This window comes from Paraliobacillus salinarum, from assembly GCF_014083865.1.
Taxonomy (GTDB): Bacteria; Bacillota; Bacilli; order Bacillales; family Amphibacillaceae; genus Paraliobacillus; species Paraliobacillus salinarum.
In genome coordinates, this window is sequence record NZ_JACEFA010000012.1 from 1 (window position 1) to 57671 (window position 57671).

The 57671-nt window shown below is 35.1% G+C and carries 62 protein-coding genes, 1 tRNA gene and 1 other RNA gene (1 of these 64 running past the window's edge); 51 read left to right on the forward strand and 13 right to left on the reverse strand.

Annotated features, from left to right (window positions below):
• Together HP569_RS14620 and HP569_RS10975 are read right to left on the reverse strand one after the other, a co-directional pair.
• The coding region (locus tag HP569_RS14620; RefSeq protein ID WP_182199881.1) for a transposase at positions 1-175 on the reverse strand (175 nt) is incomplete at its 3' end.
• 72 nt (positions 176-247) lie between these two features.
• Positions 248-3457 (reverse strand): DEAD/DEAH box helicase, encoded by a 3210-nt coding sequence (locus HP569_RS10975; protein ID WP_182201221.1) that lies wholly within the window; start codon positions 3455-3457, stop codon positions 248-250.
• 288 nt (positions 3458-3745) lie between these two features.
• Between HP569_RS10975 and HP569_RS10980 the strand changes: the two genes are divergently transcribed.
• The 22 genes from HP569_RS10980 (at position 3746) to whiA (ending at position 27571) form a co-directional block, all read left to right on the forward strand.
• A complete protein-coding gene (locus tag HP569_RS10980) occupies positions 3746-5332 on the forward strand; it encodes a peptide chain release factor 3 (protein ID WP_182201222.1) in 1587 nt (528 codons plus the stop codon).
• Between the two features lie 434 nt (positions 5333-5766).
• The gene (gene uvrB / locus HP569_RS10985) at positions 5767-7746 is read left to right on the forward strand and encodes an excinuclease ABC subunit UvrB (protein ID WP_182201223.1); all 1980 of its coding nucleotides are present in this window, start codon (positions 5767-5769) and stop codon (positions 7744-7746) included.
• A 6-nt stretch (positions 7747-7752) separates the two neighbouring features.
• Entirely contained in the window at positions 7753-10629 is a 2877-nt protein-coding gene (gene uvrA, locus HP569_RS10990; RefSeq protein ID WP_182201224.1) for an excinuclease ABC subunit UvrA, read from the forward strand.
• Between the two features lie 102 nt (positions 10630-10731).
• Positions 10732-11085, forward strand: a complete 354-nt coding sequence (locus tag HP569_RS10995) for a YojF family protein (RefSeq protein ID WP_182201225.1) — start codon at positions 10732-10734, stop codon at positions 11083-11085.
• Positions 11086-11111: 26 nt separating this feature from the next.
• The gene (gene bshB2 / locus HP569_RS11000; RefSeq protein WP_182201226.1) at positions 11112-11768 is read left to right on the forward strand and encodes a bacillithiol biosynthesis deacetylase BshB2; all 657 of its coding nucleotides are present in this window, start codon (positions 11112-11114) and stop codon (positions 11766-11768) included.
• Positions 11769-11876: 108 nt separating this feature from the next.
• On the forward strand, positions 11877-12080 hold the full coding sequence (locus HP569_RS11005) for a PspC domain-containing protein (RefSeq protein ID WP_182201227.1): 204 nt from the start codon (positions 11877-11879) through the stop codon (positions 12078-12080).
• Positions 12077-12430 carry a phage holin family protein gene (locus HP569_RS11010; protein WP_182201228.1) on the forward strand — a complete coding sequence of 118 codons (354 nt, stop codon included), beginning with the start codon at positions 12077-12079 and terminating at the stop codon, positions 12428-12430. Before HP569_RS11005 ends, HP569_RS11010 begins: the two co-directional genes overlap by 4 nt.
• 129 nt (positions 12431-12559) lie before the next feature.
• Positions 12560-14296, forward strand: coding sequence for an aminodeoxychorismate synthase component I (gene pabB / locus HP569_RS11015; protein ID WP_182201229.1), 1737 nt, complete (start codon positions 12560-12562; stop codon positions 14294-14296).
• Positions 14297-14394: 98 nt separating this feature from the next.
• Positions 14395-15354, forward strand: coding sequence for an HPr(Ser) kinase/phosphatase (gene hprK / locus HP569_RS11020; protein WP_425501866.1), 960 nt, complete (start codon positions 14395-14397; stop codon positions 15352-15354).
• Positions 15355-15372: 18 nt separating this feature from the next.
• Positions 15373-16206, forward strand: a complete 834-nt coding sequence (gene lgt / locus HP569_RS11025; RefSeq protein WP_182201231.1) for a prolipoprotein diacylglyceryl transferase — start codon at positions 15373-15375, stop codon at positions 16204-16206.
• Positions 16207-16219: 13 nt separating this feature from the next.
• Entirely contained in the window at positions 16220-17185 is a 966-nt protein-coding gene (locus HP569_RS11030) for a nucleoside recognition domain-containing protein (RefSeq protein WP_182201232.1), read from the forward strand.
• A complete protein-coding gene (gene ppaX, locus HP569_RS11035) occupies positions 17160-17798 on the forward strand; it encodes a pyrophosphatase PpaX (protein WP_182201233.1) in 639 nt (212 codons plus the stop codon). The genes HP569_RS11030 and ppaX overlap by 26 nt, the downstream gene beginning before the upstream one ends.
• Positions 17799-17801: 3 nt before the next feature.
• Positions 17802-18329 carry an acyltransferase gene (locus tag HP569_RS11040; protein WP_182201234.1) on the forward strand — a complete coding sequence of 176 codons (528 nt, stop codon included), beginning with the start codon at positions 17802-17804 and terminating at the stop codon, positions 18327-18329.
• A gap of 76 nt (positions 18330-18405) precedes the next feature.
• A complete protein-coding gene (locus tag HP569_RS11045) occupies positions 18406-20049 on the forward strand; it encodes a glycerol-3-phosphate dehydrogenase/oxidase (protein ID WP_182201235.1) in 1644 nt (547 codons plus the stop codon).
• Positions 20050-20231: 182 nt separating this feature from the next.
• Positions 20232-20753: a sigma-70 family RNA polymerase sigma factor gene (locus tag HP569_RS11050; RefSeq protein WP_182201236.1), complete on the forward strand. Its 522-nt coding sequence runs from the start codon at positions 20232-20234 to the stop codon at positions 20751-20753.
• Complete coding sequence (locus HP569_RS11055; RefSeq protein WP_182201237.1) at positions 20746-21699, forward strand: hypothetical protein; 954 nt, start codon at positions 20746-20748, stop codon at positions 21697-21699. The genes HP569_RS11050 and HP569_RS11055 overlap by 8 nt, the downstream gene beginning before the upstream one ends.
• 144 nt (positions 21700-21843) lie before the next feature.
• Positions 21844-22866 carry a tetratricopeptide repeat protein gene (locus HP569_RS11060; protein WP_182201238.1) on the forward strand — a complete coding sequence of 341 codons (1023 nt, stop codon included), beginning with the start codon at positions 21844-21846 and terminating at the stop codon, positions 22864-22866.
• A gap of 177 nt (positions 22867-23043) precedes the next feature.
• Positions 23044-23994 carry a thioredoxin-disulfide reductase gene (gene trxB / locus HP569_RS11065; RefSeq protein WP_182201239.1) on the forward strand — a complete coding sequence of 317 codons (951 nt, stop codon included), beginning with the start codon at positions 23044-23046 and terminating at the stop codon, positions 23992-23994.
• A gap of 288 nt (positions 23995-24282) precedes the next feature.
• Positions 24283-24732, forward strand: coding sequence for an 8-oxo-dGTP diphosphatase (locus HP569_RS11070; RefSeq protein WP_182201240.1), 450 nt, complete (start codon positions 24283-24285; stop codon positions 24730-24732).
• Positions 24733-24755: 23 nt separating this feature from the next.
• Positions 24756-25637 (forward strand): RNase adapter RapZ, encoded by an 882-nt coding sequence (rapZ, locus tag HP569_RS11075; protein WP_182201241.1) that lies wholly within the window; start codon positions 24756-24758, stop codon positions 25635-25637.
• A complete protein-coding gene (locus HP569_RS11080; protein WP_182201242.1) occupies positions 25637-26590 on the forward strand; it encodes a gluconeogenesis factor YvcK family protein in 954 nt (317 codons plus the stop codon). The genes rapZ and HP569_RS11080 overlap by 1 nt, the downstream gene beginning before the upstream one ends.
• 36 nt (positions 26591-26626) lie before the next feature.
• Positions 26627-27571 carry a DNA-binding protein WhiA gene (gene whiA / locus HP569_RS11085; protein WP_182201243.1) on the forward strand — a complete coding sequence of 315 codons (945 nt, stop codon included), beginning with the start codon at positions 26627-26629 and terminating at the stop codon, positions 27569-27571.
• Between the two features lie 224 nt (positions 27572-27795).
• On the opposite strand, the gene HP569_RS11090 is transcribed toward whiA, so the two are convergent.
• Positions 27796-27868: transfer RNA gene (locus tag HP569_RS11090), tRNA-Arg, on the reverse strand.
• A 315-nt stretch (positions 27869-28183) separates the two neighbouring features.
• On the opposite strand from HP569_RS11090, the gene clpP reads away from it, so the two are divergent.
• Positions 28184-28774 (forward strand): ATP-dependent Clp endopeptidase proteolytic subunit ClpP, encoded by a 591-nt coding sequence (gene clpP / locus HP569_RS11095; protein ID WP_182201244.1) that lies wholly within the window; start codon positions 28184-28186, stop codon positions 28772-28774.
• A 52-nt stretch (positions 28775-28826) separates the two neighbouring features.
• On the opposite strand, the gene HP569_RS11100 is transcribed toward clpP, so the two are convergent.
• The gene (locus HP569_RS11100) at positions 28827-29096 is read right to left on the reverse strand and encodes an HPr family phosphocarrier protein (RefSeq protein ID WP_182201245.1); all 270 of its coding nucleotides are present in this window, start codon (positions 29094-29096) and stop codon (positions 28827-28829) included.
• A 196-nt stretch (positions 29097-29292) separates the two neighbouring features.
• Between HP569_RS11100 and HP569_RS11105 the strand changes: the two genes are divergently transcribed.
• The 15 genes from HP569_RS11105 to HP569_RS11175 all read left to right on the forward strand — a co-directional run bounded on the left by HP569_RS11105 (position 29293) and on the right by HP569_RS11175 (position 41064).
• A complete protein-coding gene (locus HP569_RS11105; protein ID WP_182201246.1) occupies positions 29293-29541 on the forward strand; it encodes a hypothetical protein in 249 nt (82 codons plus the stop codon).
• Positions 29542-29631: 90 nt separating this feature from the next.
• A complete protein-coding gene (locus tag HP569_RS11110; RefSeq protein WP_182201305.1) occupies positions 29632-30186 on the forward strand; it encodes a maltose acetyltransferase domain-containing protein in 555 nt (184 codons plus the stop codon).
• A gap of 98 nt (positions 30187-30284) precedes the next feature.
• The gene (locus HP569_RS11115; protein ID WP_182201247.1) at positions 30285-30569 is read left to right on the forward strand and encodes a hypothetical protein; all 285 of its coding nucleotides are present in this window, start codon (positions 30285-30287) and stop codon (positions 30567-30569) included.
• A gap of 81 nt (positions 30570-30650) precedes the next feature.
• Entirely contained in the window at positions 30651-30803 is a 153-nt protein-coding gene (gene sspO, locus HP569_RS11120; protein ID WP_182201248.1) for a small acid-soluble spore protein O, read from the forward strand.
• 173 nt (positions 30804-30976) lie between these two features.
• Positions 30977-31165 (forward strand): hypothetical protein, encoded by a 189-nt coding sequence (locus tag HP569_RS11125; RefSeq protein WP_182201249.1) that lies wholly within the window; start codon positions 30977-30979, stop codon positions 31163-31165.
• 173 nt (positions 31166-31338) lie between these two features.
• Positions 31339-31530 carry a hypothetical protein gene (locus tag HP569_RS11130; RefSeq protein ID WP_182201250.1) on the forward strand — a complete coding sequence of 64 codons (192 nt, stop codon included), beginning with the start codon at positions 31339-31341 and terminating at the stop codon, positions 31528-31530.
• A gap of 230 nt (positions 31531-31760) precedes the next feature.
• On the forward strand, positions 31761-32723 hold the full coding sequence (locus HP569_RS11135; RefSeq protein WP_182201252.1) for an L-lactate dehydrogenase: 963 nt from the start codon (positions 31761-31763) through the stop codon (positions 32721-32723).
• A 245-nt stretch (positions 32724-32968) separates the two neighbouring features.
• Entirely contained in the window at positions 32969-33997 is a 1029-nt protein-coding gene (locus HP569_RS11140) for a sugar-binding transcriptional regulator (protein WP_182201253.1), read from the forward strand.
• Between the two features lie 33 nt (positions 33998-34030).
• Entirely contained in the window at positions 34031-35032 is a 1002-nt protein-coding gene (gene gap / locus HP569_RS11145) for a type I glyceraldehyde-3-phosphate dehydrogenase (protein ID WP_182201255.1), read from the forward strand.
• Positions 35033-35209: 177 nt separating this feature from the next.
• Positions 35210-36400 (forward strand): phosphoglycerate kinase, encoded by a 1191-nt coding sequence (locus HP569_RS11150; RefSeq protein WP_182201256.1) that lies wholly within the window; start codon positions 35210-35212, stop codon positions 36398-36400.
• Between the two features lie 36 nt (positions 36401-36436).
• On the forward strand, positions 36437-37195 hold the full coding sequence (gene tpiA / locus HP569_RS11155) for a triose-phosphate isomerase (RefSeq protein ID WP_182201257.1): 759 nt from the start codon (positions 36437-36439) through the stop codon (positions 37193-37195).
• On the forward strand, positions 37192-38730 hold the full coding sequence (gene gpmI / locus HP569_RS11160) for a 2,3-bisphosphoglycerate-independent phosphoglycerate mutase (protein ID WP_182201258.1): 1539 nt from the start codon (positions 37192-37194) through the stop codon (positions 38728-38730). Before tpiA ends, gpmI begins: the two co-directional genes overlap by 4 nt.
• A gap of 33 nt (positions 38731-38763) precedes the next feature.
• On the forward strand, positions 38764-40050 hold the full coding sequence (eno, locus tag HP569_RS11165) for a phosphopyruvate hydratase (RefSeq protein ID WP_182201259.1): 1287 nt from the start codon (positions 38764-38766) through the stop codon (positions 40048-40050).
• A 140-nt stretch (positions 40051-40190) separates the two neighbouring features.
• Entirely contained in the window at positions 40191-40508 is a 318-nt protein-coding gene (locus HP569_RS11170) for a PadR family transcriptional regulator (protein ID WP_182201260.1), read from the forward strand.
• Positions 40495-41064 (forward strand): DUF2812 domain-containing protein, encoded by a 570-nt coding sequence (locus HP569_RS11175; protein WP_182201261.1) that lies wholly within the window; start codon positions 40495-40497, stop codon positions 41062-41064. The genes HP569_RS11170 and HP569_RS11175 overlap by 14 nt, the downstream gene beginning before the upstream one ends.
• A gap of 146 nt (positions 41065-41210) precedes the next feature.
• Here HP569_RS11175 and ptsP read toward each other — a convergent pair whose 3' ends face one another.
• Both ptsP and HP569_RS11185 read right to left on the reverse strand, forming a co-directional pair.
• Positions 41211-42926, reverse strand: a complete 1716-nt coding sequence (ptsP, locus tag HP569_RS11180) for a phosphoenolpyruvate--protein phosphotransferase (protein WP_182201262.1) — start codon at positions 42924-42926, stop codon at positions 41211-41213.
• Between the two features lie 6 nt (positions 42927-42932).
• Positions 42933-43202 carry a phosphocarrier protein HPr gene (locus tag HP569_RS11185; RefSeq protein WP_182201263.1) on the reverse strand — a complete coding sequence of 90 codons (270 nt, stop codon included), beginning with the start codon at positions 43200-43202 and terminating at the stop codon, positions 42933-42935.
• Between the two features lie 366 nt (positions 43203-43568).
• Here HP569_RS11185 and secG point away from each other — a divergent pair, with 366 nt between their 5' ends.
• From secG to rnr, 3 genes are all read left to right on the forward strand, one after another.
• Positions 43569-43799 (forward strand): preprotein translocase subunit SecG, encoded by a 231-nt coding sequence (gene secG, locus HP569_RS11190; protein WP_182201265.1) that lies wholly within the window; start codon positions 43569-43571, stop codon positions 43797-43799.
• Between the two features lie 150 nt (positions 43800-43949).
• The gene (locus HP569_RS11195; RefSeq protein ID WP_182201266.1) at positions 43950-44693 is read left to right on the forward strand and encodes an alpha/beta hydrolase; all 744 of its coding nucleotides are present in this window, start codon (positions 43950-43952) and stop codon (positions 44691-44693) included.
• 43 nt (positions 44694-44736) lie between these two features.
• Positions 44737-47025: a ribonuclease R gene (gene rnr / locus HP569_RS11200; RefSeq protein WP_182201268.1), complete on the forward strand. Its 2289-nt coding sequence runs from the start codon at positions 44737-44739 to the stop codon at positions 47023-47025.
• 54 nt (positions 47026-47079) lie between these two features.
• Here rnr and HP569_RS11205 read toward each other — a convergent pair whose 3' ends face one another.
• Positions 47080-47943 carry a GNAT family N-acetyltransferase gene (locus HP569_RS11205; RefSeq protein ID WP_182201269.1) on the reverse strand — a complete coding sequence of 288 codons (864 nt, stop codon included), beginning with the start codon at positions 47941-47943 and terminating at the stop codon, positions 47080-47082.
• Positions 47944-48085: 142 nt separating this feature from the next.
• Between HP569_RS11205 and smpB the strand changes: the two genes are divergently transcribed.
• Positions 48086-48550: an SsrA-binding protein SmpB gene (smpB, locus tag HP569_RS11210; RefSeq protein ID WP_182201270.1), complete on the forward strand. Its 465-nt coding sequence runs from the start codon at positions 48086-48088 to the stop codon at positions 48548-48550.
• On the opposite strand, the gene HP569_RS11215 is transcribed toward smpB, so the two are convergent.
• Complete coding sequence (locus tag HP569_RS11215; RefSeq protein ID WP_182201272.1) at positions 48534-49103, reverse strand: DUF6944 family repetitive protein; 570 nt, start codon at positions 49101-49103, stop codon at positions 48534-48536. The two genes, smpB and HP569_RS11215, sit on opposite strands and share 17 nt — an antisense overlap.
• A 209-nt stretch (positions 49104-49312) precedes the next feature.
• On the opposite strand from HP569_RS11215, the gene ssrA reads away from it, so the two are divergent.
• Positions 49313-49674: a transfer-messenger RNA gene (ssrA, locus tag HP569_RS11220) on the forward strand.
• Between the two features lie 84 nt (positions 49675-49758).
• Here ssrA and HP569_RS11225 read toward each other — a convergent pair.
• Together HP569_RS11225 and HP569_RS11230 are read right to left on the reverse strand one after the other, a co-directional pair.
• The gene (locus HP569_RS11225) at positions 49759-49986 is read right to left on the reverse strand and encodes a hypothetical protein (RefSeq protein WP_182201273.1); all 228 of its coding nucleotides are present in this window, start codon (positions 49984-49986) and stop codon (positions 49759-49761) included.
• A gap of 365 nt (positions 49987-50351) precedes the next feature.
• Positions 50352-50957 (reverse strand): hypothetical protein, encoded by a 606-nt coding sequence (locus HP569_RS11230; RefSeq protein ID WP_182201274.1) that lies wholly within the window; start codon positions 50955-50957, stop codon positions 50352-50354.
• A gap of 242 nt (positions 50958-51199) precedes the next feature.
• Here HP569_RS11230 and HP569_RS14485 point away from each other — a divergent pair, with 242 nt between their 5' ends.
• Together HP569_RS14485 and HP569_RS11235 are read left to right on the forward strand one after the other, a co-directional pair.
• Positions 51200-51352: a hypothetical protein gene (locus HP569_RS14485; protein WP_246367113.1), complete on the forward strand. Its 153-nt coding sequence runs from the start codon at positions 51200-51202 to the stop codon at positions 51350-51352.
• Positions 51319-51771, forward strand: a complete 453-nt coding sequence (locus HP569_RS11235) for a class I SAM-dependent methyltransferase (RefSeq protein ID WP_246367114.1) — start codon at positions 51319-51321, stop codon at positions 51769-51771. Before HP569_RS14485 ends, HP569_RS11235 begins: the two co-directional genes overlap by 34 nt.
• A gap of 305 nt (positions 51772-52076) precedes the next feature.
• Here HP569_RS11235 and HP569_RS11240 read toward each other — a convergent pair whose 3' ends face one another.
• Positions 52077-52385, reverse strand: a complete 309-nt coding sequence (locus HP569_RS11240; protein ID WP_182201275.1) for a winged helix-turn-helix transcriptional regulator — start codon at positions 52383-52385, stop codon at positions 52077-52079.
• A 165-nt stretch (positions 52386-52550) separates the two neighbouring features.
• Here HP569_RS11240 and HP569_RS11245 point away from each other — a divergent pair, with 165 nt between their 5' ends.
• Both HP569_RS11245 and HP569_RS11250 read left to right on the forward strand, forming a co-directional pair.
• Positions 52551-53402: a VOC family protein gene (locus tag HP569_RS11245; RefSeq protein ID WP_182201276.1), complete on the forward strand. Its 852-nt coding sequence runs from the start codon at positions 52551-52553 to the stop codon at positions 53400-53402.
• Positions 53403-53527: 125 nt separating this feature from the next.
• Entirely contained in the window at positions 53528-53971 is a 444-nt protein-coding gene (locus HP569_RS11250; RefSeq protein ID WP_182201277.1) for a GNAT family N-acetyltransferase, read from the forward strand.
• 218 nt (positions 53972-54189) lie between these two features.
• On the opposite strand, the gene HP569_RS14550 is transcribed toward HP569_RS11250, so the two are convergent.
• Both HP569_RS14550 and HP569_RS11255 read right to left on the reverse strand, forming a co-directional pair.
• Entirely contained in the window at positions 54190-54318 is a 129-nt protein-coding gene (locus tag HP569_RS14550) for a hypothetical protein (RefSeq protein WP_255306975.1), read from the reverse strand.
• A 218-nt stretch (positions 54319-54536) separates the two neighbouring features.
• Entirely contained in the window at positions 54537-55046 is a 510-nt protein-coding gene (locus tag HP569_RS11255; RefSeq protein WP_182201279.1) for a DUF3189 family protein, read from the reverse strand.
• A gap of 267 nt (positions 55047-55313) precedes the next feature.
• On the opposite strand from HP569_RS11255, the gene HP569_RS11260 reads away from it, so the two are divergent.
• From HP569_RS11260 to HP569_RS11275, 4 genes are all read left to right on the forward strand, one after another.
• Positions 55314-56219: a YIEGIA family protein gene (locus tag HP569_RS11260; RefSeq protein WP_182201280.1), complete on the forward strand. Its 906-nt coding sequence runs from the start codon at positions 55314-55316 to the stop codon at positions 56217-56219.
• A gap of 3 nt (positions 56220-56222) precedes the next feature.
• Positions 56223-56429 (forward strand): capping complex subunit for YIEGIA, encoded by a 207-nt coding sequence (locus HP569_RS11265; protein WP_182201281.1) that lies wholly within the window; start codon positions 56223-56225, stop codon positions 56427-56429.
• A gap of 109 nt (positions 56430-56538) precedes the next feature.
• Entirely contained in the window at positions 56539-57309 is a 771-nt protein-coding gene (gene aroD / locus HP569_RS11270) for a type I 3-dehydroquinate dehydratase (protein ID WP_182201282.1), read from the forward strand.
• 306 nt (positions 57310-57615) lie between these two features.
• Positions 57616-57671 carry the 5' portion of a coiled-coil domain-containing protein gene (locus tag HP569_RS11275; protein WP_246367116.1) on the forward strand. 1099 nt of this gene lie beyond the right edge of the window, so 56 of the gene's 1155 nt are visible here — the first part of the coding sequence; its start codon is at positions 57616-57618; its stop codon lies beyond the right edge, outside the window.

The following is a 57671-nucleotide window of genomic DNA, read 5'->3' on the forward strand; positions in this document are numbered from 1 at the left end:
TATGTTTTTTCCTCATTAATCCCTCCACTCCAAATTTCTCAAATACCTTTACCCATCTTTTTAATGGTGAACTGCTTTTCATACCGTGCTTCCTTGCTAATATATCATAACCCAATTTTCCATCTTGATATTCTTTTACTAGCATTAATTTAAATTGTTCACTATATTTAGCCATAAAAATACACCCCAAAAGTTAGATTTTCACTCTAACTTTTGGGGTGCAGTACAATATCTCGGCACTTTTTTTCTATCTATCAAAACGTAATAATTCGCGTATTTCTGTTTCGGATAATTTTGATAACATCGTTTCACCAGGTTGAATAATTTGATCAACTAATTCACGTTTTTCTTTTTGTAATTGGAATATTTTCTCCTCGATTGTACCTTCTGTAATTAACCGAATCACTTGAACAACATTTTTTTGACCGATACGGTGTGCTCTGCCTGCTGCTTGTGATTCAATGGCAGGATTCCACCATAAGTCGAATAGAATTACTGTATCTGCACCGGTCAAATTCAAACCAGTTCCACCAGCTTTTAATGAAATTAAGAAAATATCTTTATCTCCTTCGTTAAATGCATCGGCCATGTTCACTCGATCTTCAGACGGTGTGCTTCCATCTAAATAATGATAAGAATAGCCATCCTTTCTCAGTGTCTCACCAATGATCTGAAGCATACTAGAAAATTGGGAGAAAATTAATAGTCGTTTTCCTTGAGCTCTCATATCATTAACTAATTCTCTTAAATGTTCCAGCTTTCCAGATTTACCGTGGAAGTTATCTAAAAATAGACTTGGATGACAACAAATTTGACGCAAGCGTGTTATACCAGCTAGAATTTCCAGCTTTCCTTTTTTGAAACCTTTTGTTGCAACTGTTTCAGAGATTTTTGCTTGCATCTTTTCCACATATGCTAGGTACACTTGTTTTTGGAGTTGAGTTAATTCAGCATACTGTTCAGTTTCAATTTTTTCTGGTAATTCGCTTAATACATCTTGTTTTAGTCGACGTAAAATAAACGGACGTGTAATAGAAGCGATATAGTTTGTGTCTAATTGCAAAAAATGCTTTTTCGACCCAAGAAATCCTGGTGTTAATGTTTCAAAAATAGACCATAATTCTTCAAGTGCATTTTCAATTGGCGTACCACTTAAAGCAAATCGATTACAAGCTTTAATAGCCCGGACCGCTTTAGCAGTTAATGTTAAGTGGTTTTTTATTGCTTGTGCCTCATCAAGAATTAAATCATCAAATTCAACCTTCTCGTATAATTCAATATCTTTTCTAATTAATGGGTAAGAGGTGATATAAATGTCTGTATCATCCTGCTCTTCGACTAAAGCTTTTCGTTCCTCTTTCGTGCCGATAATAATTTTTGATTGAAGTGTTGGTGCAAATTTATCTATTTCTTTTTTCCAGTTGTATACGAGTGAAGCCGGGGCAATCGCTAATGATTTGTAATTATCGTTTTTTGCTTCTTTTTCACTTAATAAATAGCTAATTGTTTGAATGGTTTTACCAAGCCCCATATCATCTGCTAATATGCCGCCCAGTTTATAATGCGATAATGTTTTAAGCCATTGGAAACCAATATATTGATAATCTCGTAATGTAGCTTGTAATGTATTTGGTAGTGAAAATTGAAGTTTTTCTGGTTGTTTTAACGCTTCAAGTAATTGAACAAACGTTTCATCATAATGGATTAACTGTTCGTGAAAAGCTTCCTCTATTTGAAAACTTCTTGCTGCAGAAACTTGTACATGCTGATTGTGCACATCTTTTTTTGAAAGCTGTAATTGATCAACAAAGGATTGAAATGAACGGAACGAATCTTTTTCTAATGAAACGAGTGGTCCATCAGGTAATCGAATATACCGTTTTTTCTCTACAACTGCATCCAATAATAATTTGATATCCTTTTCGGAAATACCTTCCACATCAAAAGAAACATCAAGCATGCCAAGGCGCTTGTTTAATGCTATATTCGTTTTTAGATTAGGTTCATTGTCAATAAACAATGTCTGGCTTTTCTTAGAAAAATGAACGGTTGCATAATCTTGTAACTCGATTACTTTTTCGTTTAAAAATTGATACATTCGCTCATTGTTAAATAGTTTAAATCTACCGTTCATAAAGTAAAATCCAGCCTGTTCTAAAAACGTAATGATTTCTTGCTCCTTGTCAATATCACGCTTAATTACTAAGTCATTGCTGTCATAATTTTCGTATGGCTGTAGTTTGTACTTTCCATAGTGAAAAGCAACACTTGCAATTAACACATCTTTTGCTACATCTATATGGATTACGGTTTCAAGTGGATGGTCCTCTAACATTTCTGTTGCTTTTGTTGAAAATTCAATAGTACCTATTTGAGCCAATTGTGGTAATACATATGCGACGAAGGATTCCATATGTTCTTGTGCTATACGGTGTACGTATTGTTTTCGATACGGTAATAACATATAGATTTGGTCAATGACTTGTTGTTGTTCTGGTGTTAAGGAATAAAGCTGATTGCCGTTTACAAGCAGTCCGTATTGCTCAACATATTCGTACTGAAATAAGGATTTCATACTAATAGAAAAACTAACCTCACTATCCATTTCAATCGGAAAATGAAGACTTGGTAAGTTATTTTCTAAAATATAATGGGTTAAAGCTTCTTTGGACGCCGTAACAAAAACGGAGTTACGATGATTGATCTTTTCTAAAAGATCTAAAGAGAGATACGGCGCCAGTTTAATTGCACGTTTGTCTAGCATTGGATAGTCATTTTCAAACAGGCTTTCATTGTGTTGACATAGCATTAATTGATGTAAAATGTGTGCGTCTTTCTGATCAAGATAATGTGAAGCTGGATCATATTTGAAAGTACTCGTAATTGTGTAAGTTTGTTGATTTTTTACGTGTGCTAAAAATTCACGAATATCCTTGATGACGTAAGGTTTTTTAGTACCGACACGTATTTCAACATCAAAAAAATCTGGTTTATTAGACAGATGCTTCTTGTGACTAACGATATATTGTATTTGCAACATTTCTTGCTCTAATGCATGTGCTTTATTTGTTTGATTAAATGTGTGGATTAAACGTAATGTGAACGGATCACTAGGCATAGGTAGATCTGCCTTTTTATTGTAAGTCTTGTCATTCATCTCGGCTTGTTTATTACCATTTTGAGAAATAGCTAACAACACTGCAGCAATATGTTTACAAGTAAAGTGCTCATGGTAAGCTGGACAATTACATTTTCCTTCTAGCTCAGCATTCTCGAAGAAAAAAATTCGTACAGAATAGATATTTGCCCCTCGTACTTGAGCAGTCCATGTGTCAATAGCTTGGTTATATGTTAATCCAACGACTTTGCCCTTTTTAAAGTAATCATACCCTCTTCTATAAAAGCGTTGGCCAGTAATTTTAATAATATCTTGTTTATCTAAATAAAAAGTTTGCATTTATTTTACCTCTCATTTTACTAATAAATAATAATATCCTTTCATTATACCAAAAAATTGCATATAAAAAACATGACGTTTGGACGTTTTTTATTCTACCGTATCAGTAAATGATCTAAAGTATATCGCTCTAGTAGTTGACTAAGTAGGAATAATCATGCTATTTTTACTATCGTATATATAAAAAAATTTAATGGAAAACATATTTAAAGGAGCTTCAAGCCGATGTAAAAGATCCCTTATGACAGTGAAACTAAGTGAAATTTAACAAAGAAAGGGATTTATCTAATGACTATTGTAGAAGAAGTGAATAAAAGAAAAACGTTTGCGATTATTTCGCACCCAGATGCTGGTAAGACAACATTAACAGAAAAGCTATTATTAACTGGAAACCTCATTCGCTCGGCAGGTACAGTGAAAGGGAAAAAGTCAGGCAAATTCGCTACCTCAGATTGGATGGAAATTGAGAAGCAGCGTGGTATCTCTGTGACGTCTAGTGTAATGAATTTTCCGTATAAAGATTATAAAGTTAACATTCTAGATACACCGGGACACGAAGACTTTAGTGAAGATACGTATCGTACGCTAACTGCGGTGGATAGTGTCGTTATGATTATCGATGCTACGAAAGGGATCGAAGCACAAACAATTAAGTTGTTTAAAGTATGTAAAATGAGAGGCATTCCTATTTTTACTTTTATTAATAAGATGGACCGAGAAGGCCGTGAACCATTAGCATTATTGGAACAGATTGAAGAAGTATTAGATATTGAGACGTATCCAATGAATTGGCCTGTAGGAATGGGAAAACGCTTCTTAGGGATTTTCGATCGATATCATGAGCAGTTTGTTCAATTCAATGGGAATGAAGCAGAGACATACATTCCTTTTGACCAATTAGACGATGAAAATCATGCGTCCTTAGTACAAGATCCAACTTTTCAAGAAACAGAAGAAGAGCTTGAATTATTAGAAGAAGCGGGTGACGAATTTTCGTTAGAAGCGGTTTTAAGTGGAGAGCAAACACCTGTGTTCTTCGGTAGTGCGTTGGCTCCATTTGGTGTACAAACGTTTTTTGACACGTTTATTGAAATGGCACCATCGCCAAACCCACGTAAGTCGACAGCAGGATTAGTTCAGCCAGATAAAGAAGAATTTTCGGGTTTTATTTTCAAGATTCAAGCTAATATGAATCCAGCACACCGTGATCGTGTGGCGTTTTTGCGCGTTTGCTCTGGAAAATTTGAGCGTGGTATGAGTGTAACATTGGAGCGGACAGGAAAATCAATTAAATTGTCACAAACACAGCAATTTGTTGCTTCATCAAGAGATACAGTTGACGTAGCTTATCCCGGTGATATCGTTGGAATTTATGACCCGAATGCATACCGTATCGGTGACACATTAATTCAAGGGAAAGAAATGTTCGCTTATGATGAATTGCCACAGTTTCCACCAGAATTGTTTAAAAGAGTGACAGCTAAAAACGTAATGAAATCAAAGCAATTTAAAAAAGGGTTAGAACAATTAGTACAAGAAGGTGCCATTCAATTGTTTACGGCATATCCAATGGAAAGCTATATAATTGGTGCTGTAGGTGAATTGCAATATCAAGTATTTGAGCATCGTATGAAACATGAATATAATGTAGATATTGTTTTAGAATCAATGGGTGAACGTATTCCGAGATGGCTTGATGAAGAAAAAGTTGATACGACACTGTTTGATGAAAGAAATTTACTTGTTAAGGATCGTGAAGGAGCGTTTTTAGTTTTATTTAAAAATGATTTCGCACTTCGTTGGTTCCAAGATAAGCATAAAAACATTAAGCTGATTGATTTATTAGAAGTAAACAAATATGATCAATCATATTAAATGATATTGCACTTTGAAAAAAGGCTTGAGAAAAATAATTCTCAAGCCTTTTTAGTATAAACATTTTTAAATACTAACACTGAATAGCCGAACCACTTTCTTAAAGTTTATTTGAATTTTTGGTCACGAATGTTAATGTTTGACCACTTTCGTTAAAAATTTAAAGAAATATGGCCATAAATCGATAAAGACGACTTTTTTCAAATAAGGTAATACTTATTTTTGGTCCTAAGCTAATTATTTTGACTACTTTGATTAAAAAAATAAATGATTTTGGTCATTTTCTTCTAATCACGAATTCTTCTTATATAGGCTTGATGTGAAATTCACTCAAACATTAAAAACACACAAAAACGAATACTTGTTCGCTTTTTGTTTGATTTGTAGTATAATGTGGTAAACTAAAGAACGTGAAATAGAACGGAGGATTAATCATGGCTGAAACCTTTGACTTAGTTTCTAAATATAGTCCTGAAGGGGACCAACCTCAAGCAATTAAAGAATTAGTTAATGGAATTACATCAGGCAAGCGAGCACAAACCTTACTTGGAGCAACTGGTACAGGTAAAACATTTACGATGTCCAATGTAATTACAGAAGTAAATAAACCTACCTTAGTCATTGCCCACAACAAAACATTAGCTGGGCAATTATATAGTGAATTTAAAGAATTTTTCCCGAATAATGCTGTAGAGTATTTTGTCAGTTATTATGACTATTATCAACCTGAAGCTTATGTTCCCTCTACAGATACATTTATTGAAAAAGATGCGAGTATTAATGATGAAATAGATAAATTACGACACTCTGCAACCTCTTCTTTATTTGAAAGAAATGATGTGCTAATTGTTGCTAGTGTGTCATGTATTTACGGTCTAGGTTCACCAGAAGAATATCGTAACCAAGTACTATCTGTTCGTGTCGGCATGGAAAAGGATCGTGATGCATTGTTACGTGAATTAGTAAATATTCAATACGCACGAAACGATATCGATTTTCAGCGTGGTACTTTCCGTGTGAGGGGAGATTCTGTGGAAATTATTCCGGCTTCAAGAGAAGAGCATTGTGTTCGTGTTGAATTTTTTGGTGATGAAATTGATCGAATTCGTGAAGTAGATGCGTTAACAGGTGAAATTATTGGTGATCGAGAACATATTGCGATCTTTCCTGCTTCCCACTTTGTTACCGGAGAAGAAAAGTTAAAAGTCGCCATGAAAAATATTGAAAAAGAATTAGAAGAACAATTAAAATTTTTCCGTGAAAATAATAAATTATTAGAAGCGCAGCGCATTGAACAGCGGACACGCTATGATTTAGAGATGATGACTGAGATGGGGTTTTGTTCAGGAATTGAAAATTATTCAAGACATTTGACATTAAGGGAGCCTGGATCAACACCTTACACACTTATCGATTATTTTCCTGATGATTTTATGATTGTTATTGATGAATCACACGTTACACTCCCACAAGTTCGAGGAATGTTTAATGGAGATAAGGCACGTAAGCAAGTGTTAGTAGATCACGGTTTTCGTCTACCTTCTGCACTGGATAACCGTCCGCTTACATTTGAAGAATTTGAACAAAAAGCAAATCAATTCGTTTTCGTATCAGCAACACCAGGTCCTTATGAATTAGAACATACACCGAAAATGACGGAGCAAATTATTAGACCAACTGGCTTGCTCGATCCAAAAGTGGAAGTTCGTCCGATTGATGGTCAAATCGATGACCTAATTGGCGAGATCAATAAACGTACCGAACGAAATGAGCGTGTGTTAATTACGACATTAACGAAAAAAATGTCAGAGGATTTAACCGATTATCTAAAAGAAATTGGCATGAAGGTGGCGTATCTACATTCTGAAATTAAAACACTAGAGCGAATAGAAATTATTCGTGATTTACGTGTCGGTAAATATGATGTATTAATTGGAATTAACTTGTTAAGAGAAGGATTAGATATTCCAGAAGTGTCACTTGTAGCGATTCTTGATGCAGATAAAGAAGGGTTTTTACGCTCAGATCGTTCGCTTATTCAAACAATGGGGCGTGCTGCCCGTAATGAAAATGGACAAGTAATTATGTATGCTGATCGTATTACTGATTCGATGCGTCGAGCAATTGATGAAACCGAAAGACGACGTGAAAAACAACAAGCGTACAATGAGAAGCATGGCATTACACCTACCACAATTAAAAAAGAAGTGCGTGATGTCATACGTGCAACAATGGCGGCAGAATCAACAGAAGATTATACGGAAGCGCCTAAACTCAGCAATATGACTAAGAAAGAAAAAGACAAGATGATCGAACAAATGGAAAAAGAAATGAAGCAGGCAGCAAGAGAATTGAACTTCGAAAAAGCTGCTGAATTAAGAGATTTAGTACTGGAACTTAAGGCGGAAGGATGAAGATAAATGGTGAAAAAAGCAATAACGATTCAAGGTGCTCGTGCACATAACTTAAAAAATATAGATATTGATATACCAAAAGAGAAATTAGTCGTGCTGACAGGGCTATCTGGTTCAGGGAAATCCTCACTTGCATTTGACACCATTTATGCTGAAGGGCAAAGAAGATATGTAGAATCCCTTTCTGCTTATGCTCGACAATTTTTAGGCCAAATGGATAAACCAGATGTGGATGCAATTGAGGGGTTGTCCCCAGCAATTTCGATTGATCAAAAAACAACTAGCAAAAATCCCCGTTCGACAGTGGGGACTGTAACAGAGATTTATGATTATATGCGTTTGTTATTTGCTAGAGTAGGTCATCCTACATGTCCAAAGCACGGAATCGAAATCACTTCACAAACGGTGCAGCAAATGGTAGACCGTATTTTAGAATACCCAGAGCGCACGAAGCTTCAAATATTAGCGCCGGTTATTAGCGGGCGAAAAGGCGAGCATGTAAAAGTGTTAGAGAATTTACAGCAAGAAGGATATGTTCGTCTACGTGTTGATGGTGAAATGCGAGAAGTAAGCGAAGAAATACAATTAGAAAAAAATAAAAAACATAACATTGAAGTAGTAATCGACCGAATTGTTGTGAAAGAAGGAATAGCTGGCCGTTTAACAGATTCATTAGAAACAGCACTTCGTTTAGGTGAAGGTAAAGTTATTGTAGATGTAATAGGTGAAGAAGAATTATTATTTAATGAACACCATGCCTGTCCAATCTGTGGTTTTTCCATCGGGGAATTAGAACCAAGATTATTTTCATTTAACAGTCCTTTTGGAGCGTGTGAACGTTGTGACGGATTAGGCACGCAATTAGAAGTGGATGTTGATTTAGTGATACCAAATAAAGAACTTTCATTAAAAGAAGGTGCAATTGTTGCTTGGGAACCGACAAGTTCACAATACTATCCACAGCTACTGAAAAGTGTTTGTGAGCATTATGGAATTGATATGGAAGTTCCAGTCAGTCAATTACCTAAAGATCAATTAGATAAAATCTTACATGGAAGTGGAAAAGATTTAATTCACTTTCGATATGAAAATGACTATGGCATGACAAGAGAGAATGATATTTACTTTGAAGGTGTATTATCAAATATTGCACGCCGTTACAGAGAAACATCATCAGACTTCATTCGCGAGCAAATGGAGAAGTATATGGCGCAGAATAACTGCCCAACTTGTAAAGGGTATCGATTGAAGAAAGAAGCAATGTCGGTATTAATTAATGGATATCACGTAGGGCAAGTTACTGAAAAGTCTGTAACCGAAGCGAATCAATTTATCTCTGAACTTACACTTAGTGAAAAAGAAGCCCAAATTGCCAAAATGATTGTTAAAGAAATTCAAGATCGTTTAACATTTTTAACAAACGTCGGATTGGACTACCTTACATTATCTCGTTCAGCTGGTACGTTATCAGGTGGAGAAGCACAGCGTATTCGCTTAGCTACACAAATTGGTTCTGCTTTAACTGGTGTCCTCTATGTTTTAGATGAACCTTCTATCGGTTTGCATCAGCGTGATAATGATCGTTTGATTGCAACACTACAACAAATGCGTGATTTAGGAAATACATTAATCGTAGTAGAACATGATGAAGATACGATGCTTGCTGCGGATTGGTTAATTGATATTGGACCAGGAGCAGGAGAGCATGGTGGAGATATTGTTGCAAGTGGAACACCTAAGCAAGTAATGAAAAAGAAACAATCGTTAACAGGACAGTATCTCTCTGGTGAGAAGTTTATTTCTTTGCCAACAGAACGAAGGGAGCCCACTGATCGTTATATTGAGATTATTGGTGCAGAGGAAAATAATCTGAAGAATGTAAATGTGAAAATTCCGATTGGTTTATTAACAACGGTAACTGGTGTGTCTGGATCAGGAAAAAGTACGTTAATCAATGAAATTTTACACAAAAACTTAGCAATGACATTGAATCGAGCAAAACAAAAACCAGGGAAACATAAGCAAGTTAAGGGTAGTGAATATTTAGACAAAGTGATTGATATTGATCAGTCGCCAATTGGTAGAACACCTCGTTCCAATCCTGCTACTTATACCGGTGTGTTTGATGATATTCGTGATGTATTCGCACAAACCAATGAAGCGAAAATTCGTGGCTATAAAAAAGGTAGATTTAGCTTTAACGTAAAAGGTGGCCGTTGTGAGGCTTGCCGAGGAGACGGAATCATTAAAATAGAAATGCACTTTTTACCTGATGTGTATGTACCTTGTGAAGTTTGTCATGGAAAACGATATAACCGTGAGACATTAGAAGTGAAATATAAAGGAAAAAATATTGCTGATATTCTTGATATGACGATTGAAAATGCATTACACTTTTTCGAGAATATTCCTAAAATTAAACGAAAACTCCAAACGGTCTATGATGTAGGGTTAGGCTATATTCGCCTTGGTCAACCAGCTACAACGTTATCTGGTGGAGAAGCACAGCGTGTTAAATTAGCGAGTGAATTGCATCGTCGTTCAAACGGGAAGTCATTATATATTCTTGATGAACCGACTACTGGATTGCATGTAGATGATATTGATCGACTGTTGGAAGTATTGCAACGTTTAGTTGAAAATGGTGATACTGTTTTAATTATTGAACACAATCTAGATGTAATTAAAACTGCAGACCATATTATTGACCTAGGTCCAGAAGGTGGAGATCGAGGCGGTCAAATTATTGCTACCGGATCACCAGAAGAAGTAGCGGTATCCGAACAATCTTATACAGGCATGTATTTGAAGCCAATCTTAGAACGTGATCGTAACCGAATGGCTCAACGTTTAAAGCAACATGAAGAAGTAACACAAGCTTAATTTTTTCTGCGTAACATTATATGGTAATATCGTTTACTTTGACCTTAACGATTTTTTTGCGTAACTTATATTATGAGAGAAAAAGAGAGGGGGCTTAACTAGTTGGAAGCAATAGATGTAGCCATTGTACAATTAAAATTAGATGAATTTTTAAATGAAACGGTTTATATTCATATTGAAACGACCAATGGAGCATATGCTAGTCATCATAATGCAGATGTATTTAACGTAGGGGTGTTTATGCGAAATGCCAGCATTCGTTATACACAAGCAAAAATTATTGGTGATCAGACAGGTTATCGTGTCGGATTAAAGACAGATAACGGATGGGTTTATGCAGAAGGTGTTCGAGAATATGAAATAGATGAGTTGGATCGTCTATTATTAGCAGGCCACGATCGAGAAGGACGTCTAATGGTCGCCTTACAGATTAGTAGAACACCGTTTAAAGAATAAGTTTGAAGACAAAGGAGTTAAAATAGATGGAAAGTCATGTTGTTGTTATATTTCCTCATCCTGATGATGAAGCATTTGGTGCAGCTGGTACTATTGCAAAGTTTCGCGAGCAAGGCGTTCCTGTCACATATTTATGTGGTACTTTAGGTGAGATGGGAAGGAATATGGGGAATCCTATTTTTGCAACAAGAGAAAGCTTACCAAACTTTCGTAAAGATGAGCTTCTTGCAGCATGTGAAGTTTTAGATGTTGATTTGCATATGCTTGGCTATCGTGATAAAACATTAGAGTTTGAATCGCGTAGTAAAATAGCAGAACATTTACTAACCTACTTAGAAGAGATTCAACCTAGTTTAGTAATTACGCATTATCCTGGGCATGCTGTTCATCCAGACCATGATGCATTCGGTGCTGCAGCAATTGAAGCAGTTCAGCGCATGGAAGCCTCAAAGCGTCCAAAAGTATGGGCGCAAGCGATTACTAATACACGTTTAGAGGATTTGGGTCAACCAGATATCACTTTAGATATTACCCCTTATTTTGAGAAAAAGTTCGAAACCATTTTAGCGCATCAGTCACAAGCGGCTGGTGTATTAGGAAATATGGATCCATCGCTAGATAAACTAGCTGATATTGTGAAGAATAAATTAGCTAAAGAACAATTCTATCAATGGGAATTTTGAATCGTAAGTGTTTAAATTTTAGCTGATTGAGGAATATAATTGATAGATCAACTAGTGAAAAGATATAACTGTTTCAGCATAATATAAGATGTAAAGGAGGAATTTTCTATGAAAAAAAGATTATACCGTTCAACTAGAAACAAAATGGTGTCTGGTGTGATAGGGGGAATCGCAGAATATTTTAATGTGGATGCAACGATTTTACGACTAATTTTTGTTGTTGCACTTCCATTCACAGCATTTTTCCCATTGTTGTTTGTTTATATTGCGGCTGCAATTATTATGCCAATTGATAATGGTATTGAAGAATGACACGTTGGTTCGTATCATTATTACTAAATGCACTTGCTCTAACGTTAGTTTCGCAGCTTTTTGATGCATTTTATCTAGAAGGTGTAGGTACTGCGTTATTAGCAAGTGTAATTCTGTCTATATTAAATTTTATTGTTAAACCAATTCTTGTTGTATTAACACTTCCAATTACGATCGTATCACTCGGTTTGTTTTTGTTTGTGATTAATGCAATAACACTCATGATTACGCAATCTTTAATTGGTAATTCATTTGTGATTGATGGATTTGGTGTAGCTATTATTGCTGCCATCGTATTAGCGTTAATCAACTTGATTTTGAATCGATTGATTAAAGATCAAATTACTTAGACCTCTCATGACGTACCCAATAGGTTAGGAAACCGACTTCCTGCCTATTGGGTACTTTTAAATATAGTAAAAGCACTCTAATTTACGCTATAATATGAACAACAAAGTGTGAGGGCGGGAGACATAAAAATGAATCATCCTTTTTTACAATTTTCGTTTCAAACGGAACAACATAATCAAAAAACATTAACTTTTACTGATCCTCTTGCTATTTATCAAGCTTCAACACTTGATCAAGTACTACCTGTATTACAAAAAGTAGAGTGTGCAATCAATGACGGGCATTATGCTGCTGGATTTTTATCGTATGAAGCAGCACCGGCATTTGATTCTAATTACAAAGTTAATCCTTCAAATACAGCATTTCCACTTATTTATTTTGCGATATTTAACAAACCTAACCAATCATCAACTAGTACTGTAAAAAAGTCATACAACCTTTCTCAATGGAATTTCATTGCGAATTACAATGAGTATAAAAAAGGAATACAAGCGATTAAGCGAGCGATCAAACAAGGTGATACTTATCAAGTAAATTATACTACGCAAATGAAAGCAGACTTTTCTGGTAACTCCTACACGTTATATCAGCAGCTAATAGAAAATCAACAATCATCCTATAATGCTTATATTAAAACAGAGAACTTCGATATATTATCAGCTTCACCTGAATTATTTTTTCAAGTCAATGATGGAACCATCACAACAAAGCCGATGAAAGGAACATCACCTAGAGGACGGTTTTATCAAGAGGATCAGGTGTTAAAACAACAGTTATATGAATCAGAAAAAGAGCGAGCAGAGAATTTAATGATTGTTGATCTACTTCGGAATGATCTCGGAAAAATAGCTAAACTAGGCTCAGTAAAAGTTACAAAACAATTGGAAATTGAGTCTTATCCGACAGTACACCAAATGACCTCAACCATTACAGCGGATTTAGAAACGAATAAAATTATCGATTGGTTTCAAGCGTTATTTCCATGTGGGTCAATTACAGGTGCACCCAAAATCAAAACGATGGAATATATTGCATCTTTAGAACAAAATGCTAGAGGCGTTTATTGTGGAGCAATTGGTTATTTCACACCTGCGCATGAGGCGATTTTCAATGTTCCCATTCGCACTGTAGTTATTGATAAAACAGATAATCAAGCAATTTATGGTGTAGGTAGTGGTGTAACATGGGATTCTAAAATAAATAGTGAGTACGAAGAATTAAAAACAAAAGCTAAGCTATTGACTGAAAAACGCACATCATTTCAATTAATAGAAACTATGTTATTAGATCAAGGTACTTATCCATTAGAATCGTATCATATCAAACGATTATCTGAATCTGCAGCCTATTTTGGGTTCTCATTTTCTGAAGGTAATGTAAGAGCAGTTTTGGAAGAAATAAGGCATCAAACGGGTAAAGGAAAATATAAAGTAAGATTACTATTAAATAAAAATGGTGAGATAAAGCATTCAACGGAAATTCTTGAAGATATCGCTCAAGGTGTAAACTGTTGTTTAGCCAATTCTCCTATAGATAAAGCAGATGTCTTTCATTATCACAAAACAACAAAACGTTCGATTTATCAAAAGCATATCTCCGATGATCCAGCGATATTTTCTACATTATTGTGGAATGAGGAAAATGAGATTACTGAGTTTACATTTGGAAATGTTGTCGTTGAAATAAATGGTGATTATTTCACTCCACCAATCACTTCAGGTGTATTACCTGGTACGTATCGACAATATTTGTTGAAACATAACAAGATTCAAGAACGTATAATTAAAAAGGACGAGCTTATGGATGCGGACAAGCTTTGGTTTGTCAATGGATTGCGTGGATGGATATCGGTACAATTAAAATGATTGGTCTGTGATTAAATTGGTGATTGTACAGTAAAAAAGTGCTACAATACATGTAGATCTTGTTACAAACAGGAATAAGATAATGGCATGCTGGAGGGATGAAGTTGACGAAAGTTTATACGCAAGATTTATTAGAACAATTTAAATTTGATGTAGTAGCTGGCGCTAATGGAGTTAATAGGGAAATTATTATGAGTGATATCTCACGCCCGGGTATTGAATTAACGGGTTATTTTCGTTATTACCCAAGCAAAAGATTGCAATTATTAGGGAAAACAGAACTCTCTTATTATAAAGATTTAACTTCCGAACAACGTGCCGACCGTGCCAAGAGAATGTGTACGGAAAAAACTCCTGGAATTGTCATTTCTAGAGGAATGGATATTCCAGAAGAACTTGTTAAAGCATGTGATGAGGCAGATGTTCCATTGCTTCGTTCTCCATATAAAACAACACGTGTAGTTAGTCGATTAACTAACTTCTTAGAAGCAAAATTTGCACCATTTACTGCTATGCATGGTGTACTAGTTGATATATATGGTGTCGGTGTACTAATTATGGGACAAAGTGGTGTGGGTAAGAGTGAAACGGCACTTGAATTAGTTAAGCGTGGTCATCGTCTTGTTGCTGATGATAGTGTTGAAATTAGACAAGAAGATTATGATCGTTTGATAGGATCTTCACCACCACTAATTGAACATCTTTTAGAAATTCGTGGACTAGGCATTATTAATGTTATGACATTGTTTGGTGCTGGTTCAGTACGCTCCTATAAAAAGATATCCTACGTTATTAATTTGGAATCTTGGGATGAAAAAAAGCAATATGACCGATTAGGTCTAGAAGAAGAAACAATGAAAATCATCGATGTGGAAGTGCCGAAAGCAACATTACCAGTACGTCCAGGACGAAACTTAGCAGTCATTATTGAAGTAGCTGCAATGAATTTCCGTCTAAAGCAAATGGGAGTTAATGCTGCTGAAGAGTTTTCTACTCGATTAACAACAATGATTGATGAAGAAAAGACAAATTTAGGAATTGATTACAACTTGGAGTAAGGAAGGGAGTTTGCCGTTTTGTTATATAATGTATCACCACCGATTGATCGCGTTTTTCTTGAGATAGGTCCATTAACGATTTATTGGTATGCAGTTATTATCGTTAGTGGTGTGTTTGCTGGATTGTGGTTAGCTACTAGAGAGTCTGATCGTTTAGGGTTAAAAAAAGATTTATTTATTGATTTAGTTATGTTTGCTTTACCGATAGCAATTATTTCTGCCCGCCTATACTACGTTGTGTTCGAATGGGAAAGGTATCAAGATGGGCCTTGGTGGAGTGTTTTTGCAGTTTGGGAGGGCGGTATAGCGATTCACGGTGCCTTAATTGGATCGGTTATTACTGCCATTGTTTTTGCCAGGGTGAAAAAGGTATCGTTTTGGCAACTCGCAGACATTGCGGCACCAAGTTTAATACTTGGACAAGCGATAGGGCGTTGGGGTAATTTCATTAATCAGGAAGCACATGGCGGTGTTGTATCTGAAGCGTTTTACAATAACTTCATGCAGTATTTACCTGATTTTATTGTGAATCAAATGTACATAAATGGTGCTTATCATCATCCGACATTTTTATATGAGTCGGTATGGAACATATTAATTTTAATTTTATTATTAGTTTTACGTCGCAAAGTCAACCCGAGAAGAGGAGAGTTATTCTTAACTTATCTAATTGGATATTCAGTAGGAAGATTCTTCATTGAAGGAATGCGCACGGACAGTTTGTATATTATTGGCTCATTACGCACAGCGCAAGTTATTTCAATTGTTTTAGTTGTGGCTTGTGTTGCGATCATGATTTACCGTAGAAAAACAAATATGGTAAACCGTAGATATAACGGTAAAAAAATATAATGGAGTAACGATCGTGAATGGAATAATACAAAGAGGAATTAAGCAAGGGCTACAAGTTACTTGGACTTTAGGCAAAGTTATTTTTCCTATAACTGTACTTGTAACTATTTTGCAATATACACCTATATTAGATTGGCTGGTTCAGTTAGTTACCCCTCTGATGAATATTTTGGGGTTATCTGGTGAAGCAGCCGTACCACTTGTGTTAGGAAATACTTTAAATTTATATGCTGGAATTGCAGCTATTATCTCATTTGATTTTACAGTAAAAGAAGTCTTTATTTTAGCAATGATGCTGTCTTTTTCACATAATTTAATTATTGAATCGACTGTAGCAACTCGGGTAGGGATTAAATGGCCGATTGTTGTAGGAGTAAGAATTTTTCTCGCTGTACTATCAGCATGGATCATTCAGCTTGTTTGGGATGGTGGAAATCAATTAGCGCAATATGGATTGATCTCTAAAGAGGCGACGGTTCCAGATGGGTGGCTTGCTATTACAATGGAAGGTTTTCAAACGGCATTAGTAAGTATATTACAACTGGCAGCCATTGTCATACCGTTAATGATGCTATTGCAATTATTCCGTGAATTAGGTTGGATGGAACGAATATCTAAGACATTGGCTCCATCTACTCGTTTGCTGGGTATGGAAAGAAACGCTTCGATGACTTTGGTTGCGGGGCTTTTTATTGGTTTAGCATATGGAACTGGCGTGATGGTTCAAGCAGTTAAAGAAGACGGTGTGTCAAAAAAAGATATGTATTTGGCATTTATATTTTTAGTATCCTGTCATGCAGTTGTAGAGGATACGCTAATCTTTATTCCATTAGGCATACCTGTATGGCCGCTTTTGTTGATACGATTAAGCACTGCAATAATATTAACTGCACTTGTCGGGTATATTTGGAATAGAAAACAACAGCTTACAGATAGAAAGGAAGCAAACAATCATGAGCATACGTACCATTCTTTTTGATTTAGATGGAACATTAATTGATACGAATGAGTTAATTATATCCTCATTTAAGCATACGTTGGAAAAACATACAGGAAAGGTCTACGATCGAGCGGACATTCTTCCTTTTATCGGCCCCCCATTAATTGATAGCTTAAGACAAGTAGATGCTGACCAAGCAGAAGAAATGATGGCTACTTACCGTGCCCATAATTTAGAAAATCATGAGGAATTTGTCGTTGCGTATCCAACAGTTGTGGATACGATTCAAACATTAAAGAGTGAAGGTTATCAATTAGGTATTGTTACAACAAAAATAAGAGATACAGCTGAACTAGGATTGAAAATCACAGGATTATATGATGCATTTAATTGTATTATTGGATTAGATGATGTGACCAACGCAAAGCCACATCCAGAACCAATTATCAAAGCGTTGACAGCACTCGATGCTCATCCGCAATACGCAATGATGGTCGGTGATAATTATCATGATATCGAAGCGGGCCACAATGCAGGAGTGAAAACAGCAGGCGTCGCATGGTCTGTGAAAGGTGAAAGTGCATTAGCCGCATATGAGCCTGATTACATGCTCAAAGAAATGAAAGATTTATTAACGATACTTGAGGTGTGACGCATGCGAAAAACAGATCGTTACAAAGTGGTTGGTGCAAACTCTTTATGGCACATCTATAAAACGGTTCCTTTTTTAAAGGTAATAAAGAACTTTATTATTATTCAGCTTGCGCGATATACCCCTTTCTTATCAATTAAAAATTGGTTATATCGAAAATGTCTTCGTATGCAAGTAGGCGAACAAACTGCATTTGCTTTAATGGTTATGTTAGATATTATGTTTCCAGAAAAAATTACTGTCGGTAAAAACACGGTCATTGGTTATAATACGACCATTCTTGCCCATGAATATTTGATAAAAGAATATCGGTTAGGTGATGTCATTATTGGTGATGAAGTAATGATAGGAGCGAATTGCACCATATTGCCAGGTGTTGAAATTGGTGATGGAGCTATTGTCGCGGCAGGAACTATTGTGCATAAAGACGTTCGGTCTGGTGAATTTGTTGCAGGTAACCCAATGCGAACCGTTTATACAGCCGAACAAATGCAAGAGCGAGTAAATCAAGACATGTTTTTAAATAATTAACATTTTGCTTTATCTTTATTATTTTATGACGTCATATGAAATGAAAATGATGACAGCACAAGGGGTTGTGTGAGGAATGGCTTTCTCAAATGTAGATCGAGATAAAACAACAAACTTCCTTTCAGATGAAACGTTTGATGTGTTAGTAATTGGTGGAGGTATAACTGGAGCTGGAATTGCTTTGGATGCAACCTCTCGTGGAATGAAAACGGCTGTGTTAGATATGCAAGATTTTTCTGCAGGAGCTTCTAGTAGTTTGACTCAACTAAGTGGCGTAGCAATACATTATTTAGAGCGTAGGGGAACGAATGGTATAACAGATGCAGGTAAGGAAATTGCAATCCTATCTAAGAATGCACCACATCTTATGAAGCGTGAAAGTGTGTTGCTTCCATTATACAGACAGAGAAGTTTAAATAAATTGCGTACTAATATCGGTTTAACAATGTATGATCGAATAATAGGTGTCGCTAAAAAAAAGCGACATGAAATTTTTTCTGAAAAAGAAACACGACAACTGGAACCATTATTAGTAGTAGATCAGTTAATAGGTTCTGCTCTTTACACAGACTACAGCATAGATGCCCCCCGTTTAACTATTGAACTACTTAAAAGATCGGTTCAGCTAGGCGCAACAGCGTTAAATTATGTGAAAGTCATGCAATTTATTTATAATAAACAAAGAAAAATTATTGGTGTAGAAGTAGAGGATCAAATAACTGGAGAAAATATTTACATCTATGCATCGAAAATCGTAAATGCATCAGGCGCCTGGATAGATGATGTCAGAGAGCTAGATTCACCTAAATTAGAAGAACGACATCAATGGATTAAAGCAGTCCAGCTTGTTTTTGATCAAAAAAAACTTCCGATAACCGAGTCAATTTATTTTCAGCATCGAGATGGTAGAATGATTTTTGCTTTATTAAAAAAGGACAAAGTCTATGTTGGCACTGAGACACTTCCTTCTGATGACCGTAATGTTTCTGTAGTTGAAGAAGAGGATAAATATTATTTACTAGATGCTATAAATGAACTTTTTCCGAAAATAACTTTAGAAATAAATGATATTTTATCTAGCTGGGTTGGAACAGAGGTCAGCCCAACTGTCGATAAGAAAACGATTAATAAATCAAGTTTTAAAGATGGAATATTTGTTGACAAATCAGGTTTAATATCAGTTATGGGCGGTGCGCTTACTGCCTATCGAAAAGTGGCTGCCAAAGTGGTAGATAGTATCGCTAGGCAATTTAAAAAGGAAAAAGGTATCTTGTATTCTTTGTCTGAAACGAAGTCACTTCCGATATCAGGTAGTGACTTTGATGGAACGACAGGGTTTAGAACATTTAAGAAAGAACAATTAAAACGAAAAGATCTCCCTTTTAGCACATATCAAAAACATATTTATATTAATCGTTACGGAAAAAATGTTGAAAAGATTTGGGAGAACTATACTAGGTATTATAAAGAAGCTGAACGTTATGGTGTAGATCCTTTAATTTTTGCTGAGCTTGTTTATGCTTTAGTAGAAGAATGTATTTATATGCCACTCGACTTTTTTATCAGGCGCACGGGTGACATTTATTCTGACATAGATGTAGTCAAAGAAAATGGTGCTGGAGTACTAGCATTTTTAAGTGAAAGGTTATATTGGAATAAAGAAGAAATTGCCTATTATAAACGAGAGTTGCAACTGGCGATTCAACAAATTAACTGCTAAAGGAATAGTGCGGATCCGAGTTTCAATAGCAGTGCAAAAACAAAAAGTGAATATTGTTACAAGTGAAAAATGGTATGGCCGGGCTAATATATGTTAGTTCGGTTATTTTTTTAAAAAAATAAAGCTAAATGAAAGGTTTGTACGTCTAATAGGTAAAAGAGAAGTAGGAAGGAGGATGTTTCGTGATCCATTTAGTGAAGAAAGCGCAAAAAGGAAACGATAAGGCGTTTTTAACTTTATTTAAAAAATACGAACAAGACATATATCGAATGGCTTATATTTATGTAAAAAATCAAAATGACGCGCTTGATGTTGTTCAGGAAACAGCCTATCGTTCATTCAAAACAATCGAAAGCTTAAAAGAACCAAAGTATTTCAAAACGTGGTTAATGAGAATCGTAATTAATTGCTCTCTTGATTTTCTACGTAAACAAAAAAAGGTTGTACCGTTAGAAACAGAATTAGTATTGAATGTTCCTGATGATAGAAATGAGCTGATTGATTTGTCATTAACATTACGTGATGTAATTGAACTGCTCGATGAACGCGAGAAAAGCATAATCATTTTAAGGTTTTACGAAGGACTAACATTTCAGGAAATAGCTAAAACGCTAGAAATACCTTTGGGTACAGTAAAAACTATTTCATATAGAGGCTTAGATAAGCTTCGAGACAACTTGAAAGGAGATGGTTTTTATGGATAACAAAATTAAAAAAGAAATGCAAAAAATCGAAATTCCTGAAACGCTACATCAACGCATTAAATTGGGAGTTTCGCAAGCAAAAAAAGAACGTCCATTTATAAATAAAAGGCTAAATAAAAAGGTATTGGCTTTTGCGGCAGTTTTATTTCTATCAATTGGTGCATTTGCTTTACTAAATATGAATCAAGATGGAAACGATACGGCTAATCAGCCATTTGCAACCGAAGATGGTGGAGTAGGCATTCCGCCGATACAGTTACCTGAAGAAGGTGCGAATGCGGACATGATTGGTTTAATTGTATACAATGAAAGAATATACACACAAACGAGCTCAGAAGTTAATCTAAAGACAGCAGAAAACATGTTAGGTGAAAAGCTAGGAACAACAAAAGGAACAATAGATGAATGGAGTAAGCAAGAAGCTTATGATCAAGAATTTGCTTCGACGATAGGTGAAACAGATGTTTACACTGTTAAAGGATATAGTAAAGATTTTAGAATAATGACATATAGAAAAGACAAAGATGGACAGATTCACAGTGAATTTTATGAAAATTTAAATGGAATAACCATTCAGAATGGGGAAGATTTTTTCACTAAATTAAATATGAAAGGAAATATAACCTCAGCAACCTATCAATTATTTAGTGATTGGGATCAAGGCCTAGAGAATTATCATTCAATTACTGATATGAAAGCCGTCAACGCTTTTGTTTCTGAACTGTACCAAACGGATGTTCATCCTAGAAGTGCACAATCAGATCCGATAAATGAAGCACGGAACGACGCATCATTTAGAAAATTAATACTTCAATTAGCAGATGGAACGACGGTTAAGCTCACACTGTTAAAGGATGGTTATATTTATTATGGGTTTATGGATGCTTATTTCGAGATGAATGATAAAGCATTTCGTGAAATATGGAATATAATAGAAGAGACTTAGTCTGGTGAGAAAAACTTGGATAGCTTCCAAGTTTTTTTGTTTTAAAGGGAATCATTAGTTACAGGTAGAAACGTATAGGAAGATCGTATAATATGTGATATACTTCAAACGGTATGATTGGTCCTTAAATCAAGGGGGAGGCATATGAATATTACACAAGACAATAAAAGTATTGATACATCCGCAAATAATGTCATTCCTTTTATTCCTGAGGGCGATTTTTATTTTTCCAAAGGTGTTCAAGCATTTCAAAAAAGAAAATTTGATATAGCATTAAAATGGTTTAAAAAAGCGACAGAGGCTGATCCAAAAGAGCCATTATATCCATGTCAAATGTCGATTATTTATACAGAAATAGGCGCATATCATGCAGCGAATCAAATACTTACCGAAGTGATCGAAAAGCAAGGAGATGACTATTTGGATTGTTATTATTTAATTGCAAACAATTACGCACATTTAGGTTTATTACGTGATGCAAAAAAATATGCAACCATTTATTTAGAAAAAGATCCTGAGGGTGAGTTTAAAGAAGAAACAGAACAATTGCTCTCTGTGTTAGAGATAAGTGAAGATGAAATAGAAGACGAGGATTGGTTAGAAGAAGAAGACGAGTTATTGATTTATCAAGAAACAGCATTTTACCATCTAGAAAGAAGGGACTGGGACAAGGCGTTATCGATTTTACAAGAGATGATGACTCTTTTTCCTGATCATATAACTGCCAAGCATGAATATGCCTATGCATTGTTTTTTTCTGGTGAAGAAAGGGAAGCATTAGAATTAGAGGAACGTTGGTTATCTGAAGATCCGAATTCGATTTTCTGTTTAACTAACCTAATGATGTTTTACCATGAACGGGCAAAACAAGAAGAGTTAACAAAGATCCAACAGTCTTTAGTTAATATTTTTCCTATACATGAGCAACAAAAACTACGCATAGCTGTTGCTTTTGCACATGTGGGGGCTTATCAATTGGCATATAATCGTTTTCTTACGCTGTCTAAAAAAAGATTACGAGGCCATATTAATTATTATAGGTACTTTGCTGATGCTGCTTATCATGTAGATGACAAAAGAAAAGCAGAAAATATTTGGGAAGAAGGAGCAATACTTCATTCGGTATTAAACACAGAGCAGCCACCATGGGAAAAACTAAAAAAATAGGCTTAAATTATATAGTGAGCATATTGTTGGACGTTCTTATTTAAAAATACGATAATGGGTATATTGAATCGTTGAAATGTATCCATTTTTTTAGTTTTTTACACATGCATATAAGCATCAAAAAGATTGTTTTTAAAAAAAGTATAGCTTTATAAAGATTGAAAGGATGAAGAAAAAATGTCAGAAGAAAGAATTTATGATGTAATTATAGCGGGAGCTGGACCTGCAGGAATGACTGCTGCAGTTTATACTTCACGCGCTAACTTAGATACTTTAATGTTAGAGCGAGGGATTCCAGGTGGACAAATGGCTAATACAGAAGATGTAGAAAACTATCCTGGCTATGAAAGTATTCTCGGTCCAGATTTATCGAACAAAATGTTTGAGCACTCAAAAAAATTCGGAGCAGCGTATGCTTATGGAGATATTCAAGAAGTAATTGATGGAAAAGAATATAAGACTATCGTTACAAGTTCAAAGGAATATAAAACAAGAACATTGATCATTACTACAGGTGCACAATACAAAAAACTTGGTGTACCAGGCGAAGAAGAATTGAGTGGACGCGGTGTCTCTTATTGTGCAGTTTGTGATGGTGCATTCTTTAAAGACAAAGAGCTATTAGTTATTGGTGGTGGAGATTCAGCTGTTGAGGAAGGTGTATATTTAACTCGATTCGCTAGCAAGGTAACCATTGTTCACCGTCGTGATGAGCTTCGTGCTCAAAATATTCTTCAAGAAAGAGCTTTTGATAACGAAAAAGTAGACTTTATCTGGGACACTGTAGTAAAAAGAATTAACGAAAAAGATGGTAAAGTTGGTAGTTTGACCCTATACAACAAGAAAACAGGTGAAGAGTATGATCATCCAGCTGATGGTACATTCATTTATATTGGAATGAATCCATTAAGCGAGCCGTTCAAATCACTCGGAATTACAAACGAAGAAGGCTATATCCCAACCAATGAGCAAATGGAGACATCTGTTCCCGGAGTATTTGCTGCTGGAGATATTCGAGACAAAGAGCTACGTCAAATTGTTACAGCAACAGGTGATGGTAGTATAGCAGCACAAGCAGCACAATCTTATATAGAAGATTTAAAAGACTCATTAAAAACAGTCCAATAATTTGTAACAAATTTGAATGAAAACGTCATTGCATTTTAATGCTGTTGTAACACGCACGAAATAAAAATGGGGTACAATATAATTAACTAATTGACCCCCTTTTTTAAAATATATTGTTGCACAGGTGATACTGCCTGTGTATTTTTTTTGTCTTTAATTAAGTGCTACGATGGAATTTTTGAGAACATCAATATAAATCAACTGACAATAAAAAATGAAAACGAATTAGATAGAAAAGCTTATATATAGTATAATGATTACATATTGTTTAGAAATGAGTGAGTCGTATTGCAGCGAGTAACCAATTGTATTCTAAAACATAACAATCAGATTTTATTGCTACAAAAGCCTAGTAAAGGATGGTATGCAATGCCTGGTGGCAAGATGGAGCAAGGTGAAAACATTCAAGAATCTGTCACAAGAGAATTTGAAGAAGAAACAGGCTTACATTTAATCGACCCGCAATTACGAGGTGTTTTTACTATGATAAAAACGGAATTAGATACAGTTAAAGAGTGGATGATGTTTACTTTCTTTTGTGATCACTTTGAAGGTGATTTATTAGAGCAGTCAAAGGAAGGAAAGTTAGAGTGGATACCAATCGAACGTGTTTTTAACTTACCTACCGCTCCAACCGATAAATATATCCATCAACATTTATTACAACATGATTCGATTTTGTATGGCACATTCAAATACGGATCAGATTATCAGATAACAGATTACAGATTGAATTAGTTTGTAAAAGGGGGAAGAGCACCATGTCAAACAAACAGGAAACGAAACTGGTTATTATAACTGGAATGTCAGGGGCTGGAAAAACCGTAGCCGTCCAAAGTTTTGAAGACTTAGGCTATTATTGTGTGGATAATTTACCGCCCGCATTATTACCTAAATTTCTAGAATTAATGAAAGATGCCAGTAATAATATTCGTCAGGTCGCGTTAGTCATTGACTTGAGGGGTAGAGAATTTTTCGATACATTATTTGAGGCGTTGGACCATCTAGCTAATGCGGATTGGTTGGAGGAGCACATTTTATTTTTAGACGCTGAAGATGAAACATTAGTGTCACGCTATAAAGAAACAAGGCGTTCACATCCACTGGCACAGGATGGACTTCCGTTAAATGGTATTTTACAAGAAAGAAAAATACTAGACGAGTTAAAAGGAAGAGCGCAACATTTCATTAATACAACCAATTTAAAACCGAAAGAACTTCGTGAAAAGATTGTAAAAAAATATAGTGAAGAAAAGCAAGAAGTGTTTTCTATACATTCTCTATCATTTGGCTTTAAATATGGATTACCGATTGATGCGGATTTAGTATTTGATGTGCGGTTTTTACCAAATCCTCATTATGTAGAGCTGCTTCAGCCATTAACTGGGTTGAATTCAGATGTATCTTCCTATGTATTGAAATGGACAGAGACACAAAAGTTTTTAGATAAAGTGACAGATTTATTAGATTTTATGCTGCCGCAGTATAAACGTGAAGGAAAAAGCCAGCTTGTTATTGCTATTGGTTGCACGGGTGGACAGCATCGCTCCGTAACAATCGCAGAATATCTTAAAAATCATTTCTCTGGTCAGTATGTGACACATGCAACTCACAGAGATATTGACAAAAGGAAGGGTCACTAATGGCTATGGATAATAAAAAGAACATCGTTGTATTAGGTGGCGGAACTGGTATGCCAGTACTTTTACGTGGGTTGAAGGAATATCCAATTAATTTATCAGCTATTGTTACTGTTGCAGATGATGGAGGAAGTTCAGGCAGACTTCGAACAGAAATGTCCATTCCAGCACCAGGAGATATTCGTAATGTCATTGCGGCAATGTCTGAGGTAGAACCGATGCTATTGAAATTATTTCAACACCGTTTTAAAAACGGAAACGGTTTAACTGGTCATTCAATGGGTAATTTATTGCTCGCTGCTATGACTTCAGTGACTGGTGATTTTTATAATGGAATTAAAGAAATATCACGTGTATTAAATGTAAAGGGAAATATCTATCCCATTGCGAACCAGAACATGTTTTTACATGCTGAAATGGAAGATGGAGAAATTATTGCTGGGGAATCGAATATTCCACTTGCTAATAAACCAATTAAGCGTGTCTTTTTACAACCAGATCCTGTCTTGCCGTTACCTGATGCGATACATGCCATTGAAAAAGCGGATTTAGTTGTGATCGCTCCAGGTAGTTTGTATACTTCTACCATGCCAAATTTAGTCGTACCTGAAATTGGAGATGCGCTTCGTGAGACGAAAGCAAAAGTAGTATATGTTTGTAATGTGATGACGCAGGAAGGGGAAACAACTAATTATACTGCTGCAGATCATATTCAAGCGATAGAGGATCATGTCGGTACAGGCTGTATCGATTCCGTATTAGTACACAACAAACCAATTGAAGACGAATACCGTAAGAAGTATGCGGAAGAAAATGCATCCCCAGTTATTTATGATACGGATCGTTTAATGCAAATGAACATCGATATTATTGAAGCAAATATTATTGATCATTCAAAAAAAATGCTACGTCATGATACAGGAAAAGTAGCGAAATTACTTTGTTCTTTGGTATGATGAATAGATATAAGTAAGGCGGGAAGGTGAATAATCATGTCGTTTGCATCCGAAATAAAAAAAGAATTAACCCAAATTGAGAACAAGAAATGCTGTGCTGAAGCAGAACTTGCAGCACTAATTCGGATGAATGGTGCGATCTCACTATCTAAACAGGAATATGTTTTAGATGTTCAAACAGAGAATGCAGCCATTGCTCGTCGAATTTATACGATATTAAAAGCATTGTATGATTATCCAGTAAAGCTACTTGTTCGCAAAAAAATGAAATTGAAGAAAAATAATGTTTATATTGTTCGTATTACTGAGGGTGCGCGTAAAATATTAGCTGAGCTAGGCATTCTTGAAGAACCATTTTCATTAGTTCGCACTATTTCTCCAAAGTATTTAAAAAAGAAATGCTGTAAACGTGCATACATGAGAGGCGCTTTTCTTGCGGGAGGATCGGTTAATAATCCAGAAACATCATCCTATCATTTGGAAATATCCAACGCGTATCAAGAACATAACGATTCTTTGTGTGAATTAATGAATTCATTTCAATTGCACGCTAGAAAATTAGAAAGAAGAAATGGTTATATTTCATATATTAAAGAAGCTGAAAAGATCACAGAGTTCCTAAATTATATTGGCGCACATCAAGCTTTGCTAAAATTTGAAGATGTTCGTATTATGCGAGATATGCGTAATTCGGTTAACCGTCTTGTGAACTGTGAAACAGCGAATTTGAACAAGACCATTGGTGCAGCTTTCAGGCAAGTGGAGAACATCAAGTTTATCGAGCGTACTGTTGGATTAGAAGCCTTACCTGATAAATTACAAGAAATTGCAAGGTTACGCGTCCAACATCAAGATGTATCACTAAAAGAATTGGGAGAACTCATTAGTGGAGATAAAATAAGCAAATCTGGTATCAATCATCGTTTGAAAAAAATTGATCAGTTTGCAGAACAACTAAAGAAGGAACAAGTCATTCAATAAAACTGGAATTTTGATATGGAGGCACAAGGTTTTCTTGTGTCTTTTTTTATATTTTGTCAGTCCGTACTGTAACGTGTACTATAAATATACGGCAAGACCAAATTGAATTGCGTATCAATAATAAAGTGGTCAAAAATATTTGAATTGTACTAAAAATATTAAATGTAATTTAAAAAGTGGTGAAAATGAAATAAAGCCTAAATCTTTGTATAGATTTAGGCTAGCGCGCCCGGAGGGATTCGAACCCCCGACTCATGGTACCGGAAACCATTGCTCTATCCCCTGAGCTACGAGCGCATATATTTTATATAAAGTAAGCGAACAAGCATCATTATAACGGATATTATAATGTAATTCAATTGCTAAATAAAATCATTAATATCGAATTAGCAAATTTCTCCTCATATCCATTCATATAATGACTTCTTATCTGTTATAATAATGAGTAAGGTTTATTTCGATGACTACATGGGTACGATACAATTAGTAACAATCAATAAGAGCAAACAATACATGTGTTTTGTTTGACCTTTATTGACCAATTAGGTACTATATACATAGTAACAATATTTCACTAGATAGAGTGAAGATTTAGAAGGAGGAAAATTCCAAATGAATTTAATACCAACAGTAATTGAACAAACAAACCGCGGAGAACGTGCATATGATATTTACTCTCGTTTATTAAAAGATCGTATTATTATGTTAGGTAGCGCGATTGATGACAACGTAGCTAATAGCATTGTTGCACAGCTTCTTTTCTTAGAAGCTGAAAGCCCAGATAAAGATATTTCTATTTATATTAATTCGCCAGGTGGTTCGATCACAGCTGGAATGGCTATTTATGATACAATGCAGTTTATTAAACCGAATGTATCAACTATTTGTGTGGGTATGGCAGCATCGATGGGTGCATTCCTACTAGCAGCTGGTGAACCTGGAAAACGTTATGCATTACCAAACAGTGAGGTAATGATTCACCAGCCATTAGGTGGTACGCAAGGGCAAGCTTCTGACATTCAAATTCATGCAAATCGCATCATTGAAATGCGCAAGAAGTTAAACCAAATCCTTTCTGAACGAACTGGACAGCCAATTGAAGTAATTGAAAAAGACACAGATCGTGATAATTTCATGATTGCAGCAAAAGCAAAAGAATACGGTTTAATTGACAAAGTGATGGAGAAGAAACCAACAGAATAATGCAATAAAAAAACAGGGCCTGTATACTTTACAGCCCTGTTTTTAGATAAAATTAATCAGTCGTTATCTTTTCTTTTTCTAGAAATGCAGATAGTGTTTCAATCGCTTCTTGATCATCATTTCCGTTAGCAATTAAATGAATTTTCGTATCCTTTTTAATGCTCAGACCTAATAATCCCATAATACTTTTTGCATTCACACGTCGATTTTCTTTTTCTATAAAAATCTCAGATGCAAATGAATTTGCTTTTTGCACAAATAATGTGACTGGTTCAGCATCTAACCCTGGCGCAATCCCTACAAGCACATCTTTTTCTACCATTTCTTTTATCTCCTCTCGATTAAAAAAGATAAAGCATATCACACTTTCAGTTTATGAACCGATAAGAAAATTATAACAGAAAACGCTTCCAATCGCGATGAATATGTGTAATTATTCACAATAATGTCATCTATGTATAGTTTGTTAAATGAATTGGAACAACTAAAGCAAAGAATAACGAAAGGTGTGTGTCAATATGGATGGAGAAAATTTTCAAACGGAGTTAGATTCGATTAGTCAGCTATTGCAACAAACGCAAGCGATGATGATGGATGCACAAGGGAAGAGCGCAGAACTAGAAAAATCTATTTTGCAATTAACAGAGGTAGAAAACCAGTTAAATCAGTTGCAAAATAGTCATCAGATAAACACGAATCCACAGTACCAACAAGCTAGGGAGCAGTTACATGACCTTAGAAGAAACATTAATCACTACTTGCAGTAACACTCAAAAGCAAAGGCAATGTCAATGAATGACGTTGCTTTTACTTTTTTTATGGTAATATGAAGAAAAAAGAAGGAGTGGTGGATGAACATGAAATCAGAAAAAGAGAAAATGATTGCTGGAGAACTGTATGACCCTTCTGACCCGATACTTGTTGCCGATCGACTATCTGCTCGTAAACAAATGAAAGCATTTAATAACTCAGATCCGGAACAAACAGAAGAACGGATCGACATGTTGAAAAAGCTGTTAGGTGAGATAGGAACAAACATTACCATTGAACCTTCGTTTAAAGTTGATTACGGTTATAATATCTATGTAGGCGAGAACTTTTATGCGAATTATGATTGTACGATTCTTGATGTAAGTGAGGTTAGAATCGGGAATAATTGTATGATAGCTCCTGGCGTACATATTTACACTGCTACACATCCACTTGATTCAACTGAACGTTATTCGGGCAAGGAATTAGCGAAACCAATTAAGATAGGTGATAATGTTTGGATTGGCGGTAGAGCAGTCATAAATCCAGGTGTGAAGGTAGGTAACAATGTTGTTGTTGGTTCAGGTGCAGTAGTTACGAAAGATGTACCTGATAATGTAGTAGTTGGTGGAAACCCAGCAAGAATTATAAAGTATTTATAAAATAAATAGTATATAGCATTAATGTTCTAAACGAATCATATGATAGCTGTTGGTAAGAAAATGAATAATAGATGGAACGATATTTTAGGAGTGATTTCTTGTATATAGAAAAAATAGATCAATTACACCTGTATAATGTACTATCTTTAAAGTTAGTTGAAGATCGATTATTAATCGAGGTTGATTTTCCAGATGATTTCATGAAAGAGAATACATTAATACAACCCTTCTTCTATGTAACTATTTATGCACGTGGGGGAGAAAGAATTCGATTAATAGATGAACAGACTACAGCTTTATACAATTTGTCCAAATCAAATTTTTCGAGCGAAGCCTATAAGCAATTAATTGCATTTTCGTTGTCACATTCGAAACAATTTTAAACGACGGTTTTACTAATTCATGTCATAGCTTCTGCATGTTAAGAAATCATCTGCACATAATAAATGTGGAGGTGATTGATTTTGTCAAAGCAAAAGAAAAATAAGTCTGCTGGTTTTAGTGACGAACAAGCAATCCGAGGCACAATGCCCAATCAGTTTGATCACGAGTTTGCAAATGAGCCACTTACAGAAAATGAAAAGCGAAACAATAAAAAGACGAAAAAAAGAAAATAAGAAATAGTTGTAAACTAATTAATTGTTTATATAATACGTAATAAACGATAAGAATCACTTGTCAAATAGTGTAATTGTAACTTTAAACAATGATTATTCTTTGTTTTTGGTTATTTGATAAGTCAGCATTTTCGTAATATAACTAAAGTATCACATCAATAGGGGGCGTATGTATGGTTTATGAAACTCGACTAAATGTTGATGACCTGAGAACCAAGATTCATCAACAAGAAGAGACAATTGCTCAGTTGGTTTCTATTATCGCTTCATCTAATCGACGTATAGATGAATTAGAGAAAAAGCAGAATTTAATGGAGCGCTCTGCATCAACCTCATGCTCCACTTCATCACATTTTGCTTAATTCTTCTATATGCGCCCTCGAACAAGCATCATTTATCCCCTAGATGGTGCTTGTTTTATAAAGAATTCAAGAAAATGATTTTTTTTTATGTCATTTAAGTATATAATGAGTTGAAGGTTTTTTAGTTTAAAACTATTTCTTCAAATTATGTATTGATTTATGGGGGTGAGTGAATGAAATACATATATTGGGTATTAATTTCACTTCTAATTCTTTGGGAAACAAACGCGTTACAAGACATTTTTGAATTTTCTTATGTTTGGCAGTACACAGCAAATATTGTATTCATCGGATATTTTGCTTATCTTTTGCAAATTGATTTGCCAATAAACATGAAACAAAAATATCAGCTTTTCAGAAATTAATATAATAGAATTAGCAGATAATATTCTTCTCCAAGGTGAACGAGTTTTCATTTGGAGGAGAATATTTTTTTAGTGCTTTGTGTACTTTTTTTATTTTAAAGTGTAACATCAAACATATAGATTTCTTTAACACTTCAGACATATTTTCTTAGGCAATAGGGTATTGTAAAAATACTTAGACAATTGCTACAGTTATAGTGAGAATACATGCAAAGTGGAGGGATGATGGAATGACATTTGATCAATCAAAGACGAGAAAAGTAGTAATTATTGGTGCGGGTTTTGTTGGGTCTAGCTATGCGTATTCATTAGTTAATCAAGGCATTGTTAATGAGTTAGTATTAGTAGATCTAAATAAAGAGCGTGCAGAAGGAGAAGCTCGTGATTTAAACCATGGAATGCCATTTGGTTTCCCAATGCGGATACGATCTGGTGATTATGAAGAGTGTAAAAATGCTGATCTAGTTGTTATTACTGCTGGTGCTAACCAAGGTCCAGGGGAAACAAGGTTAGACTTAGCTCATAAAAACGCAAAGATTATGAAAGGTATTGTTAACAGCATTATGGACAGTGGGTTTAATGGTATTTTACTTGTTGCTACAAATCCTGTCGATCTACTTAGCCATGTTGCATTAGAGGTTTCGGGCTTACCTCAAGAGCGAGTCATAGGTTCCGGGACAATTTTGGACACAGCAAGATTCCGTTATCTATTAAGTGAATATTATCAAGTCGATTCTCGTAATGTACAAGCTTACATTATAGGTGAGCATGGTGATTCGGAGCTACCCGTTTGGAGCCATGTTCAAATTGGAGGCGTGCCACTTAAAGATTACGGCAAGTTAAAAGATATAGAAAATGACGAGGATATGAAACAGCTATTCGAGAACGTTCGCGATGCAGCTTATCATATTATAGAAAGAAAAGGCGCGACTTATTATGGTATTGGACTAGGGCTAGCAAGATTAACGAGAGCCATTTTATATAATGAAAATTCGATTGTTACTGTTTCTACTTTATTTGAAGGGCAATATGGTATTGGAAATGTCTACTTGGGTATGCCTGCAATTGTTAATGAGTATGGTATAAGAGAAGTACTGAATCTTGACCTTAGTAAGTCAGAATTAGAACAACTACAACATTCAGCTAATGTTTTAAAAGAAATAACAGATCAGATTCTACCTACAATTAAGTGATTAAAGAGAATAAATGAAGAGGCTAAAATGTTCGGTTCTTTTCAAGTCAATTGGATTGAATATTTTAGTTTCTGTCTAATTTATTAACATTTCATTTGAAACAAAAATTTAACATAAAATTAGTTGAGCAAATGAGATTCTTCTGCTACAATAATAGGTGTAGAGATTATTATGCTGTAAGCGGGACAGAATCTGACTATAAGGGACGTTTTAATCCCGGTTGATTTTCATAAAGGAGTTTAAACATGAAGAATTGGATCGACGTTCAAAAGAAATTGTTCCCTGATATACTAGAAGTAATACAGCGAAGGTATAAAATTCTACATTTCATTCATGTGTTAGAGCCTATTGGTCGTCGTACGCTTGCAGAACATGTTCATATGAAAGAACGAATTGTTCGAAGCGAAATTGATTTTCTCAATAGTCAAGCATTACTTGAAATTACTACAAGAGGAATGAGAATTACACATTCTGGTCAACAAGTATTGCAGAAGTTAGAAGTTTTTATGAGTGATCTTTTCGGTTTTGATGTGTTAGAAAAACAAATTAAGGACACATTAAAATTAGAGCATGTTTTAATTGTTCCCGGGAATAGTGACGAAGATGAATTAGTCAAGCAGGAGTTAGGCAAGGCAACAGTAGATTACTTAAAGTCTATTCTGAAGTCTGACCAAACAATAGCAGTCACAGGTGGGACAACAATGGCGACAGTAGCAGAAATGTTACGTCCATCAAATGATAGCATTGATTGCTTATTTGTTCCTGCACGAGGTGGACTTGGAGAAAGAGTGGAAAATCAGGCAAACACAATATGTGCTGAAATGGCCAAAAAAGTAAATGGTGAATATCGTTTACTATATGTGCCGGACCCACTAAGTGAGGAAACGTATCAATCTATTATCCAAGAACCTTCCGTAAAAGAAATTTTGCAGATTATTCGTCAAGCGGATATCGTGGTTCATAGTATTGGCAATGCTGATATGATGGCGCAACGTCGCAAGGCATCTAAAGAGGTTTTACATAAGATCCAATCGGGTAAAGCAGTTAGTGAGGCATTTGGTTATTATCTCAATGATGAGGGCAAAGTAATTCACAAAGTTCGAACAGTAGGAATGCAATTAGAAGATTTGTCTAAAATAAAAGATGTCATCGCAGTTGCAGGTGGCAAATCGAAAGCTAAGGCAATCGATTCCTATTGTAAGCAAGGGAAAAGTAACGTGCTTATCACAGATGAAGCTGCAGCAAAAGAGTTAATAAAGGGATTTTCCCTTTAAATATAATAAGCATTATACAAGGAGGAACTAAGAATGACTGTAAAAGTAGGTATTAATGGTTTTGGTCGTATCGGCCGTTTAGCATTTCGTCGTATCCAAGAAGTAGAAGGTATTGAAGTGGTAGCTATCAATGATTTAACAGATGCTGATATGCTAGCTCATTTATTAAAATATGACACTACACAAGGACCTTTCAAAGGTGATGTAGCTGTTAAAGACGGTTACTTCAATGTTAATGGAAAAGATGTAAAAATTCTTTCTAACCGTAACCCTGAAGAACTACCTTGGGGAGACTTAGGCGTAGAAATCGTTCTAGAATGTACTGGTTTCTTTGCTACAAAAGAAAAAGCTGAACTACACCTTAAAGGTGGAGCGAAACGTGTTGTTATCTCTGCACCAGGTGGAAATGATGTACCAACTGTAGTATACAACGTTAACCACGATATTCTTAAAGGCGACGAAACAGTGATTTCTGCTGCTTCTTGTACAACAAACTGTTTAGCTCCAATGGCTAAAGTATTAAATGATGAGTTTAAAATCAATGAAGGTTTAATGACAACTATTCATGCCTATACAGGTGACCAAAACACACTAGATGCACCACATGCAAAAGGTGACTATCGTCGTGCGCGTACAGCAGCAGGCAACATCGTGCCAAACACAACTGGTGCAGCAAAAGCAATCGGCTTAGTAATTCCTGAATTAAAAGGTAAACTAGACGGAGCTGCTCAACGTGTTCCAGTACCAACTGGTTCATTAACTGAATTAGTTTCTGTTTTAGATAAAAATGTAACAGTTGAAGAAGTTAATGCTGCAATGGAAAAAGCTGCAAACGAATCATACGGTTATAATGAAGATATGATCGTTTCTTCTGATATTATCGGAAGTACTTATGGTTCCATTTTTGATGCTACACAAACAAAAGTAATGGATGTTGATGGTAAGCAATTAGTGAAAACTGTAGCTTGGTATGACAATGAAATGTCTTACACTGCTCAACTTATTCGTACTTTAGAATATTTCGCTAAATTATAATTAACAAATGAATATTGCTTAGATCCTATTAAGAAGATCGAAAAGCGGGAAGCCATCGCGCTTCCCGTTTTCTATTTCTATACTTAAACGTATGTTCTTTTTGAAAATAGAAATTCGATGAACTTATAGTACGTATCAAACGTATACTTTAGTGTTTTGAAAATGGAGGATTAAATTATGGCAAAGAAAATTGTTACAGATTTAGATGTTCAAGGTAAAAAGGTTTTAGTTAGAGCTGACTTTAACGTACCAATGAAAGACAATAACATTACAAATGATAACCGTATTGTTCAAGCATTACCAACAATTAAACATTTGATTAATGAAGGTGCAAAAGTTATTGTTTTTTCTCACTTAGGTAAAGTGAAAGAAGAGTCAGATAAAGCAGGTAAATCATTAAAGCCTGTTGCTACTCGTCTAGGAGAGTTGTTAGGTAAGGAAGTAGCTTTTGTTCCTGAAACTCGTGGTGAAAAATTAGAAAATGCAATTGACCAATTACAAAATGGTGATGTACTTGTATTTGAAAACACTCGTTTTGAAGACATTGATGGCAAAAAAGAAAGCAAAAACGATCCTGAATTAGGTAAATACTGGGCTAGTTTAGGTGATGTATTTGTTAATGATGCATTCGGTACAGCTCACCGTTCACACGCTTCTAACGTAGGGATTGCATCAAACATTGAAACAGCTGCAGGATTTTTGATGGAAAAAGAAATTAAATTCATTGGTGAAGCAGTTGATAATCCAAAACGTCCATTCGTTGCTATATTAGGTGGAGCTAAAGTTAGTGATAAAATCGGTGTGATCGAAAATCTACTTGATAAAGCAGATAAAGTACTTATCGGTGGTGGAATGGCTTATACATTCTTTAAAGCACAAGGAAAAGAGATTGGTAAATCATTACTAGAGGCAGATAAGGTTGATTTAGCGAAAGATTTACTTGAAAGAGCAAACGGGAAAATTGTTCTACCAATAGATACAAAAACTGCAGATGATTTTTCAAATGATGCAAACATTTCTATTGTTTCTTCTGATGCAATTCCAGCTGAGTTAGAAGGATTAGATATCGGTCCTAAAACCGTTGAATTGTTCGAAAAAGAATTAGAAGGCGCCCATACCGTTGTATGGAATGGACCAATGGGAGTATTTGAATTATCTAACTTCGCTGTTGGTACAATTGGCGTTTGTGAAGCTATTGCTTCATTGGAAGAAGCAACAACAATCATTGGTGGTGGAGACTCTGCTGCTGCGGCAATGGATCTTGGCTATGCAGATAGATTTTCTCATATTTCTACTGGTGGTGGGGCATCTCTAGAATATCTAGAAGGTAAAGAACTACCAGGTCTAGCAGCAATTAATGATAAATAATATTTGAATAGGCAAATAACAGAGAGGGAGCATATTATGCGAAAAAAAGTAATTGCAGGAAACTGGAAAATGAACAAAGTGTCAGCTGAAGCAGAACAATTTGTAGCTGATACAAAAAACAAAGTACCAAGTTCTGATAAAGTGGAATCTGTTGTATGTGCACCTTTTCCATACCTACAAACATTAGTAAAAGAAAGTGCTGGTACTGATTTAGCGATCGCAGCACAAAACATGCATTATGAAGACAATGGTGCATTTACTGGTGAAGTAAGCCCAGCTATGTTAAAAGACATTGGTGTAACTTACGTTGTATTAGGTCACTCTGAACGTCGTGAGTACTTTGCTGAAACAGATGAAACAGTTAACAAAAAAACGCATGCAGCATTTAATCATGGTTTAACTCCTATTGTTTGTGTAGGTGAGACTTTGGAGCAACGTGAAAGCAATCAAACAATGGATTTAGTGGCTGATCAAGTTAAAAAAGCATTGGCTAACCTTTCTGAAGAACAAGTAAAAGCTACAATTATTGCTTATGAGCCAATTTGGGCTATTGGAACTGGTAAAACAGCGACTTCAGAACAAGCAAATGAAGTTTGTACACACATCCGTAAAGTGGTTGCCGAATCGGTATCATCAGATGCAGCTGAAGCAGTACGCATTCAATATGGTGGTAGTGTGAAACCAGCAAATGTTGATGAACTTCTAGCACAATCTGACATTGACGGTGCATTAGTAGGTGGAGCAAGTCTAGAAGCTGATTCTTTCTTGAAATTAGTGGAGGCTGGTGCAAAATGAGTCAAGACAAATTAGCAGCTCTGATTATTCTTGACGGTTATGCAATCCGTGATGAAGTAAAAGGAAATGCTGTCAAGCAAGCAAAGACACCAAATTTCGATCGATTCTGGAATCAATTTCCACATAATCAGTTAACTGCAAGTGGAGAAGCTGTTGGATTGCCAGAAGGTCAAATGGGTAATTCCGAAGTAGGACACTTGAACATTGGTGCTGGACGTATTGTCTATCAAAGTTTAACGAGAGTAAACTTATCTATTCGTGAAGGTGATTTCTTTGAAAATCAAATCATGATTAATGCAATTAAGCATGCGAAAGATAATAACAAAGCATTACATGTGTTTGGTTTGTTATCAGATGGTGGTGTTCATAGCCACATTGAACATCTATACGCTGTGTTAAAGTTAGCATCTGATAATGGATTAGATAAAGTTTATGTCCATGGATTTTTAGATGGCCGTGACGTTGGTCAAAAATCCGCGAAGAAATATATCCAAGCGGCTCAAGAAAAAATGGATGAATACGGTGTAGGGGAATTTGCAACGATTTCTGGACGTTATTATTCCATGGACAGAGATAAGCGTTGGGATCGTGTGAAGAAGTCTTACGATGCCATGGTTTATGGTGAGGGACCTAAATATACAGATCCTTTACAAATTGTTGAAGATTCTTATGCCAATGAAATTTATGACGAGTTTGTTATTCCATCTGTTATCACAGATGAAAATGGTCAGCCTAAGGCTACTATTGAAGATAATGATTCAATTATTTTCTATAATTTCCGTCCAGACCGTGCGATTCAAATTTCACGTACATTTGCAAACGAAGATTTCCGTGATTTTGACCGAGGGGATAAAGCACCGAAAGATATTAAATTTGTCTGCTTAACACAATTTAGTGAGACAGTAGATGGATTGGTTGCATATGAGCCAGTGAATTTGGATAACACACTTGGAGAAGTATTATCACAAAACAATTTAAATCAATTACGCATTGCAGAGACAGAGAAATATCCGCACGTTACCTTCTTTATGAGTGGTGGACGTGAAAAGGAATTCCCTGGAGAAAAACGAATTCTAATTGATTCACCTAAAGTTGCAACGTATGATTTAAAACCAGAAATGAGTGCCTATGAAGTAACTGATGCACTATTGAAGGAATTAGATGAAGGAAATCAGAATGCAATCATTTTGAACTTTGCTAACCCTGATATGGTAGGACATTCTGGTATGCTTGAACCTACTGTAAAAGCAATTGAAACAGTGGATGAATGCTTAGGTAAGATTGTAGATAAAATCCTTGAAAAAGGTGGTCAAGCTATTATTACAGCTGACCATGGTAACTCAGATGAAGTAGTTTCCTTAGATGGTACACCAATGACAGCTCATACAACGAATCCAGTTCCAGTCATTGTAACAAAAGAAGGAATTGATTTACGTGAAGATGGTATTCTTGGTGACTTGGCTCCAACAATGCTAGATTTATTAAATGTAGCGAAGCCAAAAGAAATGACAGGTAATTCATTAATTAAAAAATAAAACATTTAACAAGAAAAAGGAGAGTTAAACATTATGCCATACATTACAGACGTTTATGCACGTGAAGTATTAGATTCTCGCGGTAACCCAACAGTAGAAGTAGAAGTTTATACAGAATCAGGAGCTTTTGGATCAGCTCTAGTACCAAGTGGTGCTTCAACTGGTGAACACGAAGCAGTTGAATTACGTGACGGTGACAAAGATCGCTATTTAGGTAAAGGTGTTTTGAAAGCTGTAGAAAACGTAAACGAAATGATCGCTCCAGAATTACTTGGAATCGATGTAACACGTCAAGTTGTTATTGACAAATTATTAATCGAATTAGATGGTACTGAAAACAAAGGTAAGTTTGGTGCGAACGCAATTCTTGGTGTTTCTATGGCAGTTGCTCATGCAGCAGCAGATCACTTAGGTATGCCTCTATACACTTACTTAGGTGGATTTAACGCTACTACGCTTCCAACACCAATGATGAACATCTTAAATGGTGGAGAGCATGCGGATAACAACGTTGATATCCAAGAATTCATGGTTATGCCTGTAGGTGCTCCAACGTTCCGTGAAGCACTTCGTATGGGTGCTGAAATCTTCCATAGCCTGAAGAAAGTACTTAGCTCTAAAGGCTACAATACTGGTGTAGGTGATGAAGGTGGATTCGCTCCTAACTTGAAATCAAACGAAGAAGCACTTTCTACAATCATTGAAGCTATCGAAGCTGCTGGTTATAAGCCAGGTGAAGAAGTGAAGCTTGCTATGGACGTTGCATCTTCTGAATTCTATGAAGATGGTAAATATAATCTTAAAGGTGAAGGCGTTGTACGTACTTCTGCTGAAATGTGTGACTGGTACGAAGAAATGGTTAATAAATATCCAATCATCTCTATTGAAGATGGTTTAGATGAAAATGACTGGGATGGTCACAAATTACTTCAAGATCGTATTGGAGACCGTGTTCAGCTAGTGGGTGACGACTTATTCGTTACAAACACAAAACGTCTTGCACAAGGTATTGAGCAAGGTGTAGGTAACTCTATCCTTGTTAAAGTGAACCAAATTGGTACACTAACTGAAACTTTCGAAGCTATTGAAATGGCGAAGCGTGCTGGTTACACAGCAGTTATCTCACACCGTTCAGGTGAAACAGAAGATGCTACAATCGCTGATATCGCAGTTGCTACTAACGCTGGTCAAATTAAGACTGGTGCTCCGTCTCGTACGGATCGTGTAGCGAAATACAACCAATTACTTCGCATTGAAGACGAATTAGTTGGTACAGCGAAATATGCTGGAAAAAATGCATTCTACAACCTTAATAAATAAGAATTAAAAGTAAGAAGATGCGCTCTAAACATTAGAGTGCATCTTTTTTTTGAAAAATCGTTGACTATTCAGTTGAACTGTATTATATTATTACTAAGTTAAACTGTACAGTCTAACTGAATAAAGGAGGAGGTGTTGGTATGAAACATAAATTATTACCTCTGTCTGAAACGATGCATTACATTTTATTAGCTCTACGCGAACCATTACATGGCTATGCAGTTATGCAGAAGATAGAAAAGATGAGCAATAGCACTGTTATTTTAGCGGCAGGAACATTATATGGTGCAATCGAAAATTTGAATAAACATGGATGGATCGAGGCAGTTGGAAATGCAGGACGGAGAAAAATCTATATGATCACTACAGAAGGGGAGGAGATATTGAAGGTGGAGCAAGAAAGGCTTAAACATATATTATCCTTGTACGAAAGTGGTGATTTTAATGAAGAAAATTAACATGTTTTTTGATATCGAAAAGGAAGAAAAATGGCTAAATGAACAATTAGAAAAAGGCTATCGTTGTAAAAATATTAGCGGATTTGGAGTATACACTTTTCAGGAATCAAATGAAAGATATGTGGTGCGACTGGATTATCAAGATTATTTAACAAAGAAAAAATTTCAAGAATACAAAGCGATATATGAAGATTTTGGTTGGGCTCATATTGCGGGATGGAGATCTGGTGGAATACAGTATTGGCAAAAACAAAAGGGTGGTCAAAGTGAAATTTTTTCAGACCGCCAATCGAAGGGCAATTATTACAAGAGACTAATGAGCTATTCATTTTGGTTCTTAATGTTGGGTTTATTTCTTTATTATTTAATGTACAAAGATTCTGGATTATATTTAACTGAGGGACTTTGGGATATGGAAGGTACATTATTTTGGAAAGCACTTATATTTGAAACACCTTTTGTACTTTTAAGATCATTTCCTATATTTATGGTTATTCTTTTTGGAACTAGTTTTTATAAGGCTTATCGAAAGTATTCCATGTATAAAGATAGCTAATAATCGAATTACAATGAATCTCTTTTGTTTTCTCGATTATAAACGAAGACGCTATAACCATATGTATGTAGATAAATGTCTAAATGAGTGGTGGGTTTAATTCCACAAAAAAGCTTCAATTCAAAATAGAATTGAAGCTTTTTATATTATTGATTTGTTTTTTCACGAATAAACGCTTCTACTTCATCAGCTGTACTCATACTTAATAATTGATCTTTGTATGATGCAAGTTCCTCTTTAGAAAGGTCCTTGATTTGTGTACGTGCTGGTAAAATAGATGTTGCACTCATACTGAATTCATCTAGGCCGAGTCCAAGAAGGATTGGGATAGCAATAGAGTCTCCAGCCATTTCTCCACACATACCAGCCCATTTGCCTTCAGCGTGTGCTGCCTCAATCACATTGTTTACAAGATTTAAAATAGCAGGATGATATGGTTGATACAAGTATGATACACGTTCATTCATACGATCAGCTGCCATTGTGTATTGAATTAAATCGTTTGTTCCAATACTGAAGAAGTCAACTTCCTTAGCAAATTGGCGCGCAATTACAGCAGTAGACGGAATCTCTACCATTATTCCTACTTCAATGTTATCTGAAACTTCTACACCTTCTTTTTGAAGATTTTGTTTTTCTTCAAGTAAAAGCTGTTTCGCTTCACGGAATTCATTCAACGTTGCAATCATAGGGAACATGATTTTTAGATTTCCATAGGTGCTTGCTCTTAACAATGCGCGTAATTGAACACGGAAAATGTCATCACGTTCTAAGCAAAGACGAATCGCACGGAATCCTAAGAATGGGTTCATTTCTTTTGGTAGATCAAGGTAGCTTAACTCTTTATCTCCGCCAATATCTAATGTACGAACTACAACAGGCTTATCTCCCATTTGTTCTAGAACGGATTTATAAGCTTCAAATTGCTCATCTTCGGTTGGGAGTTCGCTTTTACCCATGTAAAGGAATTCTGTACGGTACAATCCAACGCCTTCACCGCCATTATTAATAATGCCAGTAACATCTTCAGGTGTACCGATGTTAGCAACTAATTCTACATGTTTACCGTCAGAAGAAACGGTAGGCTCATCTTTTAATTTTGCCCAAATTTCTTTTTGCTTTTCAAAATCGGCTTGTTTTTGTTCATATTGCTTAATCACATCATCAGATGGATTGATAATAACATGTCCATCAATACCGTCTACAATGATCGTGTCACCTTCTTTGGCATCATTCGTAATTGTTTTTGTTCCTACAACAGCAGGAATTTCAAGTGAACGAGCCATAATAGCAGAGTGAGAAGTACGACCACCGATATTTGTTGTAAAGCCTTTAACAAACTGCTTGTTTAATTGTGCTGTATCAGAAGGTGTTAAGTCTTCTGCGAGAACAATCACTTCTTCGTCAATTAGCGCTGGATCTGGGAATGACACATTTAATAAGTGTGCCATCACACGTTTTGTTACATCTTGAATATCTGCAGCACGTTCACGCATATATTCATTATCCATTGCTTTAAACATATTAACGAACATTGTAGCTGTTTCATCTAAAGCAGATTCAGCATTAACTTTATTTGTTTTAATGTTGTCTTCGATTGGATTAATTAATTCTGGATCTCCTAATACTAGCAAGTGAGCTGAGAAGATTTCAGCATGTTCATCACCTAATGTTTTACGCGCGTTTTCTTTAATTGTCTCTAGTTCTTTTTTAGAAATGTCAAGCGCGTCATTCAAGCGTGTTACTTCTGCTTCTACATCATCAATGACCTTTTTATCAAAAGAAAGGTCTGGAGCTTCTAGCTTATAAGCTTTAGCAATAGCAACTCCATTTGATGCTGCAATCCCTTTTATATTAGTCATTAAAAATTACTCCCCTAATCCTTCTTTTTTAATTACATCATAAATCGCATCAATTGCTTCTTGTTCATCAGAACCTTCTGCAATAAACTTAATTTCAGCATCCTTAGGAATGCCTAATGACATAACACCCATAATTGACTTTAAATTAACTGATTTACCATTATACTCTAGGTTAATATCAGATGAAAAACTTCCAGCCTTATTAACTAATACTGTTGCTGGTCGTGCGTGAACTCCTGTTGAATCTGTAATCGTAACAACTTTTTCTGCTGCCATGAAAAAACCCTCCTGAATAAATAGTATTTAATAGGTATACACTTCAGTACAATTTTACTCTGTTTTGAGGTGGAATTTCAACAATTACACTAAAAACGATACACAATTGTACTATTTTATTAAAAAAGGGGAATAATCGTTGCCCTTCTTTATATTATACCGCTACTACAATACCATTATATTGGCTCAAAGTCCACTTGCTTTGTATGAGGTACATGTAGTATAAGAAAACAATGGATCTAAAATAATAAGCATTTTATATTATGTTTTTTAGTACGTTCTTTTTAATAATAGACTTGCGAAGTACTGGGAGTTTATGCTACATTATCTTTATGTATTAGTGCGTTTTAGGAGGTGTACGCAACCATGCAAGGAGTTGCGATTACGTTATTAATTGTAGATGCTATAGCACTTATTGTTTTAGTATTATTACAGTCGGGAAAGAGCGCTGGTTTATCAGGTGCAATTTCTGGTGGTGCAGAACAATTATTTGGGAAACAGAAAGCACGAGGTATTGATGCGGTACTACAGCGTGCAACAATTATTGCAGGAGTGTTATTATTCGTTTTAACTTTTGCAGTTGCTTATATTTTATAATGTTTATAGAAAACCCTCTCATTTCTTTAACTAAAATGAGAGGGTTTTTGAATTTAATCAGTTCAGATATTAGGAGAGTACACTCTTCTTTGCTAAAATAAATGAATATACAAAAGCTTGATCTAGACAATAAGAAAGGAAGAATTTTTGATGAATATAAAAAAACCTCAACCATTTACGTTTGAAGAAGGCGATAGAGCGGTATTACTATTACATGGGTTCACAGGACATACTGCAGATGTTCGAATGTTAGCGCGATTTTTGCAAAAAAAAGGTTATACAACACATGCACCAATTTATAGAGGCCATGGTGGTTCGCCTGATGAATTAATAGGAGTGAAAGCTTCTGAGTGGTGGGAAGATGTGAAAGAGGCATACCAACATTTAAAAGATTTAGGATATCAAAAGATTGCGGTTGCTGGTCTTTCATTAGGTGGTGTGCTAGGTCTTAAATTAGCTTATTCACAGCAAATCACAGGAGTTGTTCCGATGTGTGCGCCGATGTTTTTTGATCACAGCTCTCAACTTACGAAAGGTTTTCAATTTTATGCAAAGCAATATAAACAAGCAGAAGGAAAAGATAGTGACACAATAGATGAAGAAATTAAACATTTATTAGATGAATCCAATACATTGTTTCAAGAGCTTGGTGGGATAATAACAGATGTACAGAAGCATGTAGATCAAATTTATACACCAACATTCGTTGTACAAGCTGAAGATGATCAAATGATTGATACAAATAGCGCCACATACATTTACGATAATGTAGAATGTGACCAAAAAACAATCAAATGGTACAAAGACGCTGGACATGCGATTACATTAGGTCCTAAAAAAGATGATGTTCATGAAGATGTTTATCAATTTTTAGAATCATTAGATTGGTCTTAATCATAATACAACTAGATCAGTCTAATAGAAAGAAGGTGAAAGAATGGAAATAAAACAATTAGAACAAAATGTAATACAATTTTTTAAAACAGAAGCAACAAAGCCATTAACTGTGCAGGAAATTGAAGAAGCGTTAACATTGGAAGATGCTGAAGATTTTAGAATGTTAATGAAGCTATTAAATGAATTAGAGGAAAAAGGGGAATTAGTACGAACACGTAAAAATCGTTATGGTTTACCGGAGCGAATGAATTTAATTCGTGGACGTATTCAAATGCATGCGAAAGGATTTGCATTTCTAATTCCTGATGATGAAAATCAAAGTGATGTGTATATTAATCACTCTGATTTAAAATCAGCGATGAATAATGACATCGTGCTTGTCCGTGTAGACAATCAAGGTGAACTTGATCGTCGTTCAGAAGGTGTGGTCATTCGTATTGTTGAACGTGCAACGACTCGTGTGATTGGTACTTACGAAGACAACGGCAACTTTGGTTTTGTTATTGCAGATGATAAGCGTATCCCAAATGATATTTTTATTCCGAAAAATGCTTCAAATGGTGCGGTCACAGGACATAAAGTTATTGTAGATATAACGAAATTTCCAGAAGAACGAATGAGTGCTGAAGGTGAAGTCATTGAAATTCTTGGCCACAAAAGTGATCCGGGTATGGACATTATGTCTATTATATATAAGCACGGGATTCAGGTGGACTTCCCAGAAGAGGTGCTAGCACATGCAAAACAAGTGCCAGAGGAGATACAGGCATCTGAGTTAGAAAACAGACGTGACTTGCGCGATGAAATGATCGTGACAATTGATGGTGCAGATGCAAAAGACTTAGATGATGCTGTAACAGTAAAGAAATTAGACAATGGGAATTACAAACTTGGTGTATACATTGCAGATGTTTCATATTATGTCGAAGAGAATTCTCCAATTGATCAAGAAGCTTTTGATCGAGCGACAAGTGTATATTTAGTAGATCGTGTTATTCCAATGATTCCACATCGATTATCTAACGGCATTTGTTCCTTAAATCCACAAGTTGACCGATTAACATTAGGTTGTGAAATGGAGATCGATCATAGTGGTGAGGTTGTTAAACATGATATTTTCCAAAGTGTGATACGAACAAATGAGCGAATGACTTACTCCGATGTCAACAGTATTCTAGTTGATAAAGATGCGGAATTAAGGGACCGTTATCGTGAACTTGTTCCCATGTTTGAGGATATGGAGGAATTAGCTGAATTATTACGTCGTAAGCGCTTTGGGCGTGGAGCAATTGATTTTGATTTTAAAGAAGCTCAAGTATTAGTGGATGCTAATGGAAAAGCGGAAGACGTCGTAATTAGAGAACGATCTGTTGGTGAACGGTTGATTGAAGAATTTATGTTGGCTGCAAATGAAACGGTAGCAGAACATTTTCATTGGATGGATGTACCATTTATCCACCGTATTCACGAAGATCCAGATCCCGATAAGCTTCAAAAGTTCTTTGAATTTATTGGACAGTTAGGATATTCAGTAAAAGGTACAGCGAATGAAATTCACCCGCAATCCCTACAAAAAGTACTTGATAGGGTTCAAGGTGAACAAGAAGAGATGATCATCTCTAAATTAATGTTACGTTCAATGAAACAAGCAAAATATGATCCACAAAGTATTGGGCATTTTGGATTGGCGACCGATTTTTATACGCACTTTACCTCTCCGATCCGACGTTACCCGGATTTGATTGTGCATCGACTAATAAGAACGTATTTAGTTAACAATCAAATTGATCAAAAAACTCGACAACATTGGAAAGACCGTATGCCGGAGATTGCTAAACATGCTTCTGAAAAAGAACGAGCAGCAGTTGATGCAGAACGTGAAACTGATGATTTGAAAAAAGCAGAATATATGCAAGATAAGGTTGGAGAAGCATTTGATGGCGTAATTAGTTCTGTTACTAACTTCGGCTTATTCGTAGAACTACCGAATACAGTAGAAGGTCTTGTCCACGTTAGCTATTTAACGGATGACTATTATCATTTTGATGAGCGGTCCTTTGCAATGATTGGTGAAAGAACAGGTAACATGTTCCGCATCGGTGATGAAATAACGATCAAAGTAGCTAATGTAAATCTCGATGAACGTGCAGTTGATTTTGAAGTTGTTGGGATGAAGCCTAGACGTGTTCGCCCAACTATAAATAATGAAACAGACAACCGAAAAGAAAGAAGAAAAAAAGACAAGTCTCCTTCTAATGGGAAAAAGAATAAAGGGAAAATGAAACCACCAAAATCATCTAAGAAGAAAAAAGCAAAGAAGAAAAAGTAACAAATAAGAATGCACAATCAACGTTTTGTGCATTCTTTTTCTTATAAAGGGAATTTAGTTAATCCACTTACCGTATAGTACCCATCCATCTGAGACATCAAATAATTTTATATTAGGAATGTTCGCTAACCCTTCTTTAGAAAAATCTAACCAAGGTCGTGGCATTAGAGGATCATTTTTCACATGGTGATTGACTGTATTCCAAAAGCCCGGTTGGTCAAAATGATCATTCCAAAAATACTTTATTTGGGCGAACCATTCTCTTTTTTGATCGTTTTTAATCACTAGGAAACGATTATTTGTTGGATTAAGGTAAAAGGTAGATTGTTCTAGCTCTTCATTTGTAATTAGAGCGTCAGTATATGGTAGCGGATAATAACATTCAAATGGATAAACTTTTAAGGCGTTTTCCTGTTTTAATCGCTTTAGTAAAGCGCGTTTGTCTGTAATAGAGGTTATTTTTGTCCAAATATCTCCATCTGTTCCTTTTACAACAGTATTGGATTTCACAGGAAAAGAATAAAGAGACGTGAATTTATCTAATCCAAGTTTTTCTAACACTCTTATAGCTGAACCATTATGTATATTTGTATTTGCGCCAATCCAGTGCACATTAGGATCACGCATGAGTATATCCATCATATATGCTAAAAGAGTTGTTGCATGTCCCTTTTTAAGAAAACGACGATCACTACGTAGACGCCCCAGCATAGCGTATCCACCTGGGAATAATGTATAGCCAGCAATCGATGCTAAACGATTATTCACAAAACAACCAAATAAAGCTTGTGTTTCTGATTGTACTAAATGGGGAAAAATAAGTAATACATAATCATCCTCCATCTCAGTTTTCATCTGTTTGACTAAATCATAGTCGTTAATAGTTAATTGACGAAAAATTACTGATGGTTCATTCATTAAAAAGCTCCTTTAGTAAAACAAGAGTTGAATATATATTATATCATGCATTTAGAAATCTTCATTGTCTATTCATATGCGTTGTCTATGCCCGTTGAAACTGGTAAAATAAATGTTATGTAGGAAGAGGAGGAAGTAGCTTATGCCAAAAGGTCAAGGGCAACTGATCGCCCAAAACAAAAAAGCAAATCATGATTTTTTGATTGAAGATACATTTGAAGCCGGTCTTGTTTTACAAGGTACAGAAATAAAGTCCATTCGTGCTCGGCGCGTGAATATGAAGGATAGTTTTGCCCGTATTGATTATAAGGGGGAGGCTTTTCTACATAATATGCATATTTCTCCTTATGAACAAGGAAATCGATACAATCATGAACCAACAAGAGCAAGAAAGTTATTGCTACACCGAAAAGAAATTGATCGGTTAATTGGTGAAACACAGCAAGCAGGTTATTCGCTTGTACCATTGAAAATTTATATTAAGAATGGTGTAGCAAAAGTTTTAATCGGATTAGGTAAAGGGAAGAAAAAATACGATAAACGAGAAGATTTAAAACGAAAACAAGCAAAACGTGATATGGATCGAGCGATTAAGAATAACTATTAGGACTGTCGCTTTGGGAGCTGAATATTTCATCCCCCATCGTGCCACCGATTGCAGTCATAACAGCACCTGTCGTTTGAATCCAATGCCCAATTGTATTTATTAAGGTAGCATCTGCTTTACTTTGTAAAGAAAGTGCTTGTAGACTGTTACCGATTACTTGTAATAAGTTTCCGATTCCGTTATACAATACATTCAGCGTGTTTTTTTCTTTCCAATTTTCTGAAAAACTGATAGCTCCTCCAAGTGCTTGCAGTAGATTTCCTTTTGTATCTAATCCCTCTTTAGTAGGCTGGTCAACAGGTAGGAGGAAAGATGCTACAACGGTAGTGTTTCCTATTGCTTGTAGTTCGTTTCCTATGTTATTAAGATCATCAAGAGTTAGTTTTTCAACTTGGATGGCATTCCCAGTAGCTTGTAATGTATTTCCTAGGAGATCGAACTCTTTTTTTATTTTTAATGAGACAGGGATGTTTGGTGTATTACCTAACGCTGACAGAACAGTGCCCACTGCTTGCACCCAACCACCAAAAATGAAATTCTCTGGTTTGCCCATACCCTAACCACATCCATTAACTATAATTAATATAGTCTATGAAAAGATGTTATATCGTGCGTTGGCATTTGTGTTATGGGATGATTTGACAGGTTTCCTTTACTTGAAATTAGTTATAGATTTGTTATAATAAATATGTACTAAACAAGACAAACAATTTTATATGATATAGGCTTTTCTAGCCATATCCGTTTGTTCCTTTATTTCATGGGGACGTTACGGATTCGACAGGGGTAGATCGAGCTCAGGCTGCGTGTCGAGGTTACGTCTCGTTAAACGTTACACGCCAATAATAACTGGCAAAGAAAACAATTTCTCTTTAGCAGCTGCGTAAGTAGCACTAAAGGATCCTTCCTACCATCGCCCGTGTGGTAGATTGAAGGGTCTCAACTGAAGCGGGATACGCTGACATCCACTGTCTGAGGATGTTCAGAAGAGACCAATCAGACTAGCTAATAGGAAGCCTGTTGGTAGGCTGAATAGTTAGCGAATGACAATATATCAACTACACATGTAGACGCCTGAGTGGCGATATCTCTGGACGTGGGTTCGATTCCCACCGTCTCCACCAATACATAATTGGTGGTTTTTTTGTTTGTTCTAATAAAAGTGATGAACTCAGGTCGTGTAATATTTTGCTGTCCGGGTGTTATAACTAACTGCAACAGTAAATGGCTTTATCAAAAGCGTCTTCTGGAATATAAATGATATTGTCTTTAATTTCATACGGAATATTGTTTCTTTCTAATGCTTCTAATTTGACTTGATTTGTAATTTCTTCCCACCTTATGTATTTACCGTCGTACCCTTGATTAAGTATAAGGAAAATTATAAGAACAAAAAATAGAATAATACTGAAAATTATTTTATTAATCTTTTTCATTTAGCCACCTCATAAATAATTAGTGAATTTTGTTAAGAAGAATTAAGAGAACGAATTGATGATATAGCCTATAGACATTAATATAAAAAAACTAAAAAACATGATTACATTTGCAATGATAAGTAAGTAGTTTCTAATCAACGCTGAAAACATTATACCAACTGGTGCAATAAAAAAAGATAACATCCATAAAGGGGATGAGATACCAAAAATAATATTTGGAATCCAAATTAAAATACTTAGTAATAAACAGGATATAGATAATACCTTATAAATCTTTTCTTTGTTCATATAACTATCTTCTCCCTTAAATTATTAAGTAATAATTAAATTCTTTATAGATGCTATAGAACAAACGGGCGTTTTTAATTTACTTTAATATTTATTAGATTTGTTGCTAATCTAAGTCGATCTTTTAGCTCATCACTAACTTCAAGTTCAATAGTCGTATCGGAAGGAACATTTTTAAATTCATAAATGAAAGCTGTAACGATCGTTCCGTCAGTACGTCTAATATGTTCTGGCTCAACACCTTTTATAACTAGATGTTCAAAATAATCTCCATTAATAGCACCTTGCATGTAAATTTCACTAGGTAATATTTGGTGTGAAGCTTGTTTCTCAGAATAAATAATCTTAAAATCATTCTTGTTTATTTCTACTTTTCCATTAGCAGGAACAAGGTCGTCATTTATTTCTATGTTATAATGCCATTCGCTTTTAGCTAACTCTAGCAACTCATTCTCCTCTAGATAATCAGTTGATTTCGCAATAAAAGCTTTATATGCATCTTTTTCCTCTTCAATATTATTAACATGTAATTCGTATTCCTCTTTTATGCTTATCATTTCTTGCTCGTGTTCTTTCAGTTGATCTTGTAATTTTTCTGTTTCCGAAGTTGATTGATTTGTGCACCCTGACACGGTAAGTAGTACTATGACAAGACAAAAATAAATTGCATTTTTAATCAATTTAATCCCCCCATAATGAGAAAATTTCAAAACATTACCTTTTTTTGTTTTGTTACTTGTATTTTATCAAATTAATCTTCGGAAGTGGCAGAAATGTCAGAAAATAGATTGGAGTTTCTGTGACATTTCAAATAAACGATTAGAAAAATGTTGCAATAACTATTTAAGTTCAGAAATTTTGATCTAGCTATTTTCGGTGATAATATAAAAAGAAAATGTAGATAAATTGAAGGTGACTTTTAATGAAAAAAGTAGCGTATGACGACTATTATAAAAAGAAAAATTATTTTGGGAAGTCGTATCCTGGACTAATTGAATTCTTTCAAAATTATCGCCAAAAGGGAGTTGTTCTGGATTTAGGGTGTGGGCAAGTGGGCAAGGTAGAGATGCATTAGCACTCGGAGAATTAGGATATAGAGTTATTGGTGTAGATCATTCTAGTGTTGGGATTAACCAACTTAATCAAGAAGCTAAAAAAAGAGGCTTAAATGTTCAAGGTATAGTAGGAGACATGCATGACTATCAAATTACAGAAGATATAGATATTGTACTGTTAGACTCTATGTTACATTTTTATAAAAATGATCAAAAAAAAGAAACGGAATTCGTAAATAAGATATTAAACCAACTTAAAGAAAATGGACTATTTGTTACTTGTATTTTAAAAGGAGATAAGCGTGAAAGTATACTCAAGCAAATTATTGATCAATCTCCGTACGAATGGACGGTATTATCTGAATGTTACACAGAGTATATTGAATTTAATGCAACGTACCATTTGCTTGTCGTAAAAAAGGGAAAGCGTATTAAATAGATTATCTAATACAACAAATTATAGCGAGTTTGGGAATAGAACAAGCGCCGTTGTAAAAATATACTCTCTTTCCTTAGGTGCGGGTCCCGGGCCACAGGACGTGGTTCAGTTAGACCATGTCACATAAAGTGATAGTTTTAGTCTCACCTCCTTAAAGAGAGTGGATCTTTAGTTCGAGCTGTTTCTAATTCTGCAGGAACTCACACGAGCTGAAGATCCATTCCTAAGAAGGAATTCACTTGACTACTTCCTAGTTTCTTACAATTGTATCCTTGAAATATATCACATAATAGTTTTTGTTATTATTATATTTCTAACCAATTTTGTGACCATTTTTCCATCTCTCGCATAACAGGTTCAAGAGCAACACCTTTTTTGGTTAATGAATACTCAATTCGAACGGGAGTTTCTGGGAAAACATCTCGTTTAACAATTCCCTCGTTTTCAAGATCTTTTAACCTTTCTGATAGTACCCTGCCACTGACACCAATCGATGATTCAATACTACAAAAACGCTGTGGGCCAGATAGAAGCTGGTAAATAATTAAACCTGTCCATCTTTGGCTTAAGAAACCCATAGCTTTTTCAAATCTGGGACAAATCGACTTATCCATTTAAATCAACTCCTCTATCTATATTATAAACGGATTATAAAAATAATTAAATTATTTTTTGTAAAAAAGATACTTGACCATATTAATTTACGAATATATACTAACTTACATAAAGTAAGTAAAATGCAATGTGTTAAAATTTATCAATTAACAGGAGGTAACTAAATGAATTTTCATCGTGAACCTATAACATTTGTAAAAAAAGTAAATTTAAAAGTTCAAAATTTAGAACGTTCTATTAATTTTTATAAAGAAGTCATTGGATTTAAGGTGCTGGAGCAAACAACGTGGTCTGCTACATTTAGTGCGGATGAAAAAACTGCTTTATTAACGATAGAACAACCAGATCATGTAATTTCAAAAGAAGATAGAACAGCGGGGTTATATCACTTTGCATTACTTTTGCCTAAGCGAACGGATTTAGCAAAAGTAGTACAGCATTTTGTTGGAACTGGCGTACAGTTCGGTTCATCTGATCATCTTGTAAGTGAAGCACTTTATTTATCTGATCCAGACGGAAATGGAATTGAAATTTATATAGACCGGGACCCTTCAGAATGGAATTGGAGGAATGGTGAAGTGGAAATGACAGTTGATCCCTTGAATTTGCCCGATCTCTTATCTGTTGGAGGACAGTCATCATGGATAGGGCTGCCGGCTGAAACAGTCATGGGACACATCCATTTACATGTATCAGAATTGAAAAAGACAGAGGAATTTTATGTTAAAGGACTTGGTTTTGAAGTTGTAAATCGATTTGGTAGTCAAGCACTTTTTATTTCTGATGGCAAATACCATCACCATATCGGTTTAAATACTTGGAATGGTATAGGTGCACCAAAACCTTCTCCTAATAGTGTTGGGCTAGAGTCATTTACCTTAATGCTTTCAAGTAAGGAATTGAAAAATAAAATTATTTCTCAGTTAGCGGACATTGGGGCATCTGTTACTGAAGAAAATGATTCTATCGTTACAACAGACCCTTCAGGAAACCGTATTCGCCTAGTCGCCCATTAATAGTGCAGTACAGTTACCGTTGAAGAATGGGGTAAAAAAGGAAGTCAATAATCTATTAATAACGGAAGATTTGGCAATATAACAGAAAAAATGCAATAGAAATTCTATATAAAAGGGGGGATAAAATGGATCATTTTAATATAAGAAAAGCAGAATTAAAAGATGCAAATGGGCTTAATGAATGTATGGATGCAGCATATTCAAAGTATAAAGATAGAGTGAACATAGAAACTTTACCTCCATTGCAGGTGGATTATAAGGATGAAATAGCTAATTATCCAGTTTGGGTGATCAAACACAATCATCAAGTAGTTGCAGGATTAATAATGACATTCAGCGAAAACACTGCAACCCTTTCAAATATTGCTATACATCCTAATTTTCAGAACAATGGATTAGGAAAAAAATTATTAAATTTTGCCGAAAAAGAAGCGGCAAACCGTGGATATGAAGAAATGAATTTAGCTACGCATACCCTTTTTCGTGAGAATGTATCTTTTTATCAAAAGCAAGGCTGGATTCAAATAGATCAGAATGATACGAGAATTTTTATGAAAAAGCATATTTAATCCGCTTGTTTAAAGAAACAATACGATAACCCTATATAAAGAAAAATGCAGATGTGAGTGTGGGGGATGCAGAAATAAAGATGTATGACGACACCAAATCAATTGTGTCCAATAAAGATGAAGAGTACCAGGAGCAAAATCACAGTGTGGAGATTCTAAGTAACCAGAAGTAGTCGTAAACAAAGGAGCAAAAATATTTTGCTCCTTTTGTGTTAGAATTATTTCTTTTTCAAGTGTCTCAGATAGGCCATGGATGAAGCAAATGCTGCTGTTCTTGCAGGTACGCCTTTTTTCATTAGGTTCTCTGTCGTTTCTTCAATTTTTTCACCAGCACCTTTGATTTTCAAAGTAAGCCCTCCTTTCCTTCTTATTATGTGTGGGGAAAGGGATATCAATACGACTTAAGCTTTTACTCAAGTAGTGGTGTGGCTGCTTGAAAAAGTTGTCCTAATAAAATGCAATATTTTTTGCAACTTCGGAATTACTACAATTATTGCCAAGAGAATGTTTTACCAATCGGCAAGATTATCACTTATCTCACATTTTAGTAGTGACAGCTTTCGGATCAAGGTTTAAAGTTATAATTTTCTAAGATTGTTGTATTAGACTTTGTATAATAGCCCTGATTTTTCGTTTCTTGCACTAATTGATTTATTAGTTGACAACATTTTTTGGCTCCTATAATTAAAAGAGGTTCACCTAAAGAAGAAATGTTTAATCCTCTGGCAAAAAAACCACCAATAGACATTACAAAGGGTACTGTGGGAGAAGTATTAGAAAAAACAATCTTTTCACAATTTTTATTTTTACTTTGCAATATAGATGCCATTTGTTGCATTGCTGGTACTGCATATTTATTATTCTTTCTACCGATTGTATAAACTTCGTTACCATCTTCATCTAAGCCATGAAATATTAATTTTCCGAGATCTTTCTTTTTTAATTTATTAAAGTATTGTACATTTAAGATTTCTTCTGTTGTTAGTGTTCTATTTGTTGGTAAAGTATTTAAATGATACGCAGCCGCCAATGATGTAGTATGTGTTCCGCCAAAATCATTATATATGTAGATCAATGGTTTGTTCTCCTTATACGTATTATTTTACTGCTTATTCCTAGTGTTATATATCCTATCTATTTTATTCGAAAGCTTACAATTAATACTTACTTATCTCTATATTGGTTAAAAATTCTATGTATTCTATACGATCAAAAAATGAAATCTTGACTAAGGAGAACTATGATACTAACTTTACTGATCGCATTTCTAATATAAAAGGTCATACATAAGATATCTCCTTTATGGTAAGAATATATTATCGTGATAAAGGAGTGAACTTGAATGGAAGATGGACAATTATCTTTTGATAATCTTAGTATTATTGTAACTGCTATCATCATTGGGACTTTAGCTAGGATATGGTTATTAAAAGAAGATTACCGTCAATATCCAAGTTATCCTAATGGTTATTTAATTCATGTTGTTACTGGTTTTGTTGCTGCAGCATTAGGGGCTGTAGCAATTCCGGCGTTAATTAGTAAAAATTTTGTTGCTGTTACTTTTTTAACATTAGCATTGCAACAATTTAGAGATGTAAGAAAAATGGAAAAAGAAAGCCTTAATGACTTAGAAGAAACAGAATATACCTATCGAGGAACTGCTTATGTGGATGGTATCGCGAAAACATTTGAGGCTAGAAATTATATCGCATTTATTACAGCCTTATCTGTGTCATTAACGATTACGGTTATGCCCTTTTCCTTTTGGATCGATATAGCAATCGGCATCTTAGTAGGAATGTTGATCCTGCTTTTTTTAAAAAACTTCACCAAAGGTAAGAGGATTGGCGATATAGCACAAGTTGAGGCTGGAAAAATTGAAGTGAAAGATTCTAGTCTATTTGTAGATGGAATCTTTGTTAGTAACCTTTTGGGAACCGATAATGCTTCTAAATTAGTACAGGATGAAGGGCTAGCTGTTGTTATTTCACCGAATGAAGATCACTATCGAATTAATCTTGATAATTTTGGGCAACGTCAGGCGGCGCTTTTTGAAGCTACAAGAGCACTTGGGAATAAACGATATCATTTTACAAGAAAAGATTATGAAAAAGGTAGAGTTGTCATTGCCCTTGTTCCAATAAAACAAGATATTGATGCTTTAATTGAAGTAGTTAAAAAATGTCCGTTACTTGAAAGTGCCAAAAAATCACATCGTGTGATGAAGACAAATTGGAGAGGGGAGTAAAGCATGGGAAGAGAATCTACAATGCAACCAAACTATACCATACTTGCTTATGTGACGATGAAAAAAGGACGCATTCTCACAAGTAGTTGTCTGACGCTATTGGCTGAGTCTAAAAATACTGCTAAGCAAATGACTGTAGATATTGCCAAGGCTTTAAAAGCAGATGTTGTTCAATTGACAAATGGAGATTATATGATAATAAGAATATAATTGGTTATTTATCCTATAGCCTTATCTTTTTTGTAGTGAACAATATGTCATCTTTAAAGAATCAATGCTATAATAATGACAGAATTTTTAAACAAAGGGCTGAGATAATGTGGATAAATTAATTCAAGTAAGGGATGTTACCATCGGTCAAGGAAAACCAAAAATATGCGTACCTATAGTGGGGCGTACACTTGAAGAGATTAATGTAGCATTGGAAAAAATAATAGAAAATGAAGTTGATTTAGTAGAATGGCGAGTCGACTTGTTTAACCAAGTAACAGATATTTCGATAGTTATAAAAATACTAGAACAAATAAAAAGTAAATTAGAAAACATTCCTATTATTTTTACTTTTAGAACAGTGAATGAAGGTGGGAATACGTCACTTGATCTCTGTACATATAAAGCACTATATCAAGCTGTGATAGAGACTAATTATATTGACTTAATCGATATCGAATTATTCCTAGCTTCATCCATTCGTGATGAATTGATTGATTATGCAAAGCAAAACAATATCAGAGTCATATTGTCTAATCATGATTTTAAACAAACTCCGCCTAAGCAAGAAATCATTCATCGTTTAACATTAGCCCAAGAAAAAAGTGCAGATATTGCTAAAATTGCGGTAATGCCTAAAACCCCAGCTGATGTGTTAGTTCTATTGGATGCCACCTATATAATGAAAGAAAAACATGCACAGATCCCAATTATTACGATGGCCATGGGTGATCTAGGAATACTATCACGGATGACGGGAGAAATCTTTGGTTCTTCTGTAACATTTGCTTCCATTACAGAATCATCTGCCCCCGGCCAAATGAATATAAAGGAATTGAAAGAGATGTTAGATACTTTTTCATTAAATAAAGACAAGTGAGTATTGCATGCTACTCACTTGTCTTTTCTATTTTAATAGATAGTATTAGGAGGATGTTGCTAATATTTCTAATTTAATACAAAAAACTATGAAAACGCAATCATAATTTTCAAGATTGAAATATAATTGTAACATTCATATAACATGCTTGAAATCTGAGGATGTTATACTGTCGTTGCTGGTTAAAATATAGGAGGATATTTTTCCTATCTATTACATATAGTTATATAACCTTTTAGGAAGAAAGTTAAACATAAGATTGCAAAAATAGACCAATATATACATAGAAAGCGAGTGTGGAAGCTATTGAATAGTAAAAAGGTATTAGCAAGTATAACAATTGCATTAGGGTTAATGATTGC

What these genes read in the sequence shown, in the direction of transcription:
- HP569_RS11125 (WP_182201249.1), top strand. Translation starts at nt 30,977, where the DNA reads ATGGTTTATGAAACTCGACTAAATGTTGATGACCTGAGAACCAAGATT.
- HP569_RS11245 (WP_182201276.1), top strand. Translation starts at nt 52,551, where the DNA reads ATGAATTTTCATCGTGAACCTATAACATTTGTAAAAAAAGTAAATTTA.
- HP569_RS11135 (WP_182201252.1), top strand. Translation starts at nt 31,761, where the DNA reads ATGACATTTGATCAATCAAAGACGAGAAAAGTAGTAATTATTGGTGCG.
- gap (WP_182201255.1), top strand. Translation starts at nt 34,031, where the DNA reads ATGACTGTAAAAGTAGGTATTAATGGTTTTGGTCGTATCGGCCGTTTA.
- HP569_RS11045 (WP_182201235.1), top strand. Translation starts at nt 18,406, where the DNA reads ATGGCTTTCTCAAATGTAGATCGAGATAAAACAACAAACTTCCTTTCA.
- HP569_RS11110 (WP_182201305.1), top strand. Translation starts at nt 29,632, where the DNA reads ATGAAATCAGAAAAAGAGAAAATGATTGCTGGAGAACTGTATGACCCT.
- rapZ (WP_182201241.1), top strand. Translation starts at nt 24,756, where the DNA reads ATGTCAAACAAACAGGAAACGAAACTGGTTATTATAACTGGAATGTCA.
- gpmI (WP_182201258.1), top strand. Translation starts at nt 37,192, where the DNA reads ATGAGTCAAGACAAATTAGCAGCTCTGATTATTCTTGACGGTTATGCA.
- HP569_RS11100 (WP_182201245.1), bottom strand. Translation starts at nt 29,096, where the DNA reads ATGGTAGAAAAAGATGTGCTTGTAGGGATTGCGCCAGGGTTAGATGCT.
- uvrB (WP_182201223.1), top strand. Translation starts at nt 5,767, where the DNA reads ATGGCTGAAACCTTTGACTTAGTTTCTAAATATAGTCCTGAAGGGGAC.
- HP569_RS11205 (WP_182201269.1), bottom strand. Translation starts at nt 47,943, where the DNA reads ATGAATGAACCATCAGTAATTTTTCGTCAATTAACTATTAACGACTAT.
- tpiA (WP_182201257.1), top strand. Translation starts at nt 36,437, where the DNA reads ATGCGAAAAAAAGTAATTGCAGGAAACTGGAAAATGAACAAAGTGTCA.
- bshB2 (WP_182201226.1), top strand. Translation starts at nt 11,112, where the DNA reads ATGGAAAGTCATGTTGTTGTTATATTTCCTCATCCTGATGATGAAGCA.
- HP569_RS14485 (WP_246367113.1), top strand. Translation starts at nt 51,200, where the DNA reads ATGAAAAAAGTAGCGTATGACGACTATTATAAAAAGAAAAATTATTTT.
- HP569_RS11080 (WP_182201242.1), top strand. Translation starts at nt 25,637, where the DNA reads ATGGCTATGGATAATAAAAAGAACATCGTTGTATTAGGTGGCGGAACT.
- HP569_RS11005 (WP_182201227.1), top strand. Translation starts at nt 11,877, where the DNA reads ATGAAAAAAAGATTATACCGTTCAACTAGAAACAAAATGGTGTCTGGT.
- ptsP (WP_182201262.1), bottom strand. Translation starts at nt 42,926, where the DNA reads ATGACTAATATAAAAGGGATTGCAGCATCAAATGGAGTTGCTATTGCT.
- HP569_RS11215 (WP_182201272.1), bottom strand. Translation starts at nt 49,103, where the DNA reads ATGGGCAAACCAGAGAATTTCATTTTTGGTGGTTGGGTGCAAGCAGTG.
- HP569_RS11175 (WP_182201261.1), top strand. Translation starts at nt 40,495, where the DNA reads ATGAAGAAAATTAACATGTTTTTTGATATCGAAAAGGAAGAAAAATGG.
- HP569_RS11140 (WP_182201253.1), top strand. Translation starts at nt 32,969, where the DNA reads ATGAAGAATTGGATCGACGTTCAAAAGAAATTGTTCCCTGATATACTA.
- HP569_RS11170 (WP_182201260.1), top strand. Translation starts at nt 40,191, where the DNA reads ATGAAACATAAATTATTACCTCTGTCTGAAACGATGCATTACATTTTA.
- HP569_RS11060 (WP_182201238.1), top strand. Translation starts at nt 21,844, where the DNA reads ATGAATATTACACAAGACAATAAAAGTATTGATACATCCGCAAATAAT.
- HP569_RS11195 (WP_182201266.1), top strand. Translation starts at nt 43,950, where the DNA reads ATGAATATAAAAAAACCTCAACCATTTACGTTTGAAGAAGGCGATAGA.
- HP569_RS11010 (WP_182201228.1), top strand. Translation starts at nt 12,077, where the DNA reads ATGACACGTTGGTTCGTATCATTATTACTAAATGCACTTGCTCTAACG.
- HP569_RS11185 (WP_182201263.1), bottom strand. Translation starts at nt 43,202, where the DNA reads ATGGCAGCAGAAAAAGTTGTTACGATTACAGATTCAACAGGAGTTCAC.
- HP569_RS11055 (WP_182201237.1), top strand. Translation starts at nt 20,746, where the DNA reads ATGGATAACAAAATTAAAAAAGAAATGCAAAAAATCGAAATTCCTGAA.
- trxB (WP_182201239.1), top strand. Translation starts at nt 23,044, where the DNA reads ATGTCAGAAGAAAGAATTTATGATGTAATTATAGCGGGAGCTGGACCT.
- secG (WP_182201265.1), top strand. Translation starts at nt 43,569, where the DNA reads ATGCAAGGAGTTGCGATTACGTTATTAATTGTAGATGCTATAGCACTT.
- clpP (WP_182201244.1), top strand. Translation starts at nt 28,184, where the DNA reads ATGAATTTAATACCAACAGTAATTGAACAAACAAACCGCGGAGAACGT.
- hprK (WP_425501866.1), top strand. Translation starts at nt 14,395, where the DNA reads ATGAAGTTGACGAAAGTTTATACGCAAGATTTATTAGAACAATTTAAA.
- ppaX (WP_182201233.1), top strand. Translation starts at nt 17,160, where the DNA reads ATGAGCATACGTACCATTCTTTTTGATTTAGATGGAACATTAATTGAT.
- HP569_RS11265 (WP_182201281.1), top strand. Translation starts at nt 56,223, where the DNA reads ATGGGAAGAGAATCTACAATGCAACCAAACTATACCATACTTGCTTAT.
- HP569_RS11130 (WP_182201250.1), top strand. Translation starts at nt 31,339, where the DNA reads ATGAAATACATATATTGGGTATTAATTTCACTTCTAATTCTTTGGGAA.
- pabB (WP_182201229.1), top strand. Translation starts at nt 12,560, where the DNA reads ATGAATCATCCTTTTTTACAATTTTCGTTTCAAACGGAACAACATAAT.
- HP569_RS11040 (WP_182201234.1), top strand. Translation starts at nt 17,802, where the DNA reads ATGCGAAAAACAGATCGTTACAAAGTGGTTGGTGCAAACTCTTTATGG.
- eno (WP_182201259.1), top strand. Translation starts at nt 38,764, where the DNA reads ATGCCATACATTACAGACGTTTATGCACGTGAAGTATTAGATTCTCGC.
- smpB (WP_182201270.1), top strand. Translation starts at nt 48,086, where the DNA reads ATGCCAAAAGGTCAAGGGCAACTGATCGCCCAAAACAAAAAAGCAAAT.
- HP569_RS10975 (WP_182201221.1), bottom strand. Translation starts at nt 3,457, where the DNA reads ATGCAAACTTTTTATTTAGATAAACAAGATATTATTAAAATTACTGGC.
- HP569_RS11240 (WP_182201275.1), bottom strand. Translation starts at nt 52,385, where the DNA reads ATGGATAAGTCGATTTGTCCCAGATTTGAAAAAGCTATGGGTTTCTTA.
- rnr (WP_182201268.1), top strand. Translation starts at nt 44,737, where the DNA reads ATGGAAATAAAACAATTAGAACAAAATGTAATACAATTTTTTAAAACA.
- HP569_RS11150 (WP_182201256.1), top strand. Translation starts at nt 35,210, where the DNA reads ATGGCAAAGAAAATTGTTACAGATTTAGATGTTCAAGGTAAAAAGGTT.
- HP569_RS11250 (WP_182201277.1), top strand. Translation starts at nt 53,528, where the DNA reads ATGGATCATTTTAATATAAGAAAAGCAGAATTAAAAGATGCAAATGGG.
- uvrA (WP_182201224.1), top strand. Translation starts at nt 7,753, where the DNA reads ATGGTGAAAAAAGCAATAACGATTCAAGGTGCTCGTGCACATAACTTA.
- HP569_RS11260 (WP_182201280.1), top strand. Translation starts at nt 55,314, where the DNA reads ATGGAAGATGGACAATTATCTTTTGATAATCTTAGTATTATTGTAACT.
- HP569_RS10980 (WP_182201222.1), top strand. Translation starts at nt 3,746, where the DNA reads ATGACTATTGTAGAAGAAGTGAATAAAAGAAAAACGTTTGCGATTATT.
- whiA (WP_182201243.1), top strand. Translation starts at nt 26,627, where the DNA reads ATGTCGTTTGCATCCGAAATAAAAAAAGAATTAACCCAAATTGAGAAC.
- HP569_RS11225 (WP_182201273.1), bottom strand. Translation starts at nt 49,986, where the DNA reads ATGAAAAAGATTAATAAAATAATTTTCAGTATTATTCTATTTTTTGTT.
- HP569_RS11105 (WP_182201246.1), top strand. Translation starts at nt 29,293, where the DNA reads ATGGATGGAGAAAATTTTCAAACGGAGTTAGATTCGATTAGTCAGCTA.